At 40.2% G+C, this 57282-nt stretch carries 60 protein-coding genes and 1 pseudogene (2 of these 61 only partly in view); 30 read left to right on the forward strand and 31 right to left on the reverse strand.

Features of this window, described 5'->3' with window-relative positions; translation table 11 throughout:
* Positions 1-608: the 5' end (the start) of a lipase family alpha/beta hydrolase gene (locus tag PR795_RS03010; protein ID WP_181480729.1), read on the reverse strand. 1156 nt of this gene lie to the left of the window's left edge; only the first 608 of its 1764 coding nucleotides appear in the window; its start codon is at positions 606-608; the stop codon falls past the left edge of the window.
* Between the two features lie 419 nt (positions 609-1027).
* Between PR795_RS03010 and PR795_RS03015 the strand changes: the two genes are divergently transcribed.
* Positions 1028-1342 carry a hypothetical protein gene (locus PR795_RS03015; RefSeq protein WP_232373793.1) on the forward strand — a complete coding sequence of 105 codons (315 nt, stop codon included), beginning with the start codon at positions 1028-1030 and terminating at the stop codon, positions 1340-1342.
* 42 nt (positions 1343-1384) lie between these two features.
* Here PR795_RS03015 and PR795_RS03020 read toward each other — a convergent pair whose 3' ends face one another.
* The gene (locus PR795_RS03020) at positions 1385-1723 is read right to left on the reverse strand and encodes a hypothetical protein (protein ID WP_181480730.1); all 339 of its coding nucleotides are present in this window, start codon (positions 1721-1723) and stop codon (positions 1385-1387) included.
* 534 nt (positions 1724-2257) lie between these two features.
* Between PR795_RS03020 and PR795_RS03025 the strand changes: the two genes are divergently transcribed.
* The 3 genes from PR795_RS03025 (at position 2258) to PR795_RS03035 (ending at position 4020) form a co-directional block, all read left to right on the forward strand.
* Positions 2258-2689 carry a hypothetical protein gene (locus PR795_RS03025; protein WP_036965219.1) on the forward strand — a complete coding sequence of 144 codons (432 nt, stop codon included), beginning with the start codon at positions 2258-2260 and terminating at the stop codon, positions 2687-2689.
* Between the two features lie 316 nt (positions 2690-3005).
* Positions 3006-3368 carry a DUF1622 domain-containing protein gene (locus tag PR795_RS03030; protein WP_006662105.1) on the forward strand — a complete coding sequence of 121 codons (363 nt, stop codon included), beginning with the start codon at positions 3006-3008 and terminating at the stop codon, positions 3366-3368.
* A gap of 394 nt (positions 3369-3762) precedes the next feature.
* The gene (locus tag PR795_RS03035; RefSeq protein ID WP_272516644.1) at positions 3763-4020 is read left to right on the forward strand and encodes a hypothetical protein; all 258 of its coding nucleotides are present in this window, start codon (positions 3763-3765) and stop codon (positions 4018-4020) included.
* Positions 4021-4211: 191 nt separating this feature from the next.
* Here PR795_RS03035 and PR795_RS03040 read toward each other — a convergent pair whose 3' ends face one another.
* A complete protein-coding gene (locus PR795_RS03040; RefSeq protein ID WP_006662103.1) occupies positions 4212-5105 on the reverse strand; it encodes a hypothetical protein in 894 nt (297 codons plus the stop codon).
* A 453-nt stretch (positions 5106-5558) separates the two neighbouring features.
* Between PR795_RS03040 and dkgB the strand changes: the two genes are divergently transcribed.
* Positions 5559-6362: a 2,5-didehydrogluconate reductase DkgB gene (gene dkgB / locus PR795_RS03045; protein WP_036965217.1), complete on the forward strand. Its 804-nt coding sequence runs from the start codon at positions 5559-5561 to the stop codon at positions 6360-6362.
* Between the two features lie 26 nt (positions 6363-6388).
* Here dkgB and PR795_RS03050 read toward each other — a convergent pair whose 3' ends face one another.
* From PR795_RS03050 to PR795_RS03070, 5 genes are all read right to left on the reverse strand, one after another.
* A complete protein-coding gene (locus tag PR795_RS03050) occupies positions 6389-7288 on the reverse strand; it encodes a LysR substrate-binding domain-containing protein (RefSeq protein WP_006662101.1) in 900 nt (299 codons plus the stop codon).
* Positions 7289-7506: 218 nt separating this feature from the next.
* A complete protein-coding gene (locus PR795_RS03055) occupies positions 7507-8454 on the reverse strand; it encodes an alcohol dehydrogenase catalytic domain-containing protein (RefSeq protein WP_036965215.1) in 948 nt (315 codons plus the stop codon).
* 68 nt (positions 8455-8522) lie between these two features.
* Positions 8523-9623, reverse strand: coding sequence for an alkene reductase (locus PR795_RS03060; RefSeq protein ID WP_006657866.1), 1101 nt, complete (start codon positions 9621-9623; stop codon positions 8523-8525).
* A 293-nt stretch (positions 9624-9916) separates the two neighbouring features.
* The gene (locus tag PR795_RS03065) at positions 9917-11074 is read right to left on the reverse strand and encodes an MFS transporter (RefSeq protein ID WP_272516645.1); all 1158 of its coding nucleotides are present in this window, start codon (positions 11072-11074) and stop codon (positions 9917-9919) included.
* 200 nt (positions 11075-11274) lie between these two features.
* The gene (locus PR795_RS03070) at positions 11275-12189 is read right to left on the reverse strand and encodes a TIGR03571 family LLM class oxidoreductase (RefSeq protein ID WP_272516646.1); all 915 of its coding nucleotides are present in this window, start codon (positions 12187-12189) and stop codon (positions 11275-11277) included.
* 267 nt (positions 12190-12456) lie between these two features.
* Between PR795_RS03070 and PR795_RS03075 the strand changes: the two genes are divergently transcribed.
* Positions 12457-12777 (forward strand): MoaF-related domain-containing protein, encoded by a 321-nt coding sequence (locus PR795_RS03075; protein WP_036965210.1) that lies wholly within the window; start codon positions 12457-12459, stop codon positions 12775-12777.
* 51 nt (positions 12778-12828) lie between these two features.
* On the opposite strand, the gene PR795_RS03080 is transcribed toward PR795_RS03075, so the two are convergent.
* From PR795_RS03080 to PR795_RS03095, 4 genes are all read right to left on the reverse strand, one after another.
* Positions 12829-13041 (reverse strand): DUF1471 domain-containing protein, encoded by a 213-nt coding sequence (locus tag PR795_RS03080; protein WP_006657870.1) that lies wholly within the window; start codon positions 13039-13041, stop codon positions 12829-12831.
* A 154-nt stretch (positions 13042-13195) separates the two neighbouring features.
* Entirely contained in the window at positions 13196-13606 is a 411-nt protein-coding gene (locus PR795_RS03085; RefSeq protein ID WP_181480734.1) for an SRPBCC family protein, read from the reverse strand.
* Positions 13607-13633: 27 nt separating this feature from the next.
* Positions 13634-14431 (reverse strand): SDR family NAD(P)-dependent oxidoreductase, encoded by a 798-nt coding sequence (locus tag PR795_RS03090; RefSeq protein ID WP_272516647.1) that lies wholly within the window; start codon positions 14429-14431, stop codon positions 13634-13636.
* Positions 14432-14482: 51 nt separating this feature from the next.
* A complete protein-coding gene (locus PR795_RS03095) occupies positions 14483-15493 on the reverse strand; it encodes an aldo/keto reductase (protein WP_181480736.1) in 1011 nt (336 codons plus the stop codon).
* 148 nt (positions 15494-15641) lie between these two features.
* Here PR795_RS03095 and PR795_RS03100 point away from each other — a divergent pair, with 148 nt between their 5' ends.
* From PR795_RS03100 to PR795_RS03110, 3 genes are all read left to right on the forward strand, one after another.
* Positions 15642-16541, forward strand: coding sequence for a LysR substrate-binding domain-containing protein (locus tag PR795_RS03100; protein ID WP_006662095.1), 900 nt, complete (start codon positions 15642-15644; stop codon positions 16539-16541).
* A 72-nt stretch (positions 16542-16613) separates the two neighbouring features.
* Positions 16614-17162 (forward strand): GNAT family N-acetyltransferase, encoded by a 549-nt coding sequence (locus tag PR795_RS03105; RefSeq protein ID WP_272516648.1) that lies wholly within the window; start codon positions 16614-16616, stop codon positions 17160-17162.
* A 33-nt stretch (positions 17163-17195) separates the two neighbouring features.
* Positions 17196-17657 carry a GNAT family N-acetyltransferase gene (locus tag PR795_RS03110; RefSeq protein ID WP_181480737.1) on the forward strand — a complete coding sequence of 154 codons (462 nt, stop codon included), beginning with the start codon at positions 17196-17198 and terminating at the stop codon, positions 17655-17657.
* 50 nt (positions 17658-17707) lie between these two features.
* Here PR795_RS03110 and PR795_RS03115 read toward each other — a convergent pair whose 3' ends face one another.
* The gene (locus PR795_RS03115; RefSeq protein ID WP_036974768.1) at positions 17708-17923 is read right to left on the reverse strand and encodes a KTSC domain-containing protein; all 216 of its coding nucleotides are present in this window, start codon (positions 17921-17923) and stop codon (positions 17708-17710) included.
* A gap of 412 nt (positions 17924-18335) precedes the next feature.
* On the opposite strand from PR795_RS03115, the gene PR795_RS03120 reads away from it, so the two are divergent.
* Positions 18336-19751 (forward strand): NAD(P)/FAD-dependent oxidoreductase, encoded by a 1416-nt coding sequence (locus PR795_RS03120; RefSeq protein WP_006657878.1) that lies wholly within the window; start codon positions 18336-18338, stop codon positions 19749-19751.
* An 80-nt stretch (positions 19752-19831) separates the two neighbouring features.
* Here PR795_RS03120 and PR795_RS03125 read toward each other — a convergent pair whose 3' ends face one another.
* Both PR795_RS03125 and PR795_RS03130 read right to left on the reverse strand, forming a co-directional pair.
* On the reverse strand, positions 19832-20707 hold the full coding sequence (locus PR795_RS03125; protein WP_036960491.1) for a leucine-rich repeat domain-containing protein: 876 nt from the start codon (positions 20705-20707) through the stop codon (positions 19832-19834).
* Between the two features lie 97 nt (positions 20708-20804).
* Positions 20805-21302 (reverse strand): hypothetical protein, encoded by a 498-nt coding sequence (locus tag PR795_RS03130; RefSeq protein WP_006662092.1) that lies wholly within the window; start codon positions 21300-21302, stop codon positions 20805-20807.
* A gap of 202 nt (positions 21303-21504) precedes the next feature.
* On the opposite strand from PR795_RS03130, the gene PR795_RS03135 reads away from it, so the two are divergent.
* The 3 genes from PR795_RS03135 (at position 21505) to PR795_RS03145 (ending at position 23399) form a co-directional block, all read left to right on the forward strand.
* Positions 21505-21840, forward strand: coding sequence for a hypothetical protein (locus tag PR795_RS03135; protein ID WP_112860135.1), 336 nt, complete (start codon positions 21505-21507; stop codon positions 21838-21840).
* Between the two features lie 169 nt (positions 21841-22009).
* Complete coding sequence (gene can / locus PR795_RS03140) at positions 22010-22693, forward strand: carbonate dehydratase (RefSeq protein WP_006657887.1); 684 nt, start codon at positions 22010-22012, stop codon at positions 22691-22693.
* A 277-nt stretch (positions 22694-22970) separates the two neighbouring features.
* The gene (locus PR795_RS03145; protein ID WP_272516649.1) at positions 22971-23399 is read left to right on the forward strand and encodes a TOBE domain-containing protein; all 429 of its coding nucleotides are present in this window, start codon (positions 22971-22973) and stop codon (positions 23397-23399) included.
* Between the two features lie 65 nt (positions 23400-23464).
* Here the strand turns inward: PR795_RS03145 and PR795_RS03150 are convergent.
* The 3 genes and pseudogenes from PR795_RS03150 to PR795_RS03160 all read right to left on the reverse strand — a co-directional run.
* A pseudogene (locus tag PR795_RS03150) lies at positions 23465-23584 on the reverse strand (aminoglycoside 6'-acetyltransferase); the annotation flags it as partial.
* Between the two features lie 8 nt (positions 23585-23592).
* Positions 23593-24177 carry a TetR/AcrR family transcriptional regulator gene (locus PR795_RS03155; protein ID WP_181480739.1) on the reverse strand — a complete coding sequence of 195 codons (585 nt, stop codon included), beginning with the start codon at positions 24175-24177 and terminating at the stop codon, positions 23593-23595.
* A complete protein-coding gene (locus PR795_RS03160; protein ID WP_181480740.1) occupies positions 24174-24710 on the reverse strand; it encodes a dihydrofolate reductase family protein in 537 nt (178 codons plus the stop codon). The genes PR795_RS03155 and PR795_RS03160 overlap by 4 nt, the downstream gene beginning before the upstream one ends.
* A gap of 271 nt (positions 24711-24981) precedes the next feature.
* Between PR795_RS03160 and PR795_RS03165 the strand changes: the two genes are divergently transcribed.
* Together PR795_RS03165 and PR795_RS03170 are read left to right on the forward strand one after the other, a co-directional pair.
* Positions 24982-25248 carry a DUF2798 domain-containing protein gene (locus tag PR795_RS03165; RefSeq protein ID WP_006657893.1) on the forward strand — a complete coding sequence of 89 codons (267 nt, stop codon included), beginning with the start codon at positions 24982-24984 and terminating at the stop codon, positions 25246-25248.
* A 62-nt stretch (positions 25249-25310) separates the two neighbouring features.
* A complete protein-coding gene (locus tag PR795_RS03170; protein ID WP_006657894.1) occupies positions 25311-25634 on the forward strand; it encodes a YnfA family protein in 324 nt (107 codons plus the stop codon).
* A 37-nt stretch (positions 25635-25671) separates the two neighbouring features.
* Here the strand turns inward: PR795_RS03170 and PR795_RS03175 are convergent, their stop codons facing one another.
* The gene (locus PR795_RS03175; protein ID WP_036965188.1) at positions 25672-26826 is read right to left on the reverse strand and encodes a hypothetical protein; all 1155 of its coding nucleotides are present in this window, start codon (positions 26824-26826) and stop codon (positions 25672-25674) included.
* A gap of 393 nt (positions 26827-27219) precedes the next feature.
* On the opposite strand from PR795_RS03175, the gene fdnG reads away from it, so the two are divergent.
* The 4 genes from fdnG to PR795_RS03195 all read left to right on the forward strand — a co-directional run bounded on the left by fdnG (position 27220) and on the right by PR795_RS03195 (position 32463).
* Positions 27220-30267 carry a formate dehydrogenase-N subunit alpha gene (gene fdnG, locus PR795_RS03180; RefSeq protein ID WP_181480741.1) on the forward strand — a complete coding sequence of 1016 codons (3048 nt, stop codon included), beginning with the start codon at positions 27220-27222 and terminating at the stop codon, positions 30265-30267.
* 11 nt (positions 30268-30278) lie between these two features.
* Positions 30279-31166 carry a formate dehydrogenase subunit beta gene (gene fdxH, locus PR795_RS03185; RefSeq protein ID WP_006662085.1) on the forward strand — a complete coding sequence of 296 codons (888 nt, stop codon included), beginning with the start codon at positions 30279-30281 and terminating at the stop codon, positions 31164-31166.
* The gene (gene fdnI, locus PR795_RS03190; protein WP_006662084.1) at positions 31159-31815 is read left to right on the forward strand and encodes a formate dehydrogenase-N subunit gamma; all 657 of its coding nucleotides are present in this window, start codon (positions 31159-31161) and stop codon (positions 31813-31815) included. Before fdxH ends, fdnI begins: the two co-directional genes overlap by 8 nt.
* Before the next feature lie 114 nt (positions 31816-31929).
* Entirely contained in the window at positions 31930-32463 is a 534-nt protein-coding gene (locus PR795_RS03195; protein ID WP_224063783.1) for a GNAT family N-acetyltransferase, read from the forward strand.
* Positions 32464-32521: 58 nt separating this feature from the next.
* Here PR795_RS03195 and PR795_RS03200 read toward each other — a convergent pair whose 3' ends face one another.
* Positions 32522-32959, reverse strand: coding sequence for a GNAT family N-acetyltransferase (locus PR795_RS03200; RefSeq protein ID WP_272516650.1), 438 nt, complete (start codon positions 32957-32959; stop codon positions 32522-32524).
* 238 nt (positions 32960-33197) lie between these two features.
* Between PR795_RS03200 and agp the strand changes: the two genes are divergently transcribed.
* Complete coding sequence (gene agp / locus PR795_RS03205; RefSeq protein WP_036974779.1) at positions 33198-34451, forward strand: bifunctional glucose-1-phosphatase/inositol phosphatase; 1254 nt, start codon at positions 33198-33200, stop codon at positions 34449-34451.
* A gap of 210 nt (positions 34452-34661) precedes the next feature.
* Here the strand turns inward: agp and PR795_RS03210 are convergent, their stop codons facing one another.
* Complete coding sequence (locus tag PR795_RS03210; RefSeq protein ID WP_006657903.1) at positions 34662-35099, reverse strand: universal stress protein; 438 nt, start codon at positions 35097-35099, stop codon at positions 34662-34664.
* A gap of 196 nt (positions 35100-35295) precedes the next feature.
* The gene (locus PR795_RS03215; protein ID WP_006657904.1) at positions 35296-35898 is read right to left on the reverse strand and encodes a tetratricopeptide repeat protein; all 603 of its coding nucleotides are present in this window, start codon (positions 35896-35898) and stop codon (positions 35296-35298) included.
* A 739-nt stretch (positions 35899-36637) separates the two neighbouring features.
* Between PR795_RS03215 and PR795_RS03220 the strand changes: the two genes are divergently transcribed.
* Positions 36638-37966 (forward strand): amino acid permease, encoded by a 1329-nt coding sequence (locus PR795_RS03220; RefSeq protein WP_036972614.1) that lies wholly within the window; start codon positions 36638-36640, stop codon positions 37964-37966.
* 85 nt (positions 37967-38051) lie between these two features.
* On the opposite strand, the gene PR795_RS03225 is transcribed toward PR795_RS03220, so the two are convergent.
* The 7 genes from PR795_RS03225 to ttrS form a co-directional block, all read right to left on the reverse strand.
* Positions 38052-38459 carry an acyl-CoA thioesterase gene (locus tag PR795_RS03225; protein ID WP_006657906.1) on the reverse strand — a complete coding sequence of 136 codons (408 nt, stop codon included), beginning with the start codon at positions 38457-38459 and terminating at the stop codon, positions 38052-38054.
* A 134-nt stretch (positions 38460-38593) separates the two neighbouring features.
* Positions 38594-39385: a PhzF family phenazine biosynthesis protein gene (locus PR795_RS03230; RefSeq protein WP_006657907.1), complete on the reverse strand. Its 792-nt coding sequence runs from the start codon at positions 39383-39385 to the stop codon at positions 38594-38596.
* Positions 39386-39530: 145 nt separating this feature from the next.
* Positions 39531-41063, reverse strand: a complete 1533-nt coding sequence (locus PR795_RS03235; RefSeq protein ID WP_006657908.1) for a peptide MFS transporter — start codon at positions 41061-41063, stop codon at positions 39531-39533.
* 378 nt (positions 41064-41441) lie between these two features.
* A complete protein-coding gene (gene mdtG / locus PR795_RS03240) occupies positions 41442-42665 on the reverse strand; it encodes a multidrug efflux MFS transporter MdtG (protein WP_006657909.1) in 1224 nt (407 codons plus the stop codon).
* A 253-nt stretch (positions 42666-42918) separates the two neighbouring features.
* Positions 42919-43866, reverse strand: a complete 948-nt coding sequence (locus PR795_RS03245; protein WP_036974681.1) for a Kdo(2)-lipid IV(A) acyltransferase — start codon at positions 43864-43866, stop codon at positions 42919-42921.
* Between the two features lie 67 nt (positions 43867-43933).
* Positions 43934-44530, reverse strand: coding sequence for a tetrathionate respiration response regulator TtrR (gene ttrR, locus PR795_RS03250; protein WP_006657911.1), 597 nt, complete (start codon positions 44528-44530; stop codon positions 43934-43936).
* A gap of 113 nt (positions 44531-44643) precedes the next feature.
* A complete protein-coding gene (ttrS, locus tag PR795_RS03255; protein WP_419179794.1) occupies positions 44644-46389 on the reverse strand; it encodes a tetrathionate respiration histidine kinase TtrS in 1746 nt (581 codons plus the stop codon).
* Between the two features lie 261 nt (positions 46390-46650).
* On the opposite strand from ttrS, the gene ttrB reads away from it, so the two are divergent.
* Genes ttrB through ttrA form a run of 3 tightly spaced genes read left to right on the forward strand, consistent with a single transcriptional unit; the run spans position 46651 to position 51510 of the window.
* Positions 46651-47388 (forward strand): tetrathionate reductase subunit TtrB, encoded by a 738-nt coding sequence (gene ttrB / locus PR795_RS03260; protein WP_036960530.1) that lies wholly within the window; start codon positions 46651-46653, stop codon positions 47386-47388.
* Positions 47388-48416 carry a tetrathionate reductase subunit TtrC gene (gene ttrC / locus PR795_RS03265; protein ID WP_181480743.1) on the forward strand — a complete coding sequence of 343 codons (1029 nt, stop codon included), beginning with the start codon at positions 47388-47390 and terminating at the stop codon, positions 48414-48416. Before ttrB ends, ttrC begins: the two co-directional genes overlap by 1 nt.
* Positions 48409-51510, forward strand: a complete 3102-nt coding sequence (ttrA, locus tag PR795_RS03270; protein WP_006662073.1) for a tetrathionate reductase subunit TtrA — start codon at positions 48409-48411, stop codon at positions 51508-51510. Before ttrC ends, ttrA begins: the two co-directional genes overlap by 8 nt.
* Before the next feature lie 683 nt (positions 51511-52193).
* Here ttrA and PR795_RS03275 read toward each other — a convergent pair.
* Together PR795_RS03275 and PR795_RS03280 are read right to left on the reverse strand one after the other, a co-directional pair.
* Positions 52194-53165, reverse strand: coding sequence for a phage integrase (locus PR795_RS03275; RefSeq protein ID WP_272516651.1), 972 nt, complete (start codon positions 53163-53165; stop codon positions 52194-52196).
* A gap of 66 nt (positions 53166-53231) precedes the next feature.
* Positions 53232-53531: a helix-turn-helix domain-containing protein gene (locus PR795_RS03280; RefSeq protein ID WP_272516652.1), complete on the reverse strand. Its 300-nt coding sequence runs from the start codon at positions 53529-53531 to the stop codon at positions 53232-53234.
* Between the two features lie 116 nt (positions 53532-53647).
* Here PR795_RS03280 and PR795_RS03285 point away from each other — a divergent pair, with 116 nt between their 5' ends.
* The 6 genes from PR795_RS03285 to PR795_RS03310 form a co-directional block, all read left to right on the forward strand.
* The gene (locus PR795_RS03285; protein ID WP_272516653.1) at positions 53648-53938 is read left to right on the forward strand and encodes a Cox family DNA-binding protein; all 291 of its coding nucleotides are present in this window, start codon (positions 53648-53650) and stop codon (positions 53936-53938) included.
* Between the two features lies 1 nt (position 53939).
* The gene (locus PR795_RS03290) at positions 53940-54128 is read left to right on the forward strand and encodes a hypothetical protein (protein WP_272516654.1); all 189 of its coding nucleotides are present in this window, start codon (positions 53940-53942) and stop codon (positions 54126-54128) included.
* Positions 54125-54418 carry a hypothetical protein gene (locus PR795_RS03295; RefSeq protein WP_272516655.1) on the forward strand — a complete coding sequence of 98 codons (294 nt, stop codon included), beginning with the start codon at positions 54125-54127 and terminating at the stop codon, positions 54416-54418. The genes PR795_RS03290 and PR795_RS03295 overlap by 4 nt, the downstream gene beginning before the upstream one ends.
* A 359-nt stretch (positions 54419-54777) precedes the next feature.
* Positions 54778-54999 carry a DUF2732 family protein gene (locus tag PR795_RS03300; protein WP_154637536.1) on the forward strand — a complete coding sequence of 74 codons (222 nt, stop codon included), beginning with the start codon at positions 54778-54780 and terminating at the stop codon, positions 54997-54999.
* Positions 54992-55213, forward strand: a complete 222-nt coding sequence (locus PR795_RS03305; protein ID WP_272516656.1) for a TraR/DksA family transcriptional regulator — start codon at positions 54992-54994, stop codon at positions 55211-55213. Before PR795_RS03300 ends, PR795_RS03305 begins: the two co-directional genes overlap by 8 nt.
* Positions 55214-55289: 76 nt before the next feature.
* Positions 55290-57282, forward strand: partial view of a toprim domain-containing protein gene (locus PR795_RS03310; protein ID WP_272516657.1) — the 5' portion only. 668 nt of this gene lie beyond the right edge of the window; 1993 of the gene's 2661 nt are visible here — the first part of the coding sequence; its start codon is at positions 55290-55292; the stop codon falls past the right edge of the window.

Consider the following 57282-nt stretch of genomic DNA (forward strand, 5'->3'; position numbering starts at 1 on the left):
TTAACAAGTTGTCTTAATACCCCTGTCGATTTATCGCCGTGATCTTGAATCGATTTGGTTTTATCCCTTCTCTTGAGGTTAAACATATCTTGCTGCCAATCATCAAGCAACGCGGATTGTAGGACATCCAGAAACGTCCCATAACTTAAAAAAAGAGCCTCCCCCCAACCACGATCTTTTCGTTTCGGTAACATGAATCCATCATCACTGAATGACGTATTATCTTTGCGAATATCAACAAATGCCGAATTATCACTTTGAATATACTTACCGCGATTATCAACCGTCGTAGAATCAACACTTAATATTTTTCGCCGTTCTTTTCCGCCTAAAGAAGCTAGATAAAGCGTATCCATCCCCATGTATTTATCCGCTCGCCAAACGGGATCTCCATTTTTTTTATTTTTAAGGTTAGTCCCCATAATGCCAGGGATAAAAATCACAGGAATAACTTTCCTTGGTGGTAAAATACACTTTGCTTCAGCGTTGAGGGATTTGTGTTGAAGCTGGATATCAATCCAATGGCATTTTCCATTTTCATCCCATTGCGGTAGGTGATAGGAAACATGTTGGCATTCGCCAATGTAGGGCGAATTTTTTTCGGACATGATAACTAATCCTTTTGAATTATCGTGGGGTAAATGAGGATATCTTAATTTAACTTAAGTTTCATGTCATGAAATCGAATTTTTTACTGTTGATAAGAATTAATGGGTATTAAGTGGTGAAATTAATTAATCAATATTACTTGTCTAATCTAGTTTGAACAGGGTTTTAGTTGAGTAAAAAGTGTGAAGTACATTGAGAATCTCATAACTGTTTTATTTGAAACTGAGTAATTATTAGATGGATTTGGATACACAGAAATGCTACAGCAAATCTAAAAATTGCGCATAATTTTGCGCAGCAACTTGCGCAATACGATGCTAAGATTTGCTAAGGTTTTTTAAAATTTTCGCAGAAAAATTGCGAATTGACCCCAAGTTTTACGGAGGTAAATAATATTTTGTGTACTGGATAAATCATCATGCCAATAAAGCAATGTCCACCAGCCACGACTAAACGTGTGAAAAATAAATCTAAACCGGGGATCATTTCTGTGATTAGTGGAGTTGTTATCAAAGCACCGGAACGCGGAAAAACAGTTAAGGGTAAAGTCTATGCAACGATGACAATCGAGTCTGTCAGTGAGAGTCGTAATTCTTACCCTCTTAGGCTGGTGGCTTTAGATATTGAGGCGATTGAGCTGATGATGTGCAAGCGTGGCGATAAAGTGACGGTTAAGGGGTCCTATGGTTGGTTTAATGGCTATCAGTTATCAAGGGCTAGATTGATACAGTGAACAAGCAAAGCTGAATCTAGCTTTACTTGTTTTGCTAAAAAGTTAGATGGTTATGTTATTTTGTTTTAAAAAGTCATCAAGGGGGGAGCCAATGCTTTCAGCTATCTTTGTATAATGATCTGTTAGTATTTGAGTTCTTTCAGATTCATCATGAGCCATTAAAGTAATTACCGTGGTAAAAATATTAATGTTGTTGCCATATCTCGTATGCAAGTGAGCAATGAAGGCTTTTTTTATTTTGCCGTCAATTACTTGCTCTTGAGGTATTCCGATATTGGAGCTATGCATAAATGCTTCATCACATATTTTGCGGTATATGCTCTCGTTTTCATCTATAAATTGTTGTAAGCATTCATTGAAAAGTTCTGCGTAAGTTCTCATTGCCTTAACCTTAATATTAAGTTTCGCTGTCCTCGCATGCCATTCTAATGATCGGCGGAATAACTTAACTAGAAATTATTGAGTTTGTCCCGGTAATCGTAATAATAAATGTATGGATTGATGATTTTTTTGCAATGTTACTATTTTATATTTCATAAAAGTTAGGAACTAAAAACGGTATAGCAAAGCTCTTGGTTGTATAGAAAATTGTATAGAATTAAAGTTTTTATTTAAAAAATCTTTATTTATTAATGTGATGGATTGCATGTATTGTTCTCTCCTCCGCCATATTCACTTCTAGTAACGTCCTCCAAAGTCTTCCAATCTCAAGTAAATCCAAATTCGTCAATAAAATCCTATTATCTCAACGTCTACTAATATCTTTCTACACGTCTAAAACCTATTGCACCGTTTTTGTATATAAATTAAGTATTGGTGAGTACCTCATTAGGAGAATTATTGTTTAAATATGTGATTTCTCTAAGAATAAGAGTCATTCCGATAAAGTATACTTAAAAAAAATTGGAGAAATACATGAAAAAAATATTAATAGCTGGGGTAATCTTGGGGTTTTCAACAGCGTCATGGGCAGTGCCTAATATATGGTCAAGTAGCTTTGCTCAAGGCTATTCCGAATACAGCCTCACCAACGAATCTAATGATTCCGTCATCATTGCATGCAATGTTGGCGCGGGAGAGGGATTTGATAACGGAGTGTCAGTTTATCATGATGGTCAACAGTTAACTGGGGATATATCATTTCTAATTGATGATGAAGCATACTACATACCTGAAAACACAACGACGAGGAATGGTGCCAATGCGTGGGTGAGTTTTACTGATGCGATAAAAAAAACATCAACATTTGAAGTATACGTAAATAACAAACCAGCAGGTAAATTCACATCTTCACCTAAAAACCACAAGAAAACGTTTAGTGATTTTGAATGCGATCCAATGTGGTGATTAACCGTTATTATTTATAATCTATTTCAGGTTTAATGTGGGCGAGTTAATCAGTTAAGATCGCCCATGAGTACATTCATAATGTGCTAAATTTTTTTGTTTAATCCAGCTTATCTGGAAGATCCTCGCCATGTTTCTATGCCGAATGCGTCTCGTTATAACCGCTTTATTCTGATGACTAGCCTGGTTAAATAGAGCTTGAGTTTCAAGTAGGTAGATGAAAGATAAAACTTGAATGTATCCAGAGTTATACGCTTATTGGCTAAGTGAATGCGTATTATATCAGTGCGTCAAAATATATTTTTAGGGGGATGTAATGCCAGATCTGATTGTGTTACGTGAGCTGTTAATCTCAAGCGTTAATTATTTACAGCTTTTTCTTGAGGCAATATCAGTAACGTGCGTTGCTATAGGGCTGGTGAAAACACTGTATATTCTAATTACAGTTAAGAATGGCAGAGTTGCTCGTTTTTATTTCGGCAACTGGCTGGCAATGGCTTTAGAATTTCAACTTGCAGCGGATATTTTACTCACGACCGTTGATCCTGATTTAGATAGTCTCATTAAGCTGGCAATTATCGCTGTGATTAGAACGTTCTTAAATTACTTTCTTGCCAAAGAGCTAGAGCACAACCCTTTAGTTGAAGAATCGAAGGGAAAAACAAGTAAGCATCAATAGCCTGATATGATGGATGTTAATGTGGCGAGTTTATTTGTTATGCAGTAGCGAAAATATAAATTTAAGTGATTGTACAAGGCGCAAAGAGTGAACTTTCACCTTGTACGATGGCTTACTTTAAATAGCCAATACTGAATGCCAGCCCTTTCATGATTTTGGTATTAATCATGCTTAATTATTCTTATGAGTAAAGTCGTCACTCACAATTTTTTGAGTATGGATTATCAATACCTTATTTAGCAATCATCACTTTAATTTAACCTGTTAATAAATAAATGGTTTTTAATTGAAGAAAATCCTATAAATATACAATTTTTTCCAAATCATTACCTTAATGCACTACTTTTTGACAGTTGAATAGGTTAAAACTAGATTCTAATTTAAGGAGAATATGATGAAAAAACGGTTATTTTCAAAACTATTTATCGTGATAGCATTGCTTACTACCGCCTCAGTACTCGCTCAAACACTCGATATGAGTGGCGGATATCAGAGCACGAAAATCGAGTATTTACTCAAAAAAAATAAAATACAAGATAATGGTGATATTGAATCAATGAGAGAAGACACCGAAAATAATAGTATTTCGTTAATTGAAAAAAACTTAGATCGTCGGTTTAATAATCGCCAATTTAGAATTGATCATAAATAGCTAAAAATATGAATACTATATTCTTTATGATTATCAAACAGTATTTTTGATTCCAATTTTATAGTATTGATATTTTACAGCACTGCGGTTGTTCTTGGTAAAATGACCCTCTAGCACTGTTTTTGTTTTATCACTGAATCAAGCATCGTGTCATATTGCACGGCTTAAGCCATATTATGGAAATTGAGCACTTATCTAATGCCGAGTGTTAATGCTATCCCATGAGCATTATCGCTTGATAAATAGCCGATTCCAGCTTGTACTTTTACTTTGCTACCATAAATATTCATGGGAGTTTCTAATGCTAGCGAAGTATTATTAATAAAGCCGAATGATAGCTCTCTATAGTTATTTCCATAGAACCCACCGATGTCATTTGATAAGACTAGACTGAAATTCCTGCCATTTAAGTGGATTAGGTCAGTCATGACATATTCACCACCAATAGACCATGTACCTGTACTGCTATTGACGTTAAGTTGTTTTTCATTTTTAAAACCGTTCGCAAACATATATGCCAAATGTCCGTATATATTTATTTCATCATTATTGTCCAGTTTATTGGTGTTTTTTAGTCCAACTTTAGGTGTTACGTGAAATGAGTTGAGATCCCAATCTAATAGACCTTCATCACGTAATATTTCTCTCATTTGCTGACTACCATGAAATGAGGATTTATTACTCATATTTGCATAACCGAATTCAAGCTCGTTTTCTACGCTAAATCTTTCATTTATTTGGTAGGTAACTTTGGGTGCTGCCGAGATACTAAAAATATCCCACCGAGCACGTAGGCTACCGACAGAATCCACATTGACGAGAGAAGATTTAACTTTGAGGTAATTACCTTTTAATTGCATAGAAAAGGAATAATCATCTTTTACATAAAGGTTTTTGAATTCATAGGGTAAAGAATATTTTTCATAGTTAAATCCGTCAGAATTCAGTTGGGAAGCACTAATGTCATCGGTTAATGAAAGCGCGAGCAGTTTTGCGTAACCTGAGTTTAAGTTTTCATCACTATAAGCACTATTTGTAAAAATGATACAAAGCAAAAGTAATTGTCTAGAAGATAATAAATTCATTAGTCATGCCCCTTAAGTGAACAGTAAAATAACAAGTTTTTTTATTTTTCATTTGATTTTCAAGTTGTTATTGTAACTTTTCATTGAAAAAACAAAATAATAACGGTGAATAAATTGAGATAGTCAAGAAACGCGCTAGTGCTATATTACATTAACTTGCAGTAAAACAAATTAAACTCAACATAGCTATGATAATTATTTATTATCAATGTTATAGATTGCCGGCATGATTTCCTGTTCCACGAGATTAATTTGCTGGGTGTTTTTCTGTTTACGGTCATGTTGATGTATAAATCAACTGGTTAGCTTCATTATTGACTTTTAAGCAAAAGATTATTGAGCGAATGACTATTTTTAAAATAGTCCTAATGTCCTATTCTTTTTAACATCAAGTTGTCAAGAACATGATTAGTTCTGATAGTTAATATGAATAAACTTAAGAGAGATAACACAATGACTGTTCCTATGATGGGTGTTGGTACGTTTCGTTTAAAAGATGATGTTGTGATTGCGTCAGTAAAAAATGCATTAGATGTTGGGTATCGTGCGGTTGATACGGCTCAAATCTATGAAAACGAAGCTGCTGTTGGGCAGGCAATTGCTGAAAGTGGTATTGCACGCGATAAACTCTATATTACAACCAAAATTTGGATTGAGAATTTAAGCAAAGATAATCTGATTCCAAGCCTGAAAAAAAGCCTGAGCGACTTACAGACAGATTATGTCGATTTAACATTGGTCCACTGGCCATCTCCAAATGATGCGGTTTCTGTTGAAGAGTTTATGCTTGCGTTATTAGAAGCGAAAAAACAAGGTTTAACTCGTGAAATTGGTGTATCAAACTTTACCATTCCATTGATGGAAGAAGCGGTCGCAGTTGTTGGTGCGGAAAATATTGCCACCAACCAAATCGAATTATCACCTTATCTGCAAAACCGCAAAGTGGTTGAGCGAGCAAAAGAATTAGGTATTCATATTACATCTTATATGACACTGGCTTACGGCAAGGCATTAAAAGATGACGTTATCCAGTCTATTGCTCAAAAACATAACGCAACTCCCGCTCAGGTCATTCTGTCATGGGCGATGGGTGAAGGTTACTCTGTGATCCCATCATCAACCAAGCGTGAGAATTTAATCAGTAACCTAAAAGCCATAGAATTACAGCTTGACCAAGAAGATCGTGATGCAATTGCAAAACTGGATTGCAATGATCGTCTCGTCAGCCCTGAAGGCTTAGCGCCTAAGTGGGATTAACGATTATTCCTGTTGGAAAGCCATAATCATGGCTTTCCAATCTGGTCTAAATAGGTCGTCAGGCAGTCAATAAAAGCGCGAATTCGTTGGCTGACGACCTTATCGCTGTAATAGACAGCATGAAATGGCAATGGAATAGGCAGAATCTCATCAGGCAATAATTCAATCAATTCTCCACGTTTAATCCCTTCGTTCACCATAAAGTCAGACAAACAAGCAATTCCTTCGCCATTAACACACAATTGCAATAATGTTTCGCCACTGTTTGATGATATTCCATCAGCAACATCAATTAATAGCCCATTTTCGGTGTTAACTGGCCAAGTATTGAGTGACGTTGGCTCTGTAAATGTTAGGCAAGTATGGTGGCGTAAATCGGCTACAGACGTGATTTTTTCGGCTGTTTCAATATATCGGGGTGAGGCCACTATTTTACGGTAACTATTAAATAAGGGGCGGGCACGCAAACTTGAGTCTGCTAACTGTCCAGCCCTGATTGCAATATCCACTTTACGTTCAATTAAATTAACAAATGTCTCAGAAGAGACGAGTGATAATTCAATGTTGGGATATTGCTGCCGAAAAATAGCAACAAACGGAATAAGGAGATGCAAAGTGACTGGCGTTGCTGCATCAATACGCAATAATCCTTTTGGCGAGCTTTGTGTATCAAGGAGTTCATCCTCAATGGTTTGCATTTCCTGCAACACATTTTTCATTCGTTGAAAATACAGTTCACCTTCCGCAGTAAGATCAATTTGTCGAGTTGTTCGTTTGAGTAAATTGACGCCCAATTTCTCTTCCAGCTTTTTGACCGTTCGGCTGACCGCAGAGTTGGCGATGTTTAGCTTATCCGCGGCTTTTGTGAAACTTTTTTGTTCAACGACTTCAATAAATACATGTGCTTCGTCAGATGTAGCCTTCATTCAAAGTTCCTTTCAGATCTGAGGTGCTTAACGCGTGCCAGCTCATATGATCAATAAAAAATGCGTATTTCGAGAGGGATGATAATACAGTGAGGGTGTGCTTGTCGAAAAAACCAACGTATACGTTTGATGGTGTACGTTGGATGCGTTGTTTTATCGAATCTAACAACAAGTAACACAATACTAAATAAAACAATAGCAAGTAAAACGACAAGGTATTAAAAGGTCACTACCGTTTTAATGTGAGCGTTTTCACTGTGTAATAGCGCTTGAGGAAGTTGCTCTGATGAAAACGTATCGGGAATAGGACATATTAAGTCGCCCGTCATTATTTGTTTGATTAATGCTTCTCCTGCCAGCATTAATTGTGTTATTGCAAGTGGTTCGCCAAACTGATGAATGGCTGCCAGGGCAACTTCGTGATAAGAAATGGCGGTTGTAAATGCAGGATCAACAGGCGATTCAATTCGACCTAATATAGACACAATATGTCCATTCGCTTTGAGGTGCGGAACTAATAAAGAAGCATATTCGGGACCCGTGGCATCAAAGATAGCAAAATAGGTTTTATCAACCTTCGAATGTTGCTTAAATATTTGGTTAATTCCGAGTTTTGCCGCGGTGTCTTGTGTGGCACTCGCAGAGATAACATCGACAAGGAAACCTCGTTGTCGCAGGATCTGCACCAGAAATTGATTAACCGCACCAAGCCCTGAAACTAATACGCTTTCTCCGTTATTCACGGGAACTTTTTCAGCGGATTGCCAGGCCGTGAGTAATGGGCATGGCACCGCTGCCGCTAATGAAAATGACATTTCTTCCGGTATCATCATCACACTATTGGAATTGAGGATGGTATATTGGGCAAAACTACCGGGTTTTAACAAAGGGGCATGGTAGCATACTCGGTGGCCAATCAGCTCAGGCGCTACATTATGTCCAACAGACACAATAATACCGGCTCCATCAACGCCTGGGATATGCCCCGAAGCCCAGTTGAGAGGGTTACTCTGGATAAATTTGTAGTCAACGGGGTTTATGCCTGCTGCGGCATTTTGTATTAAGATCTCATTATCCGCTAATTCTCTTGTTATCGAGGTACGTTGGATAACGGAATGCTGAGAGGCATCATATTGCCAGCTATCGTATTCTATGCTTTTTATCATAATATTCTGATTTATATTGGAAATAATAAAAAGCCTCTGTTTGATGAACAGAGGCTATTGTGAGTCACTTATTTGGCAGTCGGGTAATCGATATAACCCGCAGCACCACCACCAAAGAACAATTCTCTTATTGGTTCATTCAGCGGAAGGTTATGTTCTAATCGATAAGGTAAATCTGGATTGGCAATAAATGGACGCCCAAACCCTATCAAATCAGCTGAACCTGATGCTAATGCTTGCTCTGCACGCTCCACAGTATATTGCCCTGAGTAAATCATTGTGCCGTGGAAAACAATACGCAATGCTTCTTTAAAGGCCATTGGCATCACTGGCGCATCTTCCCAATCTGCTTCGGCGATATGAATGTAGGCAACACCTATCTCATTTAAGACAGCGGCAGCGGCAAGATAAGTTGCTTCTGGTGTCGCATCTTCAGAGCCCATCAGCGTGGTCAATGGTGCTAAACGAACGCCCACTTTTTCACTACCAATAGCATCGGAGACGCCTTGTGCCACTTCACGCAGAAAACGCAATCTGTTTTGCAATGAACCACCGTATTCGTCATCGCGTTGATTTTCTCGTGAATCAATAAACTGATTGATTAAATAACCATTCGCAGCGTGTAATTCGATACCATCAAAACCGGCTTCGATTGCATTACGAGCAGCTTGAACATAGTCTTGAACAATGCCTGCAATTTCTGCTGTTTCAAGGGCGCGAGGCATGGAGTGTTGAACCATCTCTCCAACGCCATCTTCAGGTCCACGACCTTCAGTATCCACAAAGACTTTAACCCCTTTAGCTTGAATAGCGGATGAGGAAACAGGGGCGGCATTATCAGGTTGTAAAATGGTGTGGGAAACGCGCCCAACGTGCCAAAGCTGTGCGAAGATTTTACCGTCCGCTTGATGAACGGCATCGGTGACTTTTTTCCAACCAGCAATCTGTGCTTGTGTGTAGATACCTGGCGTCCAAGCATAGCCTTGCCCTTGGCGACTAATTTGAGTACCTTCGCTAATGATTAGCCCAGCACTGGCACGCTGAGCATAATATTCAGCCATCATTTCAGTGGCGATATCGTCTTTACCGGCTCGTGAACGAGTCATTGGTGGCATAACAATGCGGTTTTTTAATGGTAAGCCACGTAAGTTATAATGCTCAAATAACATGATTCTGCTCCCGTATTTATCTCTTGTTAATCTGTCTTAAAACGTGATTAATTCATCACTACATGACAAAAATATAATCAATTGCAGATGTAAGATAAACATCACTCACTACAATACACTTTTGCGAAAAGTCGAATAATCACGATTCATCACTGCATTTTGAGACGAAGGGCATCTGGGGTGGGATTCGCGTTCTAGCGTGCGCCCAAGTCTTTGTAGATACCCAGTATGTTCAAGTTGGAATATTAGAAAATTAGCCCCTCATTACGGAAGGGCTAATTGTGATAGGCGAATTAGTTCGTTTGTGTTTTTTGCTGATGTGCATTTATCAAAACGATAATTAATGCTAAGGCTGCAATAATTGCCCCCATGACCGGAACATAGGCATAAGATAATCCGCCCGAAATCACAGCGCCTCCCGCAACGGCACCAATGGCATTTCCAAGGTTGAATGCACCAATATTCACGGAAGAGGCTAACCCTGGAGCTTCACTTGCCACACGCATCACTCGCATTTGTAATGGCGGGACAACACCAAAGGTAGCGGCTCCCCATATGACCATAGCGAACGCAGCACCTATTGAGTTTTGTGCTATAAATGGCATTAGTAACATGATGGCGGCAAGTAATAGTAAAAATCCTTTTAACGTCCCATCGACAGAACGATCTGAGAATTTCCCACCTAAATAGTTCCCAATTGAGAAACCGACACCAATCAGAACTAACATGACCGTAATCACGTCTGTACTCGCATCTGCAAGATACTCAAGTACTGGGGCTATGTAGGTGTACAATGTGAACATGGCACCAGCGCCTAATGCGGTTGTTAAGAGTGCAAGTAACACTTGTGGACGCATCAACACAGATAGCTCTTGTTTAACATTAGGACGCACGCCAGCATTGCCTTTAGGAAGTGATATCCATAGGAAAATCATCGTGATGACCCCTAAACCGGCGGTGATTAAAAACGACGAGCGCCAACCTATCGTATTCCCTATCCATGTCGCAGCGGGAACTCCCCCAATATTCGCGATAGTTAATCCCATAAACATCGTGGCAATTGCACTTGATTGTTTTTCTACAGGAACAACGCTTGCAGCAACGACGGCCCCTAACCCGAAAAATGCACCATGATTTAAACTGGTTAAAATTCGTGACAGCAATAAAAATTCATAATTGGGTGCAAGCGCAGATAAGACGTTTCCAAGCGTAAATATAGACATTAAAATAATTAGCGCTTTTCTTCTTGCCTGATGAGATAACAGTAATGTCATGACTGGGGCGCCCACCATCACACCAACGGCATAAGCGGTAATGAGCGTTCCTGCTACAGGGATAGAAACTCCAGTGCTATTTGCGATAACAGGCAGTAGTCCCATTGGGGAAAACTCTGTCGTGCCGATACCGAATGCACCGAGCGCAAGGGCAAATAGAGGAAGATTAATTTTCATTATTGTCTCGATAATAAGTTAGAAATATATGACTGAATTTCGTTAAGTATGTCACAAAAAATTGAGGGGTTAATTACCCAAATCAGCAAATGATTTCTATTAAAATCGCAATAATCAATGGAAGGATTGTTAGCGGTGTTTAAATGTGACTCATTGAAAGAGGGAGATAAAATGGCGTATCGTCCCTCATTTTATGGTGACTATTGGTGAAATTCTGGCAAGACAGACAGACTAATGTCTTCTAATGTTTCTTCTATTGGGCGCTCATTACGGCGAAATTGTAAACCAATGTGGTTAACACCTGCGGCTTTCATTGCGGTTAACTCTTTGATCAATCCATTTCGACCTGTTTTTACACCAAAACGGTGGCGTTGGATTGGCGCGTTTATATCATCAATAAAATCAAGATGAATAAAGCTGACATACGGCTTACTCCCCGCAACATTGCGCCATAGTTTAACCCTTTCGGTGTGATCAATTGGGGTACCTGGGTAGGCAAGCCAACCTTGCATATGTTGCCCAATCCATTCCGGCGATTGCTGAGCAAGTCCCGCGACAAATAATGGGATAGGCTGATGTTCCGGTAAAATTTGTACGCCAGTGGGTAACTGTGCGTCTTTTTTGCCAGTTAGAATATCAACATGTTGGCGGAATAATTTACCTCTATCAGGGTAGTTGACATCAAAAAGAGGATACTCAATCGATCTATCTCCACTCGCGACACCCAGTAATAAGCGCTCATGACTTAATGTTTGTAGTGTTGCTGCTGATTTTCTAACTAGCCAAGGTTGGCGTAAAGGCAGAACAATCGCGGCGGTGCCAAGTAAGATGTTTTCAGTGATCCCTGCGAGGTAACCCAGATAGGAAAATGGCTCAAATACCTGAGCAGCATCACCAAAGTTAGGGTCATAGAAAGGGACATCTCGTACCCAAGCTGCGCGATAACCTAACTTATCCGCCAACTTGATCCTAGATGCATGTTCTTTCATATCCGGTACGCCAAAAGGTCGATTTTCTTGTTGACGTTTTATTTGTCCTGTTGAAGACCAATCATTATCAAGGGGTAATTCGATACCAATAGAAAATGATTCATTTATAAATTGATGAGTATTCATAATTAACCTTAAATAAGAAATAGAGTTTAGATGTGATTATTTTCTGGATATGACATCTGAAGTAAATATGAATAATGACAATAATATTTTGCGATAAAAGCAAAGGTAGCGGCGTGGTACGTGTTTGGGAATTTTTTATTATAATTGATATGTCATTGTCTATTGTTTCTTTATAAAGAAAAGACTATTGCAAATAAAAGAACAATCATACATTAGTAACGTACTATATTAAAAATAACAGCTGTTTTATTTTTAATGAGGTTAGTGATGACAGAAAAATATTATTTCTTGGGTAAGTCATTTGAAATTGAAATGGATAACGGATTGCAAGTGAAAAACACTTATACGACTGACGGTAAAACCGTGACTATTGAGTTTTTAAATGGTGATTTAAAAGGTTCTATAATGCATGTCCCATATACTGCCAAAGCGGTAGATGGAGATAATTTTTTGATTTCTTGGCAAGAAAGCGACAATTCAACTGTTGTGCATTGTGATAATTTTTTACTCGGTAAGTCATACGCTTATTATACGATGATGAATGGTCAGTTCTTTGTAATGGAAGGTGTTATTACAGAGTTGAAATAAGTTTTTATTAAATAAAAAGCCCTGTAAAGGGCTTTTATTGTAATCGTATTTTTATTTAATTAATACTGCGCTGACTGTTGCATAATTTCCCATTCTTGCGCTTGTGATTTTATAACCCGAAGCACCTGCTTCTTGCGCTTTTTGCGCAATAATAGCTTCAGCAGAGGAAAGTGTATCACTCGTTGCGGTGACTGATTGAGCAAAAGCGCCGAATGAAAAAATAGACAAAGTCATAGCGGCTGCTAACATTTTTAATGTTTTCATTGAATAATATCCTTTAATTTAATTGACCTAATGATTTAGGCGATGAGTACAGTGTATTCTTTTTGTTGTTATTTAATAGTGTTAACTTCGCAATACTCTTTTCTTAAAAAGAGAATAATCGTTATTATTATTAAATATAGACAGATTAAATAAATTAAAAATTTGATTTTAATGCTTCTAAACCATCTTGATAAATACCCGTAAATAATTTTACTGCTTCTTCATCACTGACATTCACGGGTGTAAAACGTCCAGTCCATTCAACATGAGATACATGTTTATTTTCAGTTTCATGCACACTGATATTCGATAAATAATTAATGACAGGGAAGGGCGCTTGAATAATCGAATAACTATAATTTTTACCTGTGTGGTCAAACGCTTCTAACCGCTCAATGACAGTACCACCGTCTGAAGTGGTTAAGCTTCTCACGCGAGCGCCTTCACTCATCACACTTTTAGGTATAAACGGAAGCCAATCAGGAATCGAATCAAAGCCTCCCATTAATTGCCAAACTTGTTCAGGCGAAGCGGGAATTTCGATAGAAACCGTTGTATTAGCCATAATAATTTCCTTTGATTTTAAAATTCGTTACATTGCAAGTGTATCTACAACACCACCATCGACACGCAATGCGGCGCCGGTTGTTGCAGATGAAAGGGGGGATGCTAAATACACAGCAAGATTAGCCACTTCATCAACATCTGCGGCTCTTTGGATTATGGAGCTTGGACGTGCGCTTCTGACAAACTCATCCGCTTGTTCTCGAGCCGATAATCCAGATTTCGCCATAGCATCCGTTAGCATCTCTTTTAATCCATCGGTAAAGGTTGGTCCTGGTAGGATTGCATTCACCGTCACACCTGTTCCAGCAAGGCGCTTAGCGAGACCATGCGATACTGCGAGGTTAGCGCTTTTCGTCACACCGTAATTGATCATGTCACTCGGTATTGCAACACCCGATTCAGAGGAAACAAAAATGATACGCCCCCAACGTTGTGAAGCCATGTGTTGTGCGTAGTGACGTGACAAGCGCACACCAGAAAGTACATTAATATTGTAAAAATCTAACCATTCAGTATCTGGAACAGTAAAAAAGTCATTGCTGTTAAAAATACCCAAATTATTAATTAAGATATCGGCAGTCGGCTCTTGGTTAAATAACACCTTAGCACCTTCTTCTGTCCCTAAGTCAGCGATCACCGAACGTAATTTTGCTTCAGGTACGCCATCTTTAATAGAGTTCATGGCATTAGTGACACTGCTCTGGCTACGCCCGATGATCACGACCGTTGCACCTGTTTTTGCTAAGCCACGCGCAATACCAAGACCAATACCCGATGTTGAGCCGCTAACAATAGCGACGCGATTATTCAAATCTAATTTCATATCAATCCTTAAAGATGAGTAGGTTATGCGTACCTACTCATTGTTGCGCAATTAACGAATGGGTAACGGTGCGTTCGCGGCAATCAAACCTTGGCGCTGCATTTCCAACCAGAATTCAGCTGGGATTTTAGTGGCTAATGCGGCTAAATCATCCGCCATACGACCTGGACGGCTTGAGCCTGGAATCACAGCAGCAACGGCTGGGTTAGCTAATGAAAATTGCAATGCGGCAGCTTTAACATCAACATTAAATTGCTGAGCAATTTGATAAATTTTCGCCACTTGCTGATGAATAGCAGGAGAGGCTTTTTGATATTCAAAATGCTCGCCGCCGACCAATACACCGGAGCTGTATGGACCACCAACAACGATATCAACGTTGTGTTCTAATGCTTCGGGCATCAGTCGTTGAAGTGCACGACCGTGATCTAATAAGCTATAACGACCCGCTAATAAGAATGCATCTGGTTTTGGCTCATCTAGACCCAGCGTTAACTCACAAGGCTCGACGCGGTTAACCCCTAAGCCCCAAGCTTTAATCACACCTTCTTCGCGCAAACGAGTCAACGCTCGGAAAGCGCCTGTACGTGCTGTATTAAAATGCTCTAACCAGCTATCTCCGTAGAAATCTTGTGAAGGGTCATGGATCCAGACGATGTCAATACGGTCTGTTTTTAAACGTTTCAGACTATCTTCTATAGAGCGCAACGTTGCATCTTCAGAGTAGTCATTCAGAATTTTGTTTTTCAAACCATGTTCGAAAATACCGTCTTTTTCCCCGAAATCACGTTTTGCTGGATCTTCCATCTCATCTAGCATGATGCGACCCACTTTGGTGCTCAACACATAATCATCTCGTGAATATTGAGATAGTGCTTCCCCCATGCGGATCTCAGATAAACCGGAACCATACAGTGGTGCAGTATCGAAATAACGAATACCTAAATTCCATGCTTCATGTACCACTGCCAGTGCTTCATCATCAGGGATAGCTCTGAACATGTTACCGAGTGGTGCACCACCGAAACCAATTTGGCTAGGCAGTAGTTTTTTAATACTCATATTGTTATTCCTTAATAAATTAGATTGTTATCAGCAACATAATATTTCAGGACAGCGTGCCATCCTGTCGTGGTGGAAATATTAGGTTGATTTGTTCTGACATGATAGGACATAATTTATCTAACTTGAGACATTAAAGGAATCAACTATGATTGACCTGCGCCAACTCAACTACTTCGTTGTTGTAGCAGAAGAGGAACATGTTGGGCGTGCAGCGGAGCGTCTGCATATCTCCCAATCCCCATTAAGCCGCCAAATTTCTCAATTAGAAGAAAGACTTGGCTTAATGCTTTTTGAAAGAAGTCAGCAACGGATCCGTTTAACGTCTGATGGACAAACGTTTTTAACGGAAGCTCGTTCACTTCTCACTCACGCCAATCGCCTAGAATCTTTAGGTCGTCGCTTAGGTCGAGGAGAAGATGGTGGGCTATGTGTGGGTTACATTGAAAATGCCATGCATTCAGGCGTTCTACCTAGTTCTCTGAGTGTGTTGAGGGATTCGCGCCCTGATGTGCATATTGCGCTTTATAGTCAAACTCCAGAACGCCAATTAGAAGGGCTACGTCAACGCAGCCTTGATTTTGCAATGGTTGATACACCGCCTGAAGGTAAAGAGAGTGAGTTAGAATATTTTCAAGTACTCAATGATCATATGCTCGTTGCGATACCTCATCATCATCCTCTTGCTGAAAAAGCGGAGATCACCCCTGAAGACCTCACCGCCCAGCAGTGGATTTCCGTCTTACACAACAACGATAACTCACATTCGAGGGATGATTTTGTTGCTGCTTGTGTGAAAGCTGGGTTTCGACCGGATATTCGGTTAGAGGCAGAAGAACCGTTAACTGCATTAGGTCTCGTCGCTGCGGGTCTTGGCGTCACATTGATACAAAATGGTTTGCGGTATAATTTACCGAAAGGGGCTATTGTACGAGAGGTGCCTTGGATGAATATGACGACTCAGCTTTGGGCTGTCTGGCATAAGGCAAATTTACGCCCGTTGGTTATTCATTTTAGGGAGATCTTAAGTCAAATCCAACATGACTAAATTGATATGTTAAATCGAGAATATCAATAGCCACTTGGTATTGTGTGAAATGTGTTTTTCTATATACAAAATATGACGTCATCTATAGCCGCAGGTACCAATATGATTATTCAATGCTATAACGATAAAATAAATGAAAGCAAAATAGATGAATTGACTCGCTTATTATATGAATGTGTTCTTGGTGGTGCGAGCGTGGGGTATACCCATGCAGAGACACAGATTGATGACATGAGAAATTATTGGATTGGCGTTAATGGTGCATTAACAACACATGCGTTTAAGCTCGTGACGGTGGAAGTGAATAATCAAGTTGTCGCTACTGTAGGATTAGATTTATGCTCTAAATTAAATGGTAAGCACCGAGGTGAAATTTGCAAATTACTCGTATTACCTCGCTATAGAGGCAACGGTTTTGCAAAACAATTGATGAGTAGAGTTGAACAAATTGCGTGGGAATCAGGGTTAACACTTCTCACACTGGATACGGTGACTAAGGGAATGACGGTCAATTTATATCGCTCTTTAGGATGGCAGATCAGTGGTGAGATACCTCAGTTTGCATTATCAGTTAACGGCAATTTGGAATCGACGACACTGATGTTCAAGCTTAGGCCATAAAACTTAAATTCAATCTTATCCATTATTATTGATATGAAAATAGATATAAAACCCTACAAACCCAGTGATGCAGCAGAACTGCATAAAATATTTTATACCTCCATTCATTCTATAGCCGCTTCTTACTATACGAAGGAACAACTTGATGCTTGGGCACCAAAAATGTTCAAGGCTGAGGAATGGCAAAATAAAATGGATTTATTAATGCCATTTGTTGCTTATAGGGGGAATGAGATTGTTGGCTATGCGGACCTTCAAGATGATGGGTATATTGACCATTTTTTTGTTGCTCAGCCTTGTTGTGGCATTGGCACTGCACTGATTCATCAGATTATCAACGTAGCCCAATTTAAGAGGATTAATAAATTATGGGCTCATGTGAGCTTATCCGCTGAAATGTTTTTTAAAATCAACCAATTTGAAGTCATTAAGCGGCAGAAAGTGCCTGTCAGAGGAATGGTGCTTCATAATGCGGTAATGGTGAGAATGTTATAACGATGGTGGTCTCTTTATGGTGATAAACAATATATGGCGATCAACAATGGCTAATAATAAACCCTAATAAAAGCGTATTTTTTCATTACATAACATTCTAAATAATGTGGCTTATTTTCAGCAACCATTAAGCCTTGGTAAATGTGAAAGGAAACATTGCTATATTGATAGCTACCTTTTTGTGAATACTCCACCTCTAACGTTTTTGTTTCGTGATCATCATGCACGGAATTCAATTCTGATTCTGCAGTATATAGCCTACCCATATGTCATTTCTCACGCCTAATAGAGGTATTTAATGCCAAGATTTAGAGGTTTCTAGGCACTAACCAATAATATTGATCTCTAAATTAGACTAATTCATAACAATAAGCATTAATTGCTAATGAATAATAATCTAAAAAAGATGATTTTTTATGTATTATGTTTTTAAATCAAAAGGTTAAATATATCACAGTACTGCTGGATTAATTGCATGATTAAATTGGATTATTTTTAAAAGGTCAAAATTAACAAATAATATTTATAATTGTTTTTATGCAGTTTTAAAGATAAAAAAATGGAGTTGTGAATATAATAAACACTATTTACTATCAGTTTACGAATGATTAACAAATAATATAAAATAGAATAGTTTTTTATTAGTAATATTGGTCGTGTATAAGGAATCATGTCGAAATGGCAATAACTAGAAGAAAATTTATTATCGGTGGTTCTGTAGTCGCTGTGGCTGCAGGTGCTGGAATTTTAACACCGATGTTGACTCGCGAAGGGAGATTTGTTCCAGGTAAGCCACGTTTTGGCTTTGTAGAAGGTACAGAAGGTGCGTTACCACAACAATCTGATGTGGTTGTTATTGGTGCAGGTATTTTAGGTGTAATGACAGCAATCAACCTTGCTGAGCGTGGCTTATCTGTTGTTATCGTCGAAAAAGGTAACATTGCGGGAGAGCAATCTTCACGCTTCTATGGCCAGGCTATCACCTATAAAATGCCAGATGAAACCTTCTTATTGCACCATTTAGGTAAACATCGCTGGCGCGAAATGAATGCAAAAGTGGGGGTTGATACCACTTACCGTACTCAAGGTCGTGTAGAAGTTCCTCTGGATGAAGAAGATCTGGTTCATGTAAGAAGCTGGATTGACGAAAGAAGTAAAAATGTGGGTTCAGATATTCCATTCAAAACTAGAATCATTGAAGGTAGCGAGCTAAATCAGCGTCTTCGTGGGGCGAAGTCTGACTGGAAAATTGCTGGTTTCGAAGAAGATTCCGGTAGTTTCGATGCTGAAGTCACTGCATTCGTGATGGCTGAGTACGCGAAGAAAATTGGTATTAAAATTTATACCAACTGTGCAGCGCGCGGTTTAGAAACTCATGCGGGCGTTATCTCTGATGTTGTGACTGAAAAAGGTGCGATCAAAACGTCTCAGGTTGTTGTTGCTGGTGGTGTTTGGTCTCGTCTGTTCATGCAAAATCTTGGCGTAGATGTTCCAACATTACCGGCTTATCAATCACAGCAATTGATCAGCGCAGCACCAAATGCACCGGGCGGGAACGTCGCTCTTCCAGGGAATATTTTCTTCCGTGAGCAAGCAGATGGTACTTATGCAACGTCTCCTCGTGTGATCGTGGCGCCTGTGGTTAAAGAATCCTTCACTTATGGCTATAAGTATCTGCCACTGTTAGCGATGCCTGACTTCCCAGTACACATTTCATTAAATGAACAACTGATTAACTCGTTTACACAAGATACGAGCTGGAAGTTAGATGAAGTGTCTCCGTTTGAGAAAAACCGAGACATGACCGCTTTACCGGATCTGCCAGAATTGAATGCTTCTCTGGAAAAACTGAAAACTGAGTTCCCTGCATTTAAAGACTCTAAATTAGTTGACCAATGGAGTGGAGCAATGGCTATCGCGCCTGATGAAAACCCAATTATTTCTGAAGTTAAGGAATATCCAGGTCTGGTTATCAATACAGCAACTGGCTGGGGGATGACTGAAAGCCCAGTTTCAGCAGAAATCACTGCGGACTTACTGTTAGGTAAAGAACCGGTTATCAATGCTAAACCTTTTAGCTTATATCGCTTCTAATCAGAGCATCGTATATTGCTGATGTGAAGATGAAAAAGCCCTCATTTATGAGGGCTTTTTGTATAAATAGCAGATGAAAACTAAATAAACACAGTGCAGCCTTGGTCCTGTAATTGGTCAATAATACGAGGCTTAACCAAAAAATTATTCCATCGCAAATCCAGCTTTTCGAGCTGAGGTAAGTTAAGTAGGCAATCTGGCAGGCTGCTGAGGCAGTTAGCACGCAAATCTAAATACTGTAAAGAGGCTAATTCACCAATCGCGTCAGGGAGCTGAGTGAGTGAATTAAACCGTAGATTGAGCGTGGTGATATTCTTCAGTTGGGCTATATTGGGAGAGATATGACGAATTTGGTTGTTATTCAGATCAAGTATTCTGATCTTTTTTAAATAAAAGATATCATCAGGAATTTCCTGAATTGCATTATTCATTAAATGAACTTCACTCACTTGAGTTAACCCACTTAATTTACCTGAAATATCTGTAATTTGATTATTGTATAGGCGCAGTTCCTGCAAATTAATGAGGTGCGATAAGCAATCAGGAAGTTGGTTGAGCTTATTATCAGTCGCATTAAAGTAGCGTAAATTTTTCAATTTTTTCAATGAATCGGGCAATTCTTCGAAGCCATTATCACTCAGATACAGAAACTGTAAATGAGTTAACTCACCAATAACATCCGGTATTTGCGTTATTTGATTGTGCCCAAGATCGAGCATTTTCAGCTGAGTCAGTTTTTGCAATGAAGTCGGAATATGGGTTAATTGATTACAAGATAAGTTGAGAACTTGTAAATCAACACATTCAGATAAAATGCAAGGATACTCAGTTAAAGCATTGTTATAAGCACTAATGACATGGTAAGAGAATGGCGGAGTGACAAACGAATCGATGTTTTTATGATTGCTTGAATCCAGATTCAGATTCAAGCATGAGTTGGAATGTTGGTGTAACATCGAGAATCTCTCTGTTGAGGGAAGTATTGCAGGAACATTACCTATGAATTTACACACAGGCAATATTTTTGCAAAAAGAAATTCTTGAAAGGCAATCTTAGTCTAAGTCACCGAAATGCTTGGTAAATTGAGTTTCATATTGGCTAATAAAACGCTCGAGTTTTTCTGGGGTATCTTTAATGTTGGCTTCTGTGATCCCAGATTTTGTCATCGCTGTTTTTAATTTAGCTTCAGTACCTTCATTAATATCAATGTTAGCTAATACAAGGAAAATTGTTTTTAAATCATTGCAACCACTTTTAGTTTCACAAATGTTGGCGATTTTCTGTTCATTAGACATATAGATAGAATAGCTAAAGGCATCTTTAGTACAAACAACATCATTTCTTTCTTCCGAAGTCATATCTTTAGTTATGGCACTAAAAACACTGTTTGTCACATCCGTGTAGTTGCTATAAGCGGTACTATTTTTAGGGGTAGGTAGACCACTTTTAGTTAAACTCTGATTTGTCATCGGTAAGCAGGCTGAATTGGCGATAGCGCCAGATACTACCGTACCGCTTAACATGATGGATAAAAGTAATTTTTTGAACATAACAAACCTTTCGTTTTTTAAATGATAAAGTAACGTACAATTTAAGTGCAATTAAGGATATAGGATTAACGGTAGTCTTTAGATTTTATTTGGACTTTGTAATTGATATCTAATTATTTTGCATGCTTTGGAATGTTGGGTGTTTATACTTGTTTTTTTAGGTATAAAAAAGCCATTAGAATTTTATGAGCAATAGTAAACTATGCTAGCGAAGTACATATTAAACACCCTAGAGAAACCGGCTACTTGCGAAGTTATTTTTGAGCAACTCCAGCAAGATGTTCAATCAGAAGTTATGCAAGTTATTCGGCGGTGGCGTTTTCATGATGCTGTTATTCTTCAATGCACTGAAGAAATCGAGCTTTCTATTCCAAATAATGATAGTCAATGTCCTGAACGCTGGATTATCTGGCAGGTTATTGATTCTGCTGGTCGTTCCGTTTTTCCTCAAAGAAAAGAGTTTTTTAGTTTATGCCAACAAGCATTTTGGTTAAAAATGCAAATGGCGAAAGAGTCTGTAGAAATAGAAACGAATTAATGATGAATTTAGAATAGGCATTGTCATCATTTATGGTATTTTTCTTTTTACATCCTCACCGATTGAGAATAATCTTCTGGTAAATTGAGGCGTGTTAATTAAATTAACTGCGTTTTTATAAGAAACTTAAAATACGATAGACAGTAAGATTGGTAAGTGAGAGTGCCACATGGCGATGGATAAAGTTAAAGAATTATTTGTAAATAATAGAGAATGGGCGACGTCCATTAAAGAGCAGGACCCTGATTTTTTTCGTCAGCTTTCAAAAGATCAACAACCTAAATTTTTATGGATTGGTTGCTCTGATAGCCGAGTTCCTTCTGAGAAACTCATAAAAGTGGGGCCTGGCGATCTCTTCGTTCATCGAAATATTGCGAATCTGGTTGTGCATACTGATCTTAATTGTTTATCAGCAATTCAATACGCCATCGATGTTCTTAAAGTCGAGCATATCATTGTGTGTGGGCATTATGGTTGTGGTGGGGTTGAAGCGGCTATTAATAATAAAGAATTGGGCTTAATTGATAATTGGTTACTGCATATTCGTGATATTTGGTTTAAACATAGCCGAATGTTAGGAGAGCTCAAACCCACTGAGCGAATTAATCGCTTATGTGAATTGAACGTGATTGAGCAAGTCTATAATTTAGGTCATTCCACAGTATTACAATCTGCTTGGAAACGAGGGCAGGATATTATGGTACACGGTTGGATATACGGTATTACCGACGGCTATTTAATCGATCTCGATATTACTGCGGATAGCCGAGCAAAACTTGAACTTTGTTACCGAGAAGCCATTGCAGCATTAACAACAAAAGCCCCGTTCACGACGGGCTGTTCTGCTAATTAATGGAATAAAAAGCGCCGTTGAACAATACCGTTCCGCGGCGCTTTTTATGATGAATGATGTAGCAATCAAACGCGGGAAATTAAACGTTAACCACAACTCCAGCTCGGTATCTCACACTGTTTTATTTGTGTGTTTTCCGTTGAATTGATGGGCTTATGGTCAATGTGATTTGAAACTCATTTAGACAGCTTAAACATTTTGATTGTTTGTAAACAAATTTTAAAGAGACTAATATCCCTTTAAGTATGTATTTATCTTCCTTTGAATGGAGCTTTCTATGTCAATTTCAGCGCGTAACCAACTTGTCGGAGCCGTCCAGTCAGTTGTTGCTGGAGCGGTTAATGATGAAGTGGTACTGAGTTTCGGTAATGGTGAAACAATTTCCGCAGTGATCACAAAAAACAGTACTCAATTATTGGGGCTCGTGAAAGGTAAACAGGCTGTCGCAATTATTAAAGCGCCATGGGTTGTTTTAGTCTCTGATGAGCATGAGTATGTGTTTTCAGCACGTAACCAGTTCAGCGGCCGTATTGATGAAATTGAAACTGGTAGTGTGAACGCCGTTGTTCATTTGACAACGAATGCCGGAACCAAGTTATCTGCTGTTGTGACGAATAATAGCGTCGAAGAGATGAAATTAGCGGCAGGAAGTAAAGTTACTGCTATTGTTAAAGCATCGAGTGTAATTTTAGCGACGAAAAAATAGATTAAACCGTCCTATATTATCAAGGTCGTAGTTCTTCTACGACCTATCTATTTTCCTATAACCTATCAATCAGAAAGTTGTTGCTTATAAAAAACAATTCGTTCAGTTTCAATAAATCCAAGAGATTGATGAAGTTTCTGTGAAATTTCGTTATTTAGATTGGTATCAGAAGCTAATTCTTTGCATGTATTCCCTACTTATTTAAATGACGTAATAAAGCATCAATACCTTGGTGATAATAGTTTATGTCACTGATGTCATTATCCATCTTTTGTCTATTTGATACAGCGAGCGCCGCGCCATGAGTAAAATCGACTAAAATAAATACCCATAATGTGGCTTGTTCTGGGGGGAGGCTTAATTTCATTGCAAGGTTGATGAGCGTATCTGTGATCCGCTTTGCTTGTTCTGGAAATGTATTGGGATGATTAAATATTGATAATGTCAGCTCAGGGTAGCGTACAATATAGCCTCGATATTCAGTTAATAGCTGCTTTATTTGTTCAGACGGTGTACCCGATAAATTGGGTTTAATATCAGCATATAGATGATTGGCAATGGATTTGACCAAACATTCTTTATCTTCAAAGTAGTAATAAATTGTCATGGGATTGATCCCCATTTCTTTTGCGAGCGCTCGCATACTCAACGCTGAAAATCCATGAGAATCGATAAACTTGATTGCCGCATTTATGATGATTTCAGCAGATATTTTTGGCTGTTTTTTACTGGGTCTTCCTACACTTCTTGTGGTCGCCATTTTATTTTGCATTGTCATTGTTGTATCTCATAGTGGGATTGTACAAATCCTGAGGCAAATGTTGTGGTCTGTATATGGCGTAAATGAATGTCGTTAGGAATTTCACCAAATAATGGGCGACCAGATCCTAACAAAATAGGAATTCTCGTGATGATGAGATCGTTAATTAAACCATCAGAAATAAAGGATTGGATGACTTTACCACCATCAATATAGGCACGATGATGACCTTCAGATTCTAGCCTGTTCATAATTTCTTTCGGGGATAAATCCAGAAAGTATACTTTACCGATTAATTCATCAGGGATGGTTTCTTGGGCGAGTGTTTTTGATAGCACAATAACAGGACGATGATAAAACCAAGGCTGGATATGTTTGATGGATTCGTAGGTACCTCGACCCATAATAATCACATCAATATTAGCCATAAACTCATCATAGCCATGATCTTCTCCCTTTGAATCTAATTGGAGTAACCAATGAATATCACCGTTATCACGGGCGATGAATCCATCAAGGCTAGTGGCAATAAAAACATGTCCGGTAGTCATTATCATTTTCCGCTTCAGTTTATTATACGACGTATAATAAACTGAAGCGGAAATAATACAATAGAAACTGCGTGGAATTCATTGCTAAGATAAAATGCATGAAGTTGAGTGAGAAAGAGATTGAAGGGTATATTGACAAAGCATGAACAAAGATTAGAATGATTCTCAATTGGTCTCTACGACTCGTAAGCGTTTACGTAAATCAACGCATATAACGTTGTTGTACCAACAGTTATATGCTGTTGTGTACTCGCTGATTTACGGGGATTTTATGTCGTATCAAGATCGTAATTTTGTATTAGGTATCCCTAAGCTTCCAATGCGAGCCTTATTTTTTTTGGTTCCTTTCTTCCTATCCCTAGTCATGAGTGGCATTGTTTCTCTTATTAGTACAATAAGAGCATTGGGTTTTACATCCGAAATTTATGCGCCTTGGATGAGCTCATGGGGACTTTCATGGATGATTGCATTTCCTACGGTGTTATTTATCTTGCCGATTGCAAGACGTATTTCGTTGCTGCTTGTTAAGCAAGTTTAATTTAATGTACCGCCCAATATTGGGCGGTATTGTTCATGACTTAATTTGGAAAGCCTATTGTTATGCCATTAAAAATTCTTGGGTTGTTTTTTTTAACCGCGATAGCGGAAATAGCGGGGTGCTATTTTCCATATTTATGGATGAAAAAGCAGGGGAGTCCGTGGTTGTTACTACCAGCAGTGCTCTGCTTAATGCTGTTTGTTTGGCTATTAACTTTGCATCCTGAAGCCAGCGGACGTATTTATGCCACTTATGGTGGGATTTATATTGTCACGGCATTGATCTGGCTAAAAGTGGTTGATGGTGTTTCCCTTGCTGTTACTGATTGGGTTGGCGCTTTCGTCGTATTACTGGGCGCTGGAATTATTATCAGTGGATGGAAATAGCCAGTGAGTAAAGTTATTTATCCTTTACTCGCTATGATTAATTAGCTTCGGATAAAAATTCTGCTTTGTCATATATTCCCCAATGACCTTCTAATCCAAGGGAAAAGGCGACGTGTTTATCATCGGTGATGATTCTGATAATTTTATGTGCAAATTGCTCTGAATGCTTATCTAAATGCCTTATCTCAGAAAAAGTAATTGGTTCAATATGACTTTGCCCATCAAATAGGCGGTGATACCCTTGTTTGAAGGTTTTTTGACGAATATCTGCTAATGACAGCGGTGCATTTTTTGCATCATTCCAAGTCATAACAATAGAGAAGGCATTTTCATTAAAAAAATCTAATCCAAGTTTACTGGTATTTCTAAAGAAATGATTTTGGACTAATTCAAATAATCCGATAATGTAATTATCTAAATCGACGTTTTTATTATTTTTGAGTTCGGTTATTTTTTTCTTGAAATCAGTTAATGAAGTGCAATTTATAATGTTATTTTTAGTAATGAAATCGTATAACTCTTGACCGTCAACTGAGCTAGAGGTGTTTTTAATAATAAGTTTTTTAATAACTTTGTTTTTTTCTTCTATTGAAATTTCTTTGCTATGTATATATTTGAATAAATCGGTCTTATGGCTTGATTTATTTAGATACTCTTTCCATGCATGTAAATAAGGCGCTAGGTTTTTATTGCCAACGTATAAATAATGCTTGGGTTTATTTTCATATAATGCATCAATGAAATTATCGACTTGTCGGAATAAAAGTTGATAAATATAATCCCTATGGCTTAATTGATAATTAAAAGTCTCTTTAACTAAATCTAATTTAGTATTGAAGTTAGAAATTGTAGTAATGGCTTTCCTAGGTTTCGTTGAATAAAGATAATGGCAGTTATTTAGCTGCTGAGCAGCAAATCCATATACTGCAATGCCTTGAGCAGCAGACTCATCATGATGATTATGCAGCCTCTCCTTGATAGTATCTCTTAGTGCATTAAGGGATTGGGGCTTTGCTAATATAGGCTCGCCCATATCAAGGCTTAATAGGCATGTTGATGTGGATTTAATTGTATTAATACTTGGGGCTAAATTTTTAGCAACTCGCCAGCTTGCGGGAATTTTATGAATATTTCCTGCTTTTTTCGCTGGGAATTGACCGGATGGTGTGGAATTAATATGAGTTAATGGCATAGTGGGTTCAGTGAGTTTGTATTATTTTTGAATATTAAAGATTAATCATTTTAATTTAAAAATGCCTGCAAAAAATGATTATTTATATCTAAAAATATTAAATGAGGCTAAGTTATAGGTATAAACCACAATATAATGGCTAATGTTGACATAAACTAAATATATTTTAGTTTCCTACAGAAATAATGATATCTATAATTCAAATATTTTTCCTAATTGATCTGAATCAATTTAACAAAAATTACTCATTAAGTGGTAATTTTAATGGCTGATTAACTACCTAAATGACATTAATTAACCTTTATTTTCACTTTCATTGATTTTAGGCAATATATGATTACAAGTGACTGATATTCTCTCCCGCGAATATACAAAAATAAAAAGAGGTTAATAATGAACGTCAGTCGCAGAAAGTTTTTTAAAATCTGCGCCGGCGGGATGGCAGGTACAACTGTAGCTGCGTTAGGTTTTATGCCAGGAATGGCAATGGCTAATGTACGTGAAAATAAATTATTGCGTTCTAAAGAAACGCGTAATACTTGTACCTATTGTTCCGTGGGTTGTGGATTGCTGATTTATAGTATGGGTGATGGGGCCATGAATGCTCGCTCAGCCATCTTCCACGTTGAGGGCGATGCTGATCATCCTGTGAATCGTGGTGCTTTGTGTCCGAAAGGCGCAGGGTTACTGGATTACATTCGTAGTGACAGTCGTTTACGTTATCCTGAATATCGTGCACCAGGCTCGAATAAATGGGAACGCATTAGCTGGGACGATGCCTTTACACGTATTGCTCGCTTAATGAAAGATGACCGTGATGCCAATTTCATTGAAAAAAATGAACAAGGTGCCACAGTCAATCGCTGGTTATCGACAGGGATGCTTTGTGCCTCTGCGGCTAGCAATGAAACGGGAATGTTAACCCAAAAATTCGCACGATCGCTCGGTATGCTAGCGGTCGACAACCAAGCGCGTGTCTGACACGGACCAACGGTAGCAAGTCTTGCTCCAACATTTGGTCGCGGTGCGATGACCAACCACTGGGTTGATATTAAAAATGCCAATGTGATTGTGGTGATGGGCGGTAATGCCGCTGAAGCTCACCCTGTCGGATTCCGTTGGGCGATTGAAGCGAAAAATAATAATGATGCAACCTTGATTGTGGTGGACCCGCGTTTCACGCGTACCGCATCGGTCGCGGATCATTACGTGCCAATTCGTTCAGGAACGGATATTACCTTCCTTTCAGGCGTACTGCTTTATCTAATTGAAAATAATAAGATAAATGCAGAGTACGTTCAAAACTATACGAATGCATCTTTGATTGTCAGAGATGACTTTGACTTTAATGATGGGTTATTCAGCGGTTATGATGCTGAAAAAGGTCGTTACGATAAAACCAGCTGGAACTATAAATTCGATGAGAATGGTCATGCATTACGCGATGACACATTGCAAGATCCGCGCTGCGTTTGGAATCTGCTAAGAAAACACGTTTCTCGTTATACTCCTGATATGGTAGAGAAAATCTGTGGTACTCCACAGGCTGATTTCTTGAAAGTATGTGAAATTTTAGCCACAACAAGTGCAGCGGATAAAGCGGGTACTTTCCTCTACGCACTTGGCTGGACTCAACACACTGTTGGTGCACAAAATATTCGCACCATGGCAATGATCCAATTGCTGTTAGGTAATATGGGGATTTGTGGAGGTGGGGTGAATGCACTGCGCGGGCACTCAAATATTCAAGGCTTAACGGATTTAGGTCTTCTCTCCACGAGTTTACCGGGCTACTTAACGTTACCTTCTGAAAAACAGTTAGATGTTGATAGCTATTTAGCGGCGAATACACCAAAAGCTACATTGCCAAATCAGGTCAACTATTGGAGTAACTACCCTAAATTTTTCGTCAGTTTGATGAAGTCGTTCTATGGCGATGCTGCTCAACCTGAAAACCAATGGGGTTATGATTGGTTACCTAAATGGGATCAAGCTTATGATGTCATGAAGTATTTTGACATGATGAGCAAAGATAAAGTCACAGGCTATATCTGCCAAGGCTTTAACCCAGTTGCCTCGTTCCCAGATAAAAACAAAGTGGTTAGCTGCTTAAGTAAGCTGAAATATTTAATTGTGGTTGATCCATTAACCACAGAAACAGCGAACTTCTGGCAGAACCACGGTGAAATGAACGACGTTGATCCTGCCTCAATTCAAACAGAAGTTTTCCGCCTACCGTCTACGTGTTTTGCGGAAGAAGATGGCTCTATAGCTAACTCGGGTCGCTGGTTACAGTGGCACTGGAAAGCAGCGGATGCCCCGGGTGAGGCGCGTAATGATGGTCAGATTTTAACGGGTATTTTGCATAAAATCCGTGAAATGTATGAGCAAGAAGGTGGTAAAGGTAGTGAGCCATTACTGCAAATGCGTTGGGACTATAAACGCCAATTCCATCCAGAATCGGAAGAAGTGGCGAAAGAAAACAACGGTGTTGCACTGGTGGATTTATATGACGCTGATGGCAACTTACAAGCCAAGAAAGGCGAGCTTCTGAATTCATTTGCACTGTTACGCGCAGATGGTTCAACGGCTTCTTCTTGTTGGATCTACACCGGTAGCTGGACTGAAAAAGGCAACCAGATGGCGAATCGCGATAACAGCGACCCATCCGGTATTGGTAATACATTGGGTTGGGCATGGGCATGGCCATTAAACCGCCGTGTGATCTATAACCGCGCTTCCTGTGATACCAAAGGTAAACCGTGGAATAAAGATCTGGTTCTGATTGAGTGGAACGGTAAGAAGTGGGTTGGAAACGATGTGCCAGACTTTAACGCGTCAGCGCCAGAAGTAGGAACCGGTCCGTTTATCATGCAACCAGAAGGTTTAGGTCGTCTATTTGCGATTGATAAAATGGCAGAAGGTCCATTCCCTGAGCACTACGAGCCATTTGAAACGCCATTGGGAACTAACCCTCTGCATCCAAGTGTGGTCTCTAACCCAGCTGCGCGAATTTTTGAAGATGACAAGAAACGTCTTGGTAATCACAAAGAATTCCCTTACGTCGGAACCACTTATCGCTTAACGGAGCATTTCCACACTTGGACGAAGCATGCGCGTTTGAACGCAATTGCACAACCAGAGCAGTTTGTGGAAATCAGCGAAACCTTAGCCAAAGCCAAAGGCATTGCTTTAGGGGACAAGGTGAAGGTGAGTAGCAAACGTGGCTTTATTAAAGCGATTGCCGTGGTTACACCACGCCTGCAAACCTTAATGGTTGATGGTAAACCGATTGAAACCGTCGGGCTTCCTATTCACTGGGGCTTTGAAGGTGCAACGCAAAAAGGCTTTATTACCAATACGTTGACGCCATCTGTGGGGGACGCTAACTCTCAGACTCCTGAGTATAAAGCGTTTTTAGTTAACATTGAGAAGGTGTAAGGGAGGGAACTATGTCCATGCAATCTCAAGACATTATTAAACGTTCCGCGACCAACAGTATTACGCCTCCACCACAGGCGCGTGACGATAAATTTGAAGTTTGTAAGCTCATTGATGTGTCATCCTGTATTGGCTGTAAAGCTTGTCAGGTGGCATGTTCTGAATGGAATGATATCCGCGATGAAGTCGGTCACTGTGTTGGGGTTTACGATAACCCAACAGATCTGAGTGCCAAATCTTGGACGGTAATGCGTTTTAGCGAAACCACTGAGCAAGGCAAGCTAGAATGGCTAATCCGCAAAGATGGTTGTATGCACTGCACGGATCCGGGCTGTTTGAAATCGTGTCCATCAGCGGGCGCAATCATTCAATATGCTAACGGTATTGTGGATTTCCAATCAGAGCACTGTATTGGTTGTGGCTACTGTATTGCGGGCTGCCCGTTCAATATTCCACGATTAAATCCAAAAGATAATCGTGTGTATAAATGTACGTTGTGTGTGGATCGTGTGGCAGTCGGACAAGAACCTGCTTGCGTGAAAACATGTCCAACGGGAGCCATTCGCTTCGGTACCAAAAACGAAATGTTGGAATACGGTGCTGAACGCGTTGAAAAACTTCAAAAACGTGGCTACGCCCAAGCGGGCATTTATGATCCTGAAGGCGTGGGAGGAACCCATGTGGTGTATGTGTTACATCATGCGGATAAACCTGAGCTGTATCACGGGTTACCAAAAGATCCAAAGATTGATACCCCAATTAATCTATGGCAAAGCATCCTGAAACCATTATCGGTTGCAGGCTTTATCGCCACATTTGCGGGGCTGATTTTCCACTATGTGGGTATTGGTCCAAACAAAGAAGTGGATGATGAAGAGGAGAAAGATGACCATGAGTAAAAAGAGCAAAATGATCGTTCGGACGAAATTTATTGACCGAGCGTGCCACTGGACAGTGGTTATCAGCTTCTTCTTAGTTGCATTGTCAGGGATTGCGTTATTTTTCCCAACCTTAAAGTGGCTAACCGAAACATTCGGTACGCCACAAATGGGTCGAATTCTGCATCCTTTCTTCGGTGTGCTGATTTTTGTCGTACTGATGTTTATGTTTGTGCGCTTTGTGAAACACAATATTCCGGATAGAAAAGATATTCCTTGGATCCTGAATATTGTTCAAGTTCTCAAAGGCAATGAACATGAAGTTGCGGATGTGGGCAAATACAACGCCGGTCAAAAAATGATGTTCTGGAGTATCATGAGTATGATTTTTGTACTTTTGATCACGGGTATTATCATGTGGCGTCCTTATTTTGCGCATTTATTCCCAATCTGGATGGTACGTTGGAGTATTTTAGTTCACGCATTAGCAGCGATTATTCTTATCCACGCCATTTTAATCCACATGTATATGGCATTCTGGGTTAAAGGTTCCATCAAAGGCATGATTGAAGGTAAAGTCAGCCGCCGTTGGGCGAAGAAACATCACCCACGTTGGTATCGTGATGTTGAGGCGAAAGAAGACGCAGCGGAAGCGAAAAAAGGTCAATAATTTCGATATTATTAAGTAATATAGAGCCACTGTTATTTCATGATAACAGTGGCTTTTTTTATTCGCAAAATGACTTATTTTGAACCCAATACAGGGTTAATTTCAGGAGGGAAAATGGTTCAATTGGTAAGAGTATCTGCAAGTAATCAACATGATATTGCGTTAATTAATGAGTTATATGACATTTCTTTTCCTGACCATGAAAAGCGCTCTATCCGAGGACGGGAGTCATTATTGCCTTTGGAACAGTTTTATTTGTATAAAATTGTCGATAACAATCAATTCGTTGGATTCATTGGTGGATGGCTTATTGAGACTTTTTTCTATATAGAGCATTTTGCGATTGCTCAACATATTCGTGGTGCAGGCTATGGTCAAAAATCCCTGAGTGCCCTGTGTCAGTTATACCCTAGGATTGTCTTAGAAATTGATCCGTTGGTAGATGAAGTGGCAAGAAAGCGCCTTCATTTTTATGAGAAAAATGGGTTTATCAAAAATGATTATTCCCACCATCATCCGAGCTATAACGACAAGTACACGCCTCATAAATTAGAAATTTTAAGTTTGCATTCACCTTTTACACAGGATGAATATCAAACATTTAACCAATTTCTCGTGAATACCGTGATGAACCGCAACTTTTTATAAGTATGTACCTGCCTTGATGCAAAGCCAGTGACGATGCTAACTTAGTATTGAATCTGGATTATTTTGCTAAGCGCATATGCAACAAAGGAAATGGATTTCCTTCACCATCGGTATCTGAACGAGCATATTGAACAAACCCCATGTGTTGGTAAAAGCCAACGGCTTGAGGGTTTTGTTCATTCACATCAACTTCATTAACACCTAGCTGCTCAATAGCATAATTTAGCAATTGTTTACCGATGCCAATTCCTCTCGCTTGCGGGGAAATAAACAGCATTTCGAGTCGATTTTCCCCAGCCCCTAAAAATCCAGTGACTTCACCTTGTGGATTTAAAGCGACAAAAACAGATAAGTTAGGTAAATATTGCTCTCTAATTGGTTTTTTTAACAGTTCGATGTTTTTTTCGGGTAGAAAATCATGAGTTGCTCTCACTGAGGCTTCCCAAACACGCATGATTTGATCGTAATGATTAACGGTAGCTGGTTGAATATTCATTGCATTTTATCCTTATATAGAGAATTTATCTTAGATAGTCAGGTTAGAAAGTCAATATCTGATGGCTATTTTGGTTATGGGGCGTTTTTGGGATATTACTCTCAGAAAAAAAAGATAACTTATTCATTATTAGAGGATATGTTTTCGAAATTAATATAAGCACTATACTCATATTTTATCGTAGCGCTTATTACCCGATTTTGTTAACCCATTTAAAAACCATGGTAGGAGTATGTTAATGAAATATAAAATGCTAACAGTGTGTTTATCGGCTGCATTATTAACACCAATGGCCCCCGTTTTTGCAAGCACAGATAATGCTCAAAATATGGAATTGAATCAAGTATTCGTATTAAGTCGCCATAATTTACGCACTCCTATTGTTAACACAGGAATTCTCACTGAAATAACAGACAAAAAATGGCCTGCATGGGATGCGGAAAGTGGCTATTTAACGACAAAAGGAGGCGCTCTGGAAGTGTATATGGGGCATTACTTTAGAGAGTGGCTCGACAGCAATAAGCTCTTTGCTAATGAATTATGCCCAACCAGTAGCGATGACGTTTATGTTTACACCAACAGCCTACAAAGAACCATTGCAACAGCCCAGTTCTTTACTGCGGGAGCATTCCCAGGGTGTAAAGTGAATATCCATCATAAGCCAGAAATTGGCACGATGGACCCTGTATTTAATCCAATTATTACTAACAGTTCTCCTGAGTTTAAAAAGCAAGCGATCGATGCGATGGAATCCCATCTTAAAGGGCTTAATTTAAAACCCGGCTATGATGAATTAGACAATGTTCTGAATATTAAAGATTCGAAAAAGTGCGCCACCGATAAGTTGTGTAATTTAGCCACACCGAAAAATAGTTTTATCATAGAAGCTGAAAAAGAACCTGGTGTGAGTGGACCGTTAAAAATGGCTAACTCAGCGGTTGATGCTATTGATTTACAATATTATGAAGGTTTCCCAGAGAAAGATGTGGCATGGGGAATGGTGAATAGTGATGAAAAATGGAAAAAGCTCAACACACTAAAAAATGGTTATCAAGAAACATTATTCACACCAAAAATCATCGCAAAAAATGTGGCACATCCAATTCTGAGTTACATGGATAAGGGGTTTGTTTCTGTGAATAAAGGCGAAACTGCCAAGTTTATTTTCTTAGTGGGGCATGACTCAAATATTGCATCAGTCTTGTCAGCCATGGATTTCAAACCCTATCAATTACCGCAGCAATACGAACATACACCAATTGGTGGGAAATTAGTCTTCCAACGTTGGACCGATAAAAAAGAGACTAAGGATTACGTGAAGATCGAATACGTTTATCAAACTGCCGATCAGCTACGTGATAGCGCGTATCTTTCATTAGATACACCACCAAAACATGTGACTTTAGAGTTGAAAAATTGCCCAATTGATAAAAATGGTTATTGTTCATGGGAAGATTTTGAAAACGTCATGAAAGCAGCATTAAAACAGTAATATCAAAGAGATAATATGTAAAAAACCCTGCTCTTTGGAGCAGGGTGTGAAAGAGTCACGAAAATGTTTATGAACGTCTAATTTACCCCAAATGCTGAAGGAAAGGGCTTATAAATTGTATGGAATTACCATTTAGTGTAACAAACTTTAAGCCTAGCCATTCGGCGAGTTAAAATAGCGTTTTACTCTGACATTGACCCTTTTGATGGATTAGCGAACCACTAGAACGCTCGTTTTCGCATAACGTACAACTGAGGCTGCGTTCGAGCCTAATAAGTAAGTAGACATACTAGGACGACGTGAGCCAAGCAATATCACATCTGCTTTAATATCTTCTGCCGTTGCGAGAATTTCATCTTTAACGGATCCAACAACTGCTTTTACTTGCACTTTATCTGCTGGGACAGAGAATAGTTTCACTTTCTCTTTCAGCTCATTAAGAATGATATCTGCTTGTTTTTGATCATCAGGAAAATCACTTGGCAGGATGGTACCGCCATAGCGTAAATAATTGGAGATAGGTGCAGTTACAGCGAGAAAGTGGACAGTTGAGTTGTGCATTTTTTGCAATGCATTGACATGTGGAACTAACATTTCGGTGAGTGAGTCTTCGGTAACATCAATAGGAACTAAAATTGTATTGTACATAACATCTCCTTTTTTCTTTTATATTATAAGTTTAGATCAATTTAATCAGTTTTGATATTGATTGTTAATAAATTAATATTAATCAAATTCGATTAAAAATGCTGTGAGCGAAGGTACGTAATTGATGGGAATAAACACGATAGGATAGAAAAACGGTAATTGGAGAGCGATATATTACCGTTCTTAATAGTCAGTACTATTTTTTGGTGACTTTAGGTTTTACGGGTTCTTTTTCCGAGCAAGCCTGCTTTAAACCACCTTTACAGGCTTTATCAAGATATTCAGCACCGAGTTTGTCATTGAATTCCGTCCCTTCACCATTTTGTAGCATTTTTCCTACTTGATATTGGGCTGGTGGGAATTTTTTATCAGCGGCTTTTTGGAACCATTCAAAGGCGATAAGGTAGTTTTGCTTTACACCTGCCCCTTGGTAATAGAATTGTCCCATATAATTCAGTGCTTCAGGGTTACCCTTATTTGCGGATTTTTCAATCCAGCTATAGGCGGTTTCAAAATCACTAGGAACACCATTGCCATTAAGGTACATATCCCCAAGAAACAGTTGAGCATCCGCATTACCTTTATTGGCCGCCATTGTTAGCCATTTCTTTGCCTTCGGATAATCTTGCTTAATTTCGTTACCGACATAGTAACCAATACCGAGCATAACTTGGGCTTTAACATCCCCTTTTTGTGCTTGTTGCTCGATTTGTTTAATAACTTCAGGAGGAACTGGGGCTGCAATACTTAAATTTAGTGAAAATATAAATAAAGAGACGAACGCTAATAATCGTAACATGGTGCTTTTCCGCATCTTAAGTTGGCTATGAATATCCTTATTTCAAGATAAACTCGAAACGGTGTTGACAGTTATTGGTAAGAAAAGATAACCATCAAAGTATCAATTACTCTACTTCTATACTCTGTAAATATCAACGTTCCAGCAAAAATACAGTTTAGGCGAGTTTTTTACGCATTATAAGTGAATGTTAAAAGTGTTTTCTTTGTTAATGGTTATTAAAATTACCGTATTGAATAACTATAAAATTGAATTGATGAAAATAAAATATCATTCGAAATAAAGAACTAGTTTTTTATTTTGAAATTTAACAAGAGAGATACAAACTACGGAATTATTGCAAAGAATAATAGCAATTATCATGAGCTCTTGTGATGTTTCGCACGAAATAAATGGTGAATTGTTGAAATTGTTAAGACGAGTTTTTTTATTGTAAAAAGACTAACGCTTTTAAAAACAATAGGTTATACCCATCCTTGTTGAAAACAACGAATTGGGATTATTTCTGTCGATGGATAGAGATATTTACGTCGGTTTGCTCTTTTTGTAGAAAAAATTTCTCTTTATTGGGGGTTTTATAGGGAAATAAAGAGATAATTTTTCTCTCTCATATCCTCTATGATGGAGTCATCATAATAGCCTGCAAATAATTAAGGTTATTGAAAGAAATAACCACTTAAGTCGCATCTAAAACAAAAAATTTCTCTTTTAAGCGTTCAACAATATTAAGTGAGTAACTATGGCTACGATCCCTACAATAGATAATGTTGATGACAGAAAAGCTTCTACGGCTGCTTCCCGTGCAGGAATGACACAAGAACAATGGCGTGCTGCCATTAAGTTTGACGGTACAGATGTCGGCTGGGTGATCATGAGTATCGGGATGGCAATTGGGGCGGGGATAGTTTTCCTCCCAGTGCAAGTTGGATTGATGGGGCTATGGGTATTTTTGCTTTCATCCGTTGTCGGTTATCCTGCAATGTATTTATTTCAGCGTTTATTTATTAACACCTTAGCTGAGTCACCAGAATGTAAAGATTACCCAAGTGTCATTAGTGGGTATTTAGGTAAAAACTGGGGCATGTTTCTCGGGGCGTTATATTTCGTTATGTTGGTGATTTGGATGTTTGTTTATTCGACAGCAATTACTAATGACAGCGCATCTTATTTTCAAACTTTTGGTGTAACGGATGGGTTATTATCTGAAAGTCCTTGGTATGGTTTAGTTCTGATTTGTATTTTAGTTGCAATTTCGTCTCGCGGTGAAAAGCTGTTATTTAAACTGTCTAGTTTTATGGTGCTGACTAAATTATTCGTGGTTGCAGCATTAGGTATTTCAATGGTGGGTATGTGGCACCTGTATAATGTAGGCTCATTGCCACCAGTTGGGCGTTTATTTAAAGAAGCCGTTATAACGTTACCTTTTACGTTAACCTCTATTCTATTCATTCAAACATTAAGCCCGATGGTCATTTCATTCCGTAGCCAAAACGTAAATCGTGAAGTTGCACGCTATAAAGCGCTACGAGCTATGAATATCGCTTTTGTTGTTTTATTTTGTACTGTCTTTTTCTATGCAGTGTCATTTACGTTAGCCATGGGACATGATGAAGCGGTTAAAGCGTATGAGCAAAATATTTCTGCATTAGCGATTGCAGCAAAATTCTTCCCTGGCGGTTGGGTGACTGTGGTCAGTGTTATGTTGAATATTTTTGCGGTAATGACGGCATTCTTTGGGGTTTACTTAGGGTTTCGCGAAGCCACGCAGGGTATTGTGATGAATATTTTGCAACGCATGATGCCGGTAGAGCGCATTAATGAGAACTGGGTGAAAAATGGCATTATGATATTTGCGGTACTACTGGCATGGGGAGCGATTATTCTCAATGCACCGGTGCTTAGTTTTACCTCAATTTGTAGCCCAATTTTCGGGATGGTGGGTTGTTTAATTCCAGCGTATTTAGTTTATAAAGTTCCTATGTTGCATAAATATAAAGGTATTTCTTTATACCTCATTATTTTCACAGGGATTTTATTGTGTATCTCTCCATTCTTAGCATTCGCTTAATGTTAAATACGTAAATAATGTGCGCTCTATCTGAATGATCGGGCGCACATTTTTTATTGTACTTAAGCGTAATAAAGAAAAGTGATTATTGCTCAAATAACGGGGTTGGCTTGCCGTTGTCATCGATAGCCACGAAATTAAATTGTCCGTGGATTACCTCTTCGCGTCCTTCCGCGTACATATCTTCTAAAAAGATAGAGACATTAACGGTAAGGCTAGTTCTACCGACACGGATCACTTTACCAACTAATTCAACAATGGTGCCTGATGGAATCGGGTGCGTAAAATTGATTTTTTCTGTCGAAACGGTTACCAGTCTTTTACGGCAAAAACGGGTAGCGGTAATAAAGGACACTTCGTCCATCCACGCTAATGCGGTGCCACCAAACAATGTGCTGTGATGGTTAGTGGTGGTTGGGAAAACCACTTTAGAGACATGAGTAACAGATTGTTCAATTTTTTGTTTGATTACATCATCAACGTTGGAACACATATTTAAGCCTTACTTTGAATTCTCACTATTTAAATGTCGAACCAGCAAACTAATTACTTGCTGCAACATTAATGTGCGTATCATTAATGTTGCGAATAAGTGTAATCCTGATCACAAATAAATACAGTGATTAATCAAACATGAATCGTTCCGGCTAGAAAGAGTGTCGCTTTTCCCGTCAATTTGACGCGATTTTGTTCAATCAAACAGTGTATTTTTCCACCACGCTCAGAAATTTGATGACCTAATAACGAATTTTTCTGTAAGCGCTTAGCCCAAAGTGGGGCAATCGCACAGTGGGAAGTTCCTGTGACGGGATCTTCATCGACGCCTTTGGCAGGGGCAAAATAGCGAGAAACAAAGTCACATTGATCATCAGTGCTTTTTGCTGTGATGGTTAGACCCTGTAAGGGAAGCTTAGCGAGTCTCAACATATCTGGGTGGCAATGTTGCACTTGCTCTGATGAATCGACAAAACAGATGTAGCGGTCTTTGGCTAAATAGAGTTCAGAAATGGTTGTGCCGAGAATGTCATTTAATTGAGGATATTGGCTTAGATTCGCTGGCTCACACGCTAAAATTGGAAAGTCTAATGTGAAGCCGTTTTGGTTTTTGTAGACGGTCAGCTCCCCAGATAAGGATTGGAACACAATTGGGTTGATAGGGTGCTGTTTAAATCGGTTTAGAATATAGGATGCCGCAAGGGTGGCATGACCACACAGTTTGACTTCCATTAGTGGTGTAAACCAGCGGATGTGCTCACCAACTAAAAAGGCTGTTTCAGATAAATTAATCTCGGCGGCAATGGCGATAAGTTTGTCATCTGGCAGCCATTCATCGAGCAGGACAATGGCGGCAGGGTTGCCATGAAATAGGGTATCAGTGAACGCATCGACATAATAAATCGGAAAAGATTGTGAGCTCATGGTAAAAATCCTTGAGAGGAAATAACTCATTATGGTTAGAAAAGTAGAAGGAGAGTATCACGAGATTGGCGATATAGAGGAGAGGTTGGCGCAATAATTTTTGTGATTATTACGCCAACAGAATAATGTCTAATTATAGGGAATCTTACTTCGCGTTAGCTTCGTTTCTATCCGCGTTTTTCAGCATTTTTCTCACAGGAATAATCAGAGCGGCTAACACAATGGCGCAGATCACCAGTGCGATAGAAACGTGAGAGAATAGCTCAGGCATAGAATCCAATTGGTCTTTACGGATATTACCACCCATGATACCTGCCGCTAAGTTACCTAGCGCGCTTGCACAGAACCATAATCCCATGACTTGTCCACGCATTTTTTGCGGAGCCAGTAATGTCATGGTTGCCAGTCCAATTGGGCTTAAACATAGCTCACCTAAGGTCAGTAATAAGATACTGCCCACTAACCAGAATGGGGATACACCAGATTGTGTCGCAAGAACTTGGTTAGCTGCCACCATCATGATAGCAAAACCACCCGCAGCAAACAGGATACCAATGACAAACTTGGTCATGCTGCTTGGGTTCAGATTACGCTTGGCTAATGATGGCCAGAACCAGCTGAAAATAGGTGCTAACAGGATGATAAACAAGGCGTTGATTGACTGGAACCAAATCGTTGGGATTTCAAAATTACCCCATTGGCGATCGGTGTAGTCGCGCGCAAAGATGTTAAATGATGTTGGTTTTTGCTCAAACGCAGACCAGAAGAATGCCGCAGCAATTAACAGAATCAAGCAAGCGAGTAAACGGGAGCGTTCGCTACTGTTTAAACCTGCGCAGAAGAACATAAAAATAAAGTAGATGCCCACACAAGTAGAGATAATGTAAGCAGAACTTTTTGCAATCACCGTAGGGTTGAATGGAATCGTCCCGTTATTGATTAATACGACTAGTACTGCCAGTGCTGCCATTGCAACCGTAACCCATTTACCAACATTTTTACGTTGCACAGTAGGGTGGTTCCAAGTGGAATCTAAGCCAACTTCTTTGTCATAACGACGCATTTGTGGAATCGCGTAGAAACGGAAGATAAGTAGGGCGACTAACATACCCAAGCCACCCAAGCCAAAGCCTAAGTGCCAACCGTATTTCTCATGTAATGGGCCAATAATTAATGGGGCAATAAATGAGCCCATATTGATACCCATATAGAACAGAGAGAAGCCGCCATCACGACGGGTATCTTCTTTCTTATATAAAGTACCGACCATGACAGTGATACAGGTTTTAAATAGACCCGTACCGAGGACAATCAGCAGTAAACCGATAAAGAAAAAGGTATTGGTGAAGAGTGCAGACAGCGCAATAGATAAGTGACCTAATGCAATGATTAAGGAACCATACCAAACCGCACGGCGTTGACCTAACCAGTTATCTGCTAACCAACCACCCGGTAATGAGGTGATATAAACACCACCTGCAAAGATACCGACAATCGCAGAAGCTTGCTCAATCGGAAGCCCCATCCCACCTTGCAACAAAGTTGCACTCATGAATAGGATCAGAAGGGGACGAACACCATAGAAAGAAAAACGTTCCCACATTTCTGTGAGGAAAAGTGAACTTAATGGGTAAGGATGCCCAAAAAAAGTTTTAGTTTTAGTCGCAGAATGACTCATCTGTGAACTCCAATACGTTATGACTTAAGAGGTTGTGCCGAATTGTGAATGTGGAGCAAAACCCCACCACTATTTTTTATTGATATGTTAATGCTGTGTTGCAAACATATTTTCGGCATACATTATTATAAAATTGCTAATAAGCAGAATGAATTTATCGTAAGAAAGTTAGTTTTAAGATGAAAATTCGATGTAACTCTCATTCTTACGATAAGAGGGCACAGAATAACGGATTTTTATTGACAATAAAAGAATGTTTTTTGAATCGATTAAGTTCATTAAAAACATATGGTTACAAGTTGATTTCTGCGCTTATAAACTTTTCATGGAAAAGATAATAAAAAGTTATGTTTTGGCGTGGAAATCACACCATTACCATTACTTTTGGGAGGGAGATGCTCTTAGACCATCAGATTGTTTTCTGATTATTATCCACGAATAAATCAGGTTTATGAGTACTAATACAGAGGTGAAGAAGAAGACAGCTCTAAAGCCGTAAGTGGCTGCCACAAAGGAACCCATCAAAGGACCTGTGACATTACCTACATCGCGTAATGCTTGGTTGTAGCTAAATATTCGCCCAGTAATTTGGTGGGAGATATTATAAATTATTAAAGTTTGTACTGCGGGTAATAACGCGGCATTAAGGGCACCAAGCAAAAAGCGTAAAGCGCCTAACTCCCAATAGCTACTGACTAATCCCATCGGGAATAAGACAAAAATGGATGCGCCAAGCACTGCCAATAAAACGCGGTCGGGTCCAATGCGGTCACTCAGTTTTCCAAGCATGGGTGCGCTAATCAGGGCAGCAACACCAGGAATAGAGGCAATCACGCCGCTAATAAAAGCAAGGTTATCCATCGAGTTAGACAATTCCCTCACGTATAACGTGATCACGGGATTAATTGAACCCATAGACGCTTGGATGATCATGGTGGTGAAAAACAAGCTGATTACTAAGTTTTTATTACGTAAAGAGGCAAAAACTTGTTTCCCCGTGAGGGCATCTTTACGAGAAACAGGAGTAAAGCGCTCACGCACATAGAAAAGAGTGACAAAAAAGCAGATAAATAACACACTTGCGGTAATGAAAAACACGGGACGCAAGCCATATTGATCAGCTAAAAAACCACCAATGAGTGGACCAATCAATGCGCCGCTAACTGCGCCAGTCGCTAAAACGCCCATCGCCCAGCCGCTTTTATTAACGGGTACCTGTGTTGCAATTAGCGCATTAGCATTCGGGACAAACCCGCCAAGTAAGCCTAAAAGTGCTCGCAAAGCCAAAAGCTGCCAAATATTCTGCGCAAAGCCAATCAACACCATCACAATCGCCATACCAAGGGCTGAACGCAGCAACATTAATTTACGACCGCGGCGGTCAGAAAGGCGCCCCCAAAAAGGTGCAGCAATAGCGGAAAAGAGAAAAGTAATACTGAAAACAGCACCGGTCCATAAATTCAATGAAGTATGGTCAGTAACGCCAAGCTCTTCAATATAAAGAGGGAGGAAAGGCATGATCAGGCTGAAGGCTGCGCCCGTTAGAAAGCAGCCGAACCAGACGATGTAGAGGTTTTTTTTCCAGTAAGTACTTTTCTTCATACATTCCCTTCATACTTCGTGCCGTAGCGTTGTTGGCTTCACTCCCGTCATATTTTCGTGCCGCAGCGTTGTTGGCTTCATTCGCGGACCCCAGTCACATACTTATGTATGCTCCTGGGGATCCACTCATTTGCCGCCTAGCTGCAGCACAAACTATTTTGGGAGAACCACCTAGCTACTATATGAGTTGTTTCGAAAATGTGCAGCTATAGGGTGATTCACCACACACCAACAATGTCGGGAATTACATAGCCTAGCGGTGGTGGATTTTATCTAAATCGCCATACAGAGAAGGTTCTCCCTTTGGACGCGTTTTAAAACGGCGGTGCATCCACATATATTGCTCTGGTGCCCGTAAAATTTCTTTCTCAATGACCTGATTCATCATTGTCGCGGTGGCGACATTATCGTCCACAGGGAAATTGTCCACCGCTGGCTGAATCAGCAATTTATAGCCCTTACCATCGGGTAAGCGGATAGCTGAAAACGGCACAACGAGTGGATTGCCAAGAGATAATAAGATCTGTGAGCCATTGGTGGTTGCCGCTTTTTCCACCGCAAATAATGGCGCGAATGAACTGTTTCGAGGACCGTAATCATGGTCAGGGGCATACCATAAAATTTCCCCTTCTTTTAATGCGCGGATCATGCCTTTAACGTCTTTACGGTCGAGCATGTATTTATTAGATTTCAAACGTCCACGAGTTTGTAGCCAATCCATCAGTTTATTATCGTTAGCGCGATAAACACCAATGCCGGGGTTCAACATACCAAATGCACGACCGCCGATTTCCAACGTTAAGAAATGGACGCCTAACACAATAATGCCACGACCGGTTTCTTGAGCGGTGAGCATATTTTCACGACCTTCAACTTTAAGCCAACGGCGCACTCGCCAATCAGGCCAGAACCACGCCATTCCTGTTTCAAAAACGCCCATACCAACGGATTCAAAGTTTTGATCAACTAGTTTTTTACGCTCTTCTTGGCTCATTTCGGGAAAGCACAGTTGTAAATTGCGATCGGCAATGAGAACGCGTTTCTTTAAAAAGCGCTTGGAGAAACGCCCCAAACGGGTGCCTATCCAATAAATGGCTGGATAAGGAAGTAGGACTAGCAGGTATAGCACGCTAATGCCAAACCAAACTAACCAATAACGGGGATGTAATAAACTTTTCTCAAATTTTGGTGCTGGGATCATTGTTTTTTCGGTTTCTACTTTAGTGGATTTCAATTAAAAATAGCTTGTTAATCTGAATGATATCAAATTAATCAGCAAAAAGTTGCGCGGCTTGCATCGTGCTCATTAATTCCGCAAGGTTTCTAACTGCCATTTTTTCCATCACTCGAGAGCGGTGGACTTCGACGGTACGTACAGAAACACAAGCAACCTCTGCAATTTCACGGTTTATCAGCCCCTGAAGCACATAGCCACACACATCTTTTTCTTTGGGGGTTAACGTTTCATAGCGCTGTTGAATTAGAAAACGCTCAGTCGCTTTAATAGTTTGCAGACGAGCTTGCTCAAGAGTTTCAGCAAGTTGCTGGCTATCAATAGGTTTCTGTAAAAAGTCGATAGCGCCTAGTTTCACTTGCTCTACTGCCATTGGGATATCGCCATGCCCAGAAAGAAAAATGACGGCAAGTGTACTCTGTTGCTCTTTGAGATATTGGTGAACTTGGCGTCCATCCAGTTTTGGCATCCGCATATCCAGCAATACCACACCTTCTTCATGTAAAGGCGCTTGTTGAACAAACTGTTCACTGTCGTTCCAAACAGTGACGCTATAACCTAGCGTTTCAAGTAAAAACTGACAGGAATCGGTGACATCGCTGTCATCGTCGACAAGGTGAATGACAGGCATTAACTCATTCCTCGTAGCTTATTTCTTATTCATATAAATGGTTTTGAAAGCATTGTCACATATAGTTATTGGGAATGTTATCTTTTGTGTGGCAAAACATGCGCTATTTCTGATTATCCCGAATAATTAAAAATCAAAGTAACGCGCAGACCATCTTTCCCATCTTCATTACGTTGATTTTCAATATGAATATCGCCACCTTGGCTTTGAATTAATCGCTGGCAAATCACCAAGCCTAGCCCCAATCCCTCTGGTTTCGTCGTAGCAAACGGTGTGATCCCTTGACTGAGTTGTTCGTCGGGCATTCCACCAGCATCATCTTGTAATACGAGCAAAAATCGGTTTTCAGCAAAGTGGAAGCTAAACGTTAATGTGTTGGCTCCTGCTTGGAGGCTATTACTAATCAGATTAGATAATAGTTGGTCGAGTAGGGTATCTGGCAACAAGAGATGCACATCAGGGCTATCAGGTAGCTGTAAACGAGCCATTGGGAAGTGTTGCTCAACTTGCAACAGTTGCCAAATGTGGTTGATGGTTTGTTTGACGGAGTGCTGGCGAAGTGTCAGAGGAGACTCTTGCCCTGGCTTCCCAGCCCATAAACGGAGGTTTTGAATAATATCAGCACCCCGTTGAGCCTGTTCATCAATCTTACTGATCGCACCAAGAAGCGGGTGGCTTTCAGACTCTTTTTTTAATCGTAAAATGGAGCCTTGGGCATAGTTACGGATTGCCGATAGGGGCTGGTTAAGTTCATGGGCAAATCCAGATGCCATTTCACCTAATATATTGAGTCGTTGCGCTTTTTGTAGGTTAGTTTCTTGCTGTCGCAAGCGGTTATGCGCGACTTCCAATTGTTGACTGCGGCGGCGAACTAAGAAAGCAATCCAGACGTGATTAATGCCCAGTAGCACAAAAACTAAGGCGATAATTCCAATGGTAATTTGGTGTTGGATGGTCCAACTGACGATATCTTGCCAAATTTCTCTTTGCTGTGGGTGTTGGTTGACGTCGCGCAGTAAGTTTTCAACTTGTGTGATGGATGCGGGAGCTCCCCAGCGCATGCTTGGCGCATCGCCAGATAATAAAACCTTAGTGACTTTATCCACCAAATTATCGGGCACTTCACTTAACGCGGCAAATGACCAGTTAGGGTACAGCTCAGTGCTCGTTAAGCAGGGCAATGCACTCTCTTTTTGAATCAGTGGTCGGAATTGGTGTTTATCAATCAGTCCTTCGCTATCCATGTTTTCTAATAAACAAACAGGGACAATTGCCGCAGTCAATGATTTATCCCGTAAGGCGTATAATAATGCGTCGGCAGGAAAGCCTAAAAATTGCATTCGAAAATCTTTTTCCGCGTCATACCCCAAGTCTCGTAGCACTTTATAACTCAATAAATATCCCCCAAAGGCATCCGTCGAAATGGCACCGACCTTTTTACCAATGAGTTGGTTTGCATCGTGAATATCGCTGTCATTGCGTACCAAGATAAGGCTACCAATCACGTTGCGGGTTGTACTGTTCGGTTCAACATCAGAACGCAAAGAGAGCAACCAACGCAGATGGTAACGGTTATCGAGCTGAATAAATTGTGCAGGATTGGTCAGCAAAAAATCGATTTTTCGATTGGAAATCGCCTCTTTCATTTCTTCAAGATTCAGGGGTTTTAGGATAAAGCGTTCACCGGGAATGGACTGATTAAGCGTATCGACCAAAGGCTGCCAGTGCAACTGTGTGAAATTCGGTCCACGTAAGGCGAGAACACCAATGGTCCATTGTGCCGCGCCCGCGGGTATGCACCATAGCAGCAAGGTCATTAAAAGTATGTGATACAACGGCATAGACGATTTTTTTAACATTTGGGGTTTATTCGTTGCGTTAGATCAATATCCCTTCGGGTATGTGGTAAACCACAATAGGGGTACAAGGCTTTTATTCTTACTATGGCATCAGAATCATTCGAGTAGCACAAAGATAACACACCGATTTTAAAGAGAAATAAGAATTTAGTGGTTATCAGACATCGGTAACACGGTGTTACCCAAACGTAAGATAAACCAATAATAGATTGATTATTAACTTTTATTTTCGCATTAGCAATGTCAATACTGGAGCCGATTATGGATCTGAGTAAACGAAAATTCCTACAACAGATTGGAGCCGTCACTGCGGGTGCATCGCTGATCCCAATCGCTGAGGCGGGTTTGAGTTTTTCCCCAACTCGCCGTGAAGGCAACCCTGAAAAACGTTATGGAATGCTGATTGATTTACGCCGTTGTGTAGGGTGTCAATCCTGTACGGTCAGCTGTTCCGTTGAAAACCAAACACCACAAGGTCAATTTAGAACCACTGTTAACCAATATCAAGTTTCCTTAAAAGGGGAAGATGGGTTGACTAACGTTCTATTGCCCCGCTTGTGTAACCATTGTGATAACCCTCCTTGCGTGCCTGTTTGCCCAGTGCAAGCAACTTTCCAGCGTGAAGATGGCATTGTCGTTATTGATAATGAACGTTGTGTGGGTTGTGCCTATTGTGTACAAGCTTGCCCGTATGATGCGCGTTTTATTAACCACTCAACACAAACTGCAGACAAATGTACGTTCTGCGCACATCGCTTAGAAGTCGGCTTATTACCTGCTTGCGTGGAATCGTGTGTCGGTGGCGCGCGTATTATTGGCGATTTAAAAGATCCCAATAGCACTATCCGTAAGATGCTGACAGAGCATGAAGCGCAAATCAAAGTATTGAAACCAGAAAGTGGCACGTTGCCACAGGTGTTTTATTTAGGGCTGGATGATGCGTTTGTGGAGCCGTTGCAAGGTAAAGGGCAACCGGCATTATGGCAGGAGGTGTTCTGATGAGCGAACAAGTGACCTATATTTCTGAAATTATGGCGCAGCCACAAGAGTTTTTCTGGCTTCCTTGGGCGGTGCAATACTTTTTCTTTATTGGTATTGCTGCCTGTGCGGTGCTGTATGCCTGCTATCTTCATTGGCAAAATCGCAGTGAGAATGGTCGCCTCGAAATGATTGCTGTCTTTATTGCGATTACGATGGGGATCACTGCTCCATTGGCATTGACGGCTGACCTGCACCAAACCGCGCGTGTATGGCACTTTTATGCACATCCAACAATGTGGTCTTGGATGTGGTGGGGCTCTGTGTTGCTACCGCTATTTACCACGTTTGTTGGGTTGTACTTTGTAGCGCTATTGGTCAAATTGATTTGGAAGAAAGAGTATAAAGCGACCCGTTGGGTTGCACTGTTAGGTGGCCTGTCTGCGATGGGATTACTGCTGTATACCGGTCGTGAAGCGTCTGTTTTAGTTGCTCGTCCAATTTGGTTTAGCTGGTGGATACCTGCCTTGATGTTCTTAAGTGCACTACAAGTGTTACCTGCTCTGATGAGTTTAGGCGCACGTCGTGAGCCGCAATATCAAAATCGTTTGGCTCGTTTCCAAGTGATTAGCTTGTTGCTGTTTGCGGTCTGTTTTGCCCTGTGGATCTCCGGTGATACCACATCAGGTATTGCGGTTCGCCAACAATTAGATGTGGCAAGCCCGGGCTGGTGGATGTTGATGGGCGTTTGTGCGCTGTGGGCTATCACCTTTGTGATGGCAGTGAGCAATGTAAAAGCTGTTCGTTCAGTGCCTTACATTACCGTTTTAGCGTTAGTGTCTATGGCGTTAGCGTGGGTATTACGCTGGATTTTCCTGATGGAAGTCCAAGCGGTGCCAAAATACAACATGATTACCAATCCATATCATTTCCCATTAGGGAATGATGGATTACTGGCAATAGTCGGTACGTTTGGATTGTGGATTGCATTAACAATTATTGTTCGCGAAGGTGTTCGCTGGTTTGCGGGGAGAGTGCAACATGGCTAAATTCTCAAGACGTCAATGGCTTAAAGGTGGTTTAGTTGTCGGTGGTCTTGCCTTATTTGGTGCAAGCTACCGTGAAGTTGCCAAGCGTGCTGTGGATGGTTTAGTGGATGGCACTTCTGGGAAAGTGACGCTGAATCGCATTAATGGTAATTCACTTATTCCTGAAGGAACGGCGATTGGTGGTTGGAAGGAAAATCCGGAGCAAGTTGTCTCGATGACACAATGCTTTGGTTGTTGGACCCAATGTGGGATCCGTGCCCGTGTAGATAGCGCAAAAAATGAAGTGCTGCGCATCGCCGGTAACCCTTATCATCCATTATCCCACGAAAAACATTTCCCTTATGGTATGCCATTATCGACAGCATTTGCCAAAATGGGGGGCGAAAGTGGCTTAGAACATCGTTCGACAGCTTGTGCCCGTGGTGCAACGTTAATGGAAGGGCTAACCAGCCCATTACGTATTCTCGAACCAATGAAACGTGTAGGTAAACGCGGTGAAGGTAAATGGGAACGTATTAGCTTCGAGCAATTAATTAAAGAAGTTGTTGAAGGTGGAGATTTATTTGGCGAAGGGCACGTGGATGGCTTACGTGCTATTCGGGACCTAGAAACGCCATTAGATCCATCTCAACCAAAGTTAGGACCAAAAGCGAATCAGTTATTGGTGACGAATGCCGGAGATGATGGTCGTGATGGGTTTATTCGTCGCTTTGCTCAAAATGCGTTTGGGAGTAAAAACTTTGGTGCTCACGGGGCTTATTGTGGTCTTGCCTATCGTGCGGGCTCCGGTGCGTTGATGGATGACTTGGACAAAAACGCCCACGTTAAGCCTGATTGGGACAATACGCGCTTTGCGCTGTTTATTGGAACCTCTCCGGCACAATCAGGAAACCCATTTAAACGTCAAGGTCGCCAGTTGGCGAGTGCTCGTCTGCGAGATTCTTTTAATTATGTTGTTGTTTCTCCTGCATTACCATTAACCACAACGCTAGCGAATGATCATGGTCACTGGGTGCCAGTTCAGCCGGGAACGGATGCGGCATTAGTGATGGGAATGATCCGCTGGATTATTGAAAATAATCGCTATAACGCAGCGTATCTCAGCGTACCAAGTGAAAAATCGATGGAAGCGGCAGGCGAAAAAAGCTGGACGAATGCAACCCATTTGGTGATCACCGATGATGCGCATCCGCTGGCAGGTAATTTACTACAAGAATTCCATTTGACGGGTGTGGCGCCAGAAGTCGCTGAAAATGGCAAGGATGAAGAGAAAAAAGCGTATTTAGTACAGGATGCGAATGGTGAGCTGAAGCTCGCGGATGATGTGACCAATGCGGAGTTGTTCGTCACTCGTCAAGTGACTTTGCATGATGGTAGCGAAGTCACTGTAAAATCCAGTTTCCAATGTTTAAAAGAAGCTGCGGATCGCATGACGCTAGAAGAATATAGCCAGCGCTGCCAAGTTCCAGTAAAAACCATTGAATCACTGGGTAAAGCCTTAACTTCTTACGATAGAAAAGCGGCGGTGATTTCTCACGGCGGTATGATGAGTGGGAATGGTTTCTATACGGCTTGGGCTGTGATTATGCTCAATGCTCTCATTGGTAATTTAAACCTGAAAGGCGGCGTGTCTGTAGGTGGCGGCAAATTTAACGGTGAAAATGATGGTCCCCGTTACAATATCGCTGGCTATAAAGGCAAAGTGAAGCCTAAAGGGGTGGTGTTATCACGCAGTAATGAAGTTTATGAAAAATCGGATGAATTTAAAGCAAGAGTGGCGGCGGGTGAAAAACCATATCCAGCTAAAGCTCCTTGGTATCCGTTTGCAAAAGGTCAGTTAACCGAGCAGCTTGCATCTGCATTATTGGGCTATCCATATTCGCTGAAAGCGTGGATCACCAATATGACTAATCCTGTGTATGGTATTGCGGGTATTCGTCAGGTGATGGAAGAAAAACTGAAAGACCCGAAACATCTGCCTTTGATTATTGGTATTGATGCTTTCATGAATGAAACCACGGCGTTGGCGGACTACATTGTGCCAGATACCCATAACTTTGAAAGTTGGGGGTTCAGTGCCCCATGGTCTGGTGTTCAAGTGAAAGCGAGTACGGCGCGTTGGCCAATTGTTGAATCTCGTACTGCAAAAACGGTGGATGGTCAGCCAATTTCAATGGAAGCATTCTGTATTGCCGTCGCAAAAGAACTGAAATTACCCGGCTTCGGCGATAATGTCATCGCGGATATGGATGGCAACATGTATCCACTCAACACCGCCGAGGATTATTATCTTCGAGTCGCGGCGAACATGGCTTGGCTGGGTGAGAAACCAGTTCCAGAAGCAGCAACGGAAGACATCAAAATCAGTGGAGTGGAACGCATCATGCCTGATATTACTCGGACATTGAAACCGGAAGAAGTTCGCCGTGTAGCGTATATCTTTACTCGTGGTGGTCGGTTTGCTCCTTATGAAAAAGCGTGGGATGGTGATGCGACAGGTCCACAATGGAAGAAAGGGTTACAAATTTGGAATCCAACCGTAGCCATTAACCGTCATGCTATTACGGGTGAGCGTTTTAGTGGTTGCCCGACTTACTATCCGCCACGTATGGCAAATGGTGAAGATGTTAATGCGGTATTCCCAGAGAAAGAGTGGCCATTAAAAATGATGTCCTTTAAATCCCATGTCATGAGCAGCTCTACGACGATGATCGAGCGTCTACGCCATGTGAAGCCAACAAACTTAGTTGCGATTCATCCCGATGATGCGGCGAAGATGGGGGTAAAACACGGGGATTGGATCAAAATTACCACGCCGGGTGGTCATGCGGAGGCTCAGATTAGTGTGCTTGATGGGGTTATGCCGGGAGTTTTGGCGGTTGAGCATGGCTATGGGCACACTGAAATGGGTGCAAAACAGCACTATTTAGACGGTGCGCCAATGCCAATGAATGCGGCAAATGGTTCAGGTATTAACTTGAATGACTTGGGGTTTGCGGACCCGACGCGTGAGGTCGCCAATACTTGGCTTGATTGGGTTTCTGGTGCCTCCGTGAGACAAGGTTTACCAGCCCGTATTGAATTACTTGGTTAAAGGTGAAGTTTGCCTATAAGTTAAAAGTTGTACGGTAGTAAAGTGTAGTAAGGGGCTTCTGACCTACTCTGTTCTGCATAGCAGAGTAGGGAAGAGCCTTTGCAGTTGACATTGCGCTCTACGATGCGGTTTACCCATCGTAACTTCGGCAAATGCCAGGGAGGGGGAGCCCTCCCTTTTTTCTTATTAAGCATACAATCAACATGCTGACTTTTTTTCTCACCAATGGTTTTAATCAGCGGGTCTACCATTTCAAATGTATCCACAATAATCGAGTATGATGCTTTTTGAATTCGTTCCCGCTATAAATGAATATTGAGGGTGATTTGTTTATCACTGGCTAAATTATGTAATTATCGTTTAACAATACCATAAAAATTTGATAGAAAATGTAATGCCCACTAAAAATAAATGGTTTTTTATTAACATAATAAAGGGGATAATAACTCACAATTAACTAGCAATTCACGGTTAGTAATTGAAATTTATTTTATATCAAAGCATTACGAAGGAAAGCGAACACCATGCCAGTGTTAGGCAGTTAAATTTAAAGCTTTCAAATCAAACTGTTGAAACTAAATCCTTTTAGAATCAACATATTGAAAAACAAGTTAAGCAGCTATAGGCAACATATTATAGTTTAAGTGTGGACAGCATGTGGACACTTGAAACGCTAATAGATGCTAAAGGTCTACCCCACCTCTCAATGGATTTAATGTAATAGCGAATTGCATATAATCCGGTGATAAATGCGCATACGTCATTGTCTGCTGTATGCTGGCATGACCAAGGATTTGTTGCAATGCTACAATATTTCCTCCATTCATCATGAAATGACTTGCAAAGGTATGGCGCAAAATATGCGTAGCCTGTCCATATGGCAAATCAGTTTTCACTTTCTTCATTCTTTGTCTGAATGTGTTATAAACAACCTTAAATAACAAACCTGACGGCTTAGTTTTTAATAGGCTTTGTAGTTCATCAGAGATAGGCACTGTTCTTGATTTTCCGTTTTTGGTTTCAAGGAACGTTACGCGACCGTTTATGACTTGCTCACTCTTTAGCTTTGCAGCTTCAGCCCATCTAGCGCCTGTACTTAAACACAACAAAGCAACTAGTTTGTAATCTCCAGTGAGCGAATTTAGCAGCTTTTTGATTTCCTCGTGAGTTAGGAATGTCATTTCAGCGCGTTGTTCTTTGAGAGTAGGTAAACCTTTTATTGGATTCGTGCTATTAAAGAACTCTAATTTAGTTAGGGCGGACAACATTCCAGATAACCGGTATAAATCACGATTAATGGTTGATGCGCTTACGCCATTTTTAAGCCTTCGGCTTCTATATTCCAATAAAGTAAGTTTATTAAAACGGGTTAATTGAGGATCACCTAAATCTGAAATTGTATTTCTTAACTGCCTATATTCGATATTTGCATTTTTCAGGGTGATGCCATGATATGACCACCAGAGTTCGAATAACTCACTCAATTTTCGCCTATCGGTTTTGCCGCTCTCTTTTCCTGTATGTGCTAGGGTATATCTCTCAAAAGCAATAGCTTCAGTCTTTTTATTAAATACCTTTCTGATCCGTTTTCCGTTTCGTCCAGTCGGTCTCATGTCCACTAAATAACGACCATCATCGAGTTTTTTAATAGGCATGTGATGCCTCCTCGACATGGCAAAGTGATTGGCTATCAATCCAATCAATAAAAGTAAGATGTAAGTCTAGCCAGTTTTTCTCTCTGATTGGGATAAGGTTTTGTTGTCCTGCCCATTAGGGGAGAGAGTTGGGCTTACTTGCCCGACTGATTCTGATGTTTCACCAATAGCTAACCATAGTGTGTATTTCTTAAATTGTGGATTATTAATAACGGCTTCCATTGTTGATGCTCCGGCTGGCTGATGACCTGTCTCATATTTTTTTATGGAACTTAATGATATTCCAGTCAAATCTGCGAATTGTTGTTGCGTTAATTTTTCAGCTTTCCTAATAGCTAATAATTTTTGTGAGTAATCTATTGACATGGTTCTCTCCAAAGAACTATTATTGGTTCTAAATTTAGAACGTTAACGATAGTTACTACAGCTTACAGAAACAAAAGTAAGTAGTAATAAGCAAATATCGCGGGAGATTATGACACATGAGCGAACTAAACACCGAAGGTTATATGCAGGTTTATTACCCAGTTGATGCAGTAACGTACCCAAAGTTTGCTGAATTGATAGGTAAATCTGAGTCGGCAGTAAAAGCGATGGTCGATAATAAAAAGTTGCCATTAGTGGTTTGGCAGAATCCAGACAGCAAAGGTGATGTTAAAACGCGCGGCGAGAACTGGGTTTATATTCCTGAATTTAATCGAGCGATGCGTGATGCCTTTCAGAATAGACCTAAAGAGCAACGCGACGCATGGTTACTTTGGATAGGGCTGTGATATGCAAGTTGAACAAATATCAACGCATAGCTTTAAGTATCGTAACTTTCAAATCATTAAGTTACCGGCTAAAGCAATGAATCCCGTAACCCGCTTTCATGTTCAACGTGATGATAATTCTTTTGGGTTATTTGATTCGATGGCTGAGGCTACTAAGTTTATTGATAAATTGCACAGAGGCGGTAAATGAGAAAAGTAAGTGAAGAAGATCGAGTCAATATTAAAAATAACCTTATCTTTAATATTGAAGAACATGTATTTGAATACATAAGACAATATTTAAAAAGACATTTATCAGGCTATGAAAAATCAGATTTCATTGATGAATTAAAATCAAATGGTATTTATAAAAGCGGTGACAATATAGCCACCACATTAAATATTTCAAGAGAGAAAATTACTTTTTCACTGACTGGAGATATTCAGTTAATTGTTGATGAAGATGTTCTGCAATTTCGCGATCAATCTGAAACGAAATAGCATCAACACTTGGCATTGGCGAGTCTTTAGGGTTAATAACATTTAAATGTAAAAAAGGCTCAGACATCAATCGTGTTACAGTGATTTTCCAAGGGTGAATAGTGGTCACTTTTCTATCTTGGCTCATAACTTTTCCTTATTTTTGGTGGGTTATGCCTGATTCCTGTCAAGAAATAGCAGGCATAACAAATATACCACACACTATGTTGCCGATCATGGTTAAAAAATCGGGTTAAATATCACAATGTGATTATTAATATAAGTAATAATCAAAATTAGATAGCAATTAAACAATTAAATTATTAAACAATGACCTTTATCGGTCAGGGCTTTTTATTACCTAAAAATGAGGTTTTAAAATGAGAAATATTCCAGAACCAATATTTACTCCCGTCGCTGAAAATATAAAAGCTAATCGGGAAGATGAACGTAAATCATTAATGAATCGATTTGCTGATCGCCAACGTCAATTAGCCGACAAAGTATTAACAGAGAAATTAGATTACGCGCAAGCTCATCAATTATTGGTTGATGAAGCGGATAAATTCGAGTCACAGGCGGGAGATCTTAATTATGTCTGATGTTATCGATCGCGCCAATGACCATGCCGCATTAGTACTGGAGCAACAGATTGAAGCAGCAAGGAAACCAATGAATAGGGTATCTGCGTTTGAGTGTGAGAATTGCGATCACACGATACCAGAAGCCCGCCGCCAAGCGGTTATTGGCTGCACTTTGTGTATTGACTGCCAAACACTGTATGAACTGAAAGAAAAACATTACCACAGCGTATGAGAAATCATTCTCTGCAAGCAAATAAAAAGCACACAACCCGCGGGTAGGCGGTGATTGTGTGCTCTAAGGTTATCACATGAAATCATATCATATTCAGTCGTTATTACCTCGTCTCTTACACGACTTTCAATTCAAAGAGCAAAACGGTTATTTGCGCCAAGGTGTATGCCCAAGTTGCAAGAAAAAAGAGCTATTTACCTCCATTGAAATGCCGTTTGTGTTGCGTTGTGGACGTGAAAATAAGTGTGGCGCTGAGTTGATTGTAAAAGAAATCTACCCCGATATATTTGATGACTGGTCAGCGCACTATCCTAAAACACAGCAAGCGCCGAATGCCGCCGCAGATGCTTATTTGCAGCACGCACGAGGGCTAGATGTTGCACCATTAAAAGGGCTTTATTCTGAATCGAGTTATCATGCCAATGGGTTAGGGGCGGCAACGATTAAGTTTACGTTGCCGGAGGGCGCATATTGGGAACGGATTATTGATAGACCGTCACGATTTGATCGTAAAGCTAACTTCTTTGGTTCCTATAAAGGTCATTGGTGGACACTGCCGCAACAGGATTTAACCCAAGTTAAAGAGATTTGGTTAACGGAAGGGATCTTTGATGCGTTGAGCTTGATTCAAAATGGTATTCCCGCTGTTTCTCTCATGACTTGCCATAATTATCCTGAGGTCGCTTTAAATGCGTTGAAAACTGCGATAGGTAACAATAAAAAACCGCTTTTAGTTTGGGCGTTGGATAATGGTGCAGCCGGTGAGCGCGCCATGAAAAAATTTGTTGCTCGCAGCCAAGAAGATGGATGGCGTTCGACAGCTGCTAGACCTGCTGAAATTGATACTGGCAATGATTGGAATGACTTGCACATGAAAGGTAAGTTGTTTGAGCGCGATATCGCCCGTTATCGCTACTATGGCAAGTTACTGTTAGCTTCAACCGCGTTCGAAAAAGCCCGCTTGATGTTCAACTGGACCGAGCGCTCAGAGTTCGATTTTCAACACGATAACCGGTTGTATTGGTTTAAGTTGGATATCGATAAAATGATGAAAACCATTGAGCGTATCCATGATGCCGAGCCGGATTTAGATGAAGATGAAGCCCGACAAAAAGCAGTAAAAGAGTCTGGCACTGTGGTTGAAATTGCTAACTGTTATCCTACACCGCTCTATTTCCAAAAGTCTGTAGAAACCGATGAATCATGGTATTACATGCGTGTCGATTTTCCTCGCCAGCCTCAAGTTAAAGCCACGTTTACTGCTTCGCAGTTAACCAGTGCTAGTGAATTCAAAAAGCGTTTATTGCATGTCGCTAAAGGGGCGGTTTATACCGGCACAACTTTGCAATTGGACCGTATTTGCAAGCAAGCCTTGCCGGATATTAAAGAAGTGATCACGCAAAATTATGTGGGTTATAACAAAGAGTATGGTGTGTATGTATTTAATAGTGTGGCGGTGCAGGACGGTAAGTGTTTCACACTCAATGAGGAGGATTATTTCTCTCTCAATAAATTGGATATTAAGACACTAAGCCTTAGCCCGTTATTAGCAATCAATACGGAACTGAATGAGTTTGATACTGGCTGGTTAGAATCGCTTTGGGAGGCATTCGGTGCAAAAGGTTATGTAGTGCTGGCGTTCTGGCTAGGATCATTCTTCTCAGAGCAGATACGTAAGACCCATAAAAGCTACCCATTTTTAGAAATTTGTGGAGAGCCTGGTTCGGGTAAAAGTACGTTGATTGAGTTCTTATGGCGCTTATGTGGTCGTGCTGATTATGAGGGGTTCGATGCATCTAAATCCAGTGCCGCAGCTCGAGGACGAAATTTTTCGCAGATTAGTAATTTGCCGGTGTGTTTAATAGAAAGCGATCGAATGCAAGATAATGCAAAACTGAAAGCATTTGATTGGGAAGAATTAAAATCACTGTATAACGGGCGTGCTACACGTTCATTAGGCGTTAAAAATAGTGGGAATGAGACTTATGAGCCGTTATTTAAAGGGAGTATTGTGATTGCTCAGAATGCTGAAATTAACGCGTCACGTGCTGTTTTAGAACGGATTATTC

Origin of the sequence: Providencia sp. PROV209 (assembly GCF_028479485.1) — a bacterium.
Lineage (GTDB): Bacteria > Pseudomonadota > Gammaproteobacteria > Enterobacterales > Enterobacteriaceae > Providencia > Providencia alcalifaciens.

Excerpts from the sequence above, each read along its gene's own strand:
- PR795_RS03160 (WP_181480740.1), bottom strand. The coding sequence starts at position 24,710 with ATGACTACCGGACATGTTTTTATTGCCACTAGCCTTGATGGATTCATC.
- PR795_RS03075 (WP_036965210.1), top strand. The coding sequence starts at position 12,457 with ATGACAGAAAAATATTATTTCTTGGGTAAGTCATTTGAAATTGAAATG.
- PR795_RS03305 (WP_272516656.1), top strand. The coding sequence starts at position 54,992 with ATGTCTGATGTTATCGATCGCGCCAATGACCATGCCGCATTAGTACTG.
- ttrR (WP_006657911.1), bottom strand. The coding sequence starts at position 44,530 with ATGCCTGTCATTCACCTTGTCGACGATGACAGCGATGTCACCGATTCC.
- PR795_RS03275 (WP_272516651.1), bottom strand. The coding sequence starts at position 53,165 with ATGCCTATTAAAAAACTCGATGATGGTCGTTATTTAGTGGACATGAGA.
- PR795_RS03170 (WP_006657894.1), top strand. The coding sequence starts at position 25,311 with ATGCCATTAAAAATTCTTGGGTTGTTTTTTTTAACCGCGATAGCGGAA.
- PR795_RS03100 (WP_006662095.1), top strand. The coding sequence starts at position 15,642 with ATGATTGACCTGCGCCAACTCAACTACTTCGTTGTTGTAGCAGAAGAG.
- fdnI (WP_006662084.1), top strand. The coding sequence starts at position 31,159 with ATGAGTAAAAAGAGCAAAATGATCGTTCGGACGAAATTTATTGACCGA.
- can (WP_006657887.1), top strand. The coding sequence starts at position 22,010 with ATGGCGATGGATAAAGTTAAAGAATTATTTGTAAATAATAGAGAATGG.
- ttrB (WP_036960530.1), top strand. The coding sequence starts at position 46,651 with ATGGATCTGAGTAAACGAAAATTCCTACAACAGATTGGAGCCGTCACT.
- PR795_RS03090 (WP_272516647.1), bottom strand. The coding sequence starts at position 14,431 with ATGAAATTAGATTTGAATAATCGCGTCGCTATTGTTAGCGGCTCAACA.
- PR795_RS03230 (WP_006657907.1), bottom strand. The coding sequence starts at position 39,385 with ATGAGCTCACAATCTTTTCCGATTTATTATGTCGATGCGTTCACTGAT.
- PR795_RS03070 (WP_272516646.1), bottom strand. The coding sequence starts at position 12,189 with ATGAATACTCATCAATTTATAAATGAATCATTTTCTATTGGTATCGAA.
- PR795_RS03020 (WP_181480730.1), bottom strand. The coding sequence starts at position 1,723 with ATGAGAACTTACGCAGAACTTTTCAATGAATGCTTACAACAATTTATA.
- PR795_RS03285 (WP_272516653.1), top strand. The coding sequence starts at position 53,648 with ATGAGCGAACTAAACACCGAAGGTTATATGCAGGTTTATTACCCAGTT.
- PR795_RS03135 (WP_112860135.1), top strand. The coding sequence starts at position 21,505 with ATGCTAGCGAAGTACATATTAAACACCCTAGAGAAACCGGCTACTTGC.
- PR795_RS03035 (WP_272516644.1), top strand. The coding sequence starts at position 3,763 with ATGAAAAAACGGTTATTTTCAAAACTATTTATCGTGATAGCATTGCTT.
- PR795_RS03165 (WP_006657893.1), top strand. The coding sequence starts at position 24,982 with ATGTCGTATCAAGATCGTAATTTTGTATTAGGTATCCCTAAGCTTCCA.
- PR795_RS03195 (WP_224063783.1), top strand. The coding sequence starts at position 31,930 with ATGGTTCAATTGGTAAGAGTATCTGCAAGTAATCAACATGATATTGCG.
- PR795_RS03065 (WP_272516645.1), bottom strand. The coding sequence starts at position 11,074 with ATGAAAATTAATCTTCCTCTATTTGCCCTTGCGCTCGGTGCATTCGGT.
- PR795_RS03050 (WP_006662101.1), bottom strand. The coding sequence starts at position 7,288 with ATGAAGGCTACATCTGACGAAGCACATGTATTTATTGAAGTCGTTGAA.
- PR795_RS03040 (WP_006662103.1), bottom strand. The coding sequence starts at position 5,105 with ATGAATTTATTATCTTCTAGACAATTACTTTTGCTTTGTATCATTTTT.
- fdxH (WP_006662085.1), top strand. The coding sequence starts at position 30,279 with ATGTCCATGCAATCTCAAGACATTATTAAACGTTCCGCGACCAACAGT.
- PR795_RS03245 (WP_036974681.1), bottom strand. The coding sequence starts at position 43,866 with ATGATCCCAGCACCAAAATTTGAGAAAAGTTTATTACATCCCCGTTAT.
- PR795_RS03055 (WP_036965215.1), bottom strand. The coding sequence starts at position 8,454 with ATGATAAAAAGCATAGAATACGATAGCTGGCAATATGATGCCTCTCAG.
- PR795_RS03155 (WP_181480739.1), bottom strand. The coding sequence starts at position 24,177 with ATGACAATGCAAAATAAAATGGCGACCACAAGAAGTGTAGGAAGACCC.
- PR795_RS03295 (WP_272516655.1), top strand. The coding sequence starts at position 54,125 with ATGAGAAAAGTAAGTGAAGAAGATCGAGTCAATATTAAAAATAACCTT.
- PR795_RS03145 (WP_272516649.1), top strand. The coding sequence starts at position 22,971 with ATGTCAATTTCAGCGCGTAACCAACTTGTCGGAGCCGTCCAGTCAGTT.
- PR795_RS03225 (WP_006657906.1), bottom strand. The coding sequence starts at position 38,459 with ATGTGTTCCAACGTTGATGATGTAATCAAACAAAAAATTGAACAATCT.
- agp (WP_036974779.1), top strand. The coding sequence starts at position 33,198 with ATGAAATATAAAATGCTAACAGTGTGTTTATCGGCTGCATTATTAACA.
- PR795_RS03030 (WP_006662105.1), top strand. The coding sequence starts at position 3,006 with ATGCCAGATCTGATTGTGTTACGTGAGCTGTTAATCTCAAGCGTTAAT.
- ttrS (WP_419179794.1), bottom strand. The coding sequence starts at position 46,389 with ATGTTAAAAAAATCGTCTATGCCGTTGTATCACATACTTTTAATGACC.
- PR795_RS03130 (WP_006662092.1), bottom strand. The coding sequence starts at position 21,302 with ATGTTCAAAAAATTACTTTTATCCATCATGTTAAGCGGTACGGTAGTA.
- PR795_RS03060 (WP_006657866.1), bottom strand. The coding sequence starts at position 9,623 with ATGTTATTTGAGCATTATAACTTACGTGGCTTACCATTAAAAAACCGC.
- PR795_RS03210 (WP_006657903.1), bottom strand. The coding sequence starts at position 35,099 with ATGTACAATACAATTTTAGTTCCTATTGATGTTACCGAAGACTCACTC.
- PR795_RS03290 (WP_272516654.1), top strand. The coding sequence starts at position 53,940 with ATGCAAGTTGAACAAATATCAACGCATAGCTTTAAGTATCGTAACTTT.
- PR795_RS03015 (WP_232373793.1), top strand. The coding sequence starts at position 1,028 with ATGCCAATAAAGCAATGTCCACCAGCCACGACTAAACGTGTGAAAAAT.
- PR795_RS03105 (WP_272516648.1), top strand. The coding sequence starts at position 16,614 with ATGACGTCATCTATAGCCGCAGGTACCAATATGATTATTCAATGCTAT.
- PR795_RS03085 (WP_181480734.1), bottom strand. The coding sequence starts at position 13,606 with ATGGCTAATACAACGGTTTCTATCGAAATTCCCGCTTCGCCTGAACAA.
- mdtG (WP_006657909.1), bottom strand. The coding sequence starts at position 42,665 with ATGAAGAAAAGTACTTACTGGAAAAAAAACCTCTACATCGTCTGGTTC.
- PR795_RS03080 (WP_006657870.1), bottom strand. The coding sequence starts at position 13,041 with ATGAAAACATTAAAAATGTTAGCAGCCGCTATGACTTTGTCTATTTTT.
- PR795_RS03200 (WP_272516650.1), bottom strand. The coding sequence starts at position 32,959 with ATGAATATTCAACCAGCTACCGTTAATCATTACGATCAAATCATGCGT.
- PR795_RS03175 (WP_036965188.1), bottom strand. The coding sequence starts at position 26,826 with ATGCCATTAACTCATATTAATTCCACACCATCCGGTCAATTCCCAGCG.
- PR795_RS03220 (WP_036972614.1), top strand. The coding sequence starts at position 36,638 with ATGGCTACGATCCCTACAATAGATAATGTTGATGACAGAAAAGCTTCT.
- dkgB (WP_036965217.1), top strand. The coding sequence starts at position 5,559 with ATGACTGTTCCTATGATGGGTGTTGGTACGTTTCGTTTAAAAGATGAT.
- PR795_RS03110 (WP_181480737.1), top strand. The coding sequence starts at position 17,196 with ATGAAAATAGATATAAAACCCTACAAACCCAGTGATGCAGCAGAACTG.
- PR795_RS03235 (WP_006657908.1), bottom strand. The coding sequence starts at position 41,063 with ATGAGTCATTCTGCGACTAAAACTAAAACTTTTTTTGGGCATCCTTAC.
- PR795_RS03120 (WP_006657878.1), top strand. The coding sequence starts at position 18,336 with ATGGCAATAACTAGAAGAAAATTTATTATCGGTGGTTCTGTAGTCGCT.
- PR795_RS03280 (WP_272516652.1), bottom strand. The coding sequence starts at position 53,531 with ATGTCAATAGATTACTCACAAAAATTATTAGCTATTAGGAAAGCTGAA.
- PR795_RS03095 (WP_181480736.1), bottom strand. The coding sequence starts at position 15,493 with ATGAGTATTAAAAAACTACTGCCTAGCCAAATTGGTTTCGGTGGTGCA.
- ttrC (WP_181480743.1), top strand. The coding sequence starts at position 47,388 with ATGAGCGAACAAGTGACCTATATTTCTGAAATTATGGCGCAGCCACAA.
- PR795_RS03025 (WP_036965219.1), top strand. The coding sequence starts at position 2,258 with ATGAAAAAAATATTAATAGCTGGGGTAATCTTGGGGTTTTCAACAGCG.
- ttrA (WP_006662073.1), top strand. The coding sequence starts at position 48,409 with ATGGCTAAATTCTCAAGACGTCAATGGCTTAAAGGTGGTTTAGTTGTC.
- PR795_RS03125 (WP_036960491.1), bottom strand. The coding sequence starts at position 20,707 with ATGTTACACCAACATTCCAACTCATGCTTGAATCTGAATCTGGATTCA.
- PR795_RS03215 (WP_006657904.1), bottom strand. The coding sequence starts at position 35,898 with ATGTTACGATTATTAGCGTTCGTCTCTTTATTTATATTTTCACTAAAT.
- PR795_RS03300 (WP_154637536.1), top strand. The coding sequence starts at position 54,778 with ATGAGAAATATTCCAGAACCAATATTTACTCCCGTCGCTGAAAATATA.
- PR795_RS03115 (WP_036974768.1), bottom strand. The coding sequence starts at position 17,923 with ATGGGTAGGCTATATACTGCAGAATCAGAATTGAATTCCGTGCATGAT.